Below are 57,671 nucleotides of genomic sequence, written 5' to 3'. Positions count from 1 at the left end.
GACTGCCCCTTGTCCATCACCCCAACTTCGGCTGTCCGGTTTGGCCCATCACTCGGCCGATAGCTCGTGATTTGCCCATAGGGGTATACCTTACGCACCGCTTCCACCTGCATGGATGGCGTCAACTTGCCGTTTTGCTTCTGAGGTTCCTGAATATAGTAATCATCCCGATAAAGCCAATCCTCCAATTGCGGCTTAAACAAATACACCGCACCGGTAATAGATAGGATCACAATAAACGGGGCAAAGATAATCCCCGCATAAAAATGCCAACGCCAAATCAACTGCATCAACCGTTGAGGTTTGTGAGCTGTGGTAGACACTGATTCTCCTCCTGTCTTCTCAATCATGCAGGAATGCCTACTCGATTATAAAGCGCCATCCAAAACACCCACATGACTCCAAGGAGCTATCATTTGTGTCTATCCAGTGACCAAAAAAGTAGCAACGCGTTCAGTAAGGGAAGAAACTAGACGAAAAATATATAATTCATCGTGCTAATCACATTTAATTCATCTAATCACTTAAAGGCCTTCTTTGGTTGTCGTTTGTTCATCTCTGCGAGGTGCTAATCACATTTAATTCATCTAATCACTTAAAGGCCATGGACGTTCTTTCCCGTTACTATCGCGGTCTTGCAGTGCTAATCACATTTAATTCATCTAATCACTTAAAGCCGGCTGACTTTGTATATGGTTCCGTGCGTGCCGTCCTTGTGCTAATCACATTTAATTCATCTAATCACTTAAAGCCATATAACTCCTCAACTTGGGACAGGTCTTGGATAAGTGCTAATCACATTTAATTCATCTAATCACTTAAAGCTGGGCCGCCATATCGAACGCGATCTTGACCAGCTGTGCTAATCACATTTAATTCATCTAATCACTTAAAGAATATTACCGATGAAAGACATGCCATCGTGCTTGAAGTGCTAATCACATTTAATTCATCTAATCACTTAAAGGGGGCCATCCGGCAACCCAATGCAACTTCGGGTAGTGTGTGCTAATCACATTTAATTCATCTAATCACTTAAAGCAACCCTCTACTCTCAAAAATTATCGGCAGCTCCGGGTGCTAATCACATTTAATTCATCTAATCACTTAAAGAGTATTACTTGAAATCCTTTGTCTTACGTGCAGTTTCACTTGTAAATTCGAGCACTTCCTCTAGAACACACTTTTTATGAATCTATATGTTAATAAAATAAACCAGTGAGTTGGAATACATCTTGATACTAAAGGGTTACGAGGATCGTAAGTCTTTTTTGTCATCACTAGGCGCTCGCAAGTTTATTTTACTTCTAAGCACTTTCTTCTATTCAAATAAAAAGACCTTGCATAATGCAAGACCTTTTTATTTAAGTGATTAGATAAATAATGTAATCCTGTGGTTGAATGGATTTTTTCCATCCTTAGCACACGCACAGTATTCTTTGCCCTTTAGGCAAATTTAATGTTACCACATTTAGAAAATACAATCAAATACTAGGGCGCGTTTGATGAATAGGCCAGCTGCTCCCAAACCATTTTCTCATTCGCTTCACGCGTAGCGAGGCGCTCCTCGAGAAAAGGTTTTTCCGCCGCTTCTTCCCTACCAACTTGATTAGCCAGACACACCCTAGTGAAAACGCCCCATCCAAAGCTCATGACATTGGACAAGGCGTTGTGTTTAGTTGATCGGCAATAAACAACTTCCACTAAGGGCGTTTGAATACTGATCTGATAAGCAGCAGTGCCAATTTTTGACCTTGAGTCAAAGGGACTGTACTGATATTACGCTTGGGGCGGCTCGCCTTGGAAGCGCTTCACCATATGATTCACCCCCTTTCACTAATTATCTATGTCATCCTTGATGATCCACGGAGGAACATCTGGTTGGATGCCGCTATCTAACAGGCGTTGGCGTGTTTTTTTGTAAGAGTCGTACACAAGTTTATTTACGTTGCAATGTCCAATTTTTAGTATCCAGTAAACATCATTCACTGTTACAACACGAAACTCAGTGTTCAATTCGTTGATGGGGATTCGGTAGTTCCGCAAGCACTCACGGAACAAAGTATAAGACCATTGCAAACCACGTTCTGTATAAAAACTGAATGTTTTCCCCTGGGGGTACTCTCCATCTTTCCTCCAAAATGTATATCTGTACAAGGTCATACCAATCACTTTAACTGTGCGCCACTATCTTAGTTGTTGTGGCGGCTTTTTTTTGAGTTGTTCATACAACCAGCCAAACCTGCCGTCGCTGATAATGAGAGTTTCATTGATAAGCATCTCTGAGACATAGTTTAGGATTTCCTTTGATTTCTTAGGGTCGATATTCACTAGCACACAGGCATACGCTACTGCTCCTAGTGTCTTTTGAACATCAACTTTCACGTTGTCAACCCCTTTTCAATTAGCTCGTTCATGAGTATAGTATATATTGGTTTTGTTGCAACATTCAATAAATTGCACCAATTAAAACAATAAAAGTTGCTTTTTTGCAAAAATAAACGATACGGATATATCAAACAGGAAAATGACGAGATATTATAGCAAGTTGCAATAATATGCATTATTGATATGAAACTATAGGGGGGATTTCATGGATTTCGAAAAAATAGGAAGGATGATACGGAAAGAACGGTTGGAAAGAGGTTTGCGGCTAGAAGACCTAGCCGACGAGCACGTGTCGGCATCAACTCTCTCCGCAATGGAGAGAGGTAAAAACACAAGTCAACCCAAATTCCGCTATGTACTTGATAAGTTAGGTTTAACAATAGAAAGTCTTAACAAAAAAGAAAGCGAATCTACTGAGCGAGAGAACCTACAGCTATCTGTTATTGAAAGTCTAGTGTACATGAATCCGAAAAGAGCCATCACTGAATTGAAGAAAAGGGACTGGTCTCCGTCCAAAGCACCCCTAATTAAGTATCTTAACGCAAGGGCACGTATGAGACTGGGTGAGGATGCAGAAAGTGAATTCCATGCAACCTTAAAGGCCCTTGAGAAGTCAATAGGGTATAATAACTCAAATCTGCGCTCGTGCTGCTTCGGTTATTTGTCGGTACTCGAGTATCGAAGAAAACATTACTACCGAGCATTGGAACTTGTTGAAAAAGGCATTGAATGTTTCAACATGGATGGAGAGCGAAAAAACTTTTATCTAGTACTCTCTTTAAACAGAAGCATTTACTATAAACAACTGGGTCAGATAGAGAAGTCCTTGAACGCACTTGAAAAAATAGACAGTCACACCTCTTTTGACTTGAACATAGATTCTGTACTTGGAATATATGACCTTAAAGCGCGTCTAAAGCTAGAGATCAAATTATATCAGGAAGCAATCCAGATTGCGAAATCGGGAATAGAGATCGCAAGGATCAACTACAACTATGATCGCCAGCTTGAGCTTTGGATTACTTTGGGCAGTATCTACAAGGCTAAATGGAGATCAGAGAAGCGGAAACACTACTTGGAGATGGCAGGTCGATGTTTTAGCGCGGGAATTCTCTTGGAAGGGAAGGTGAAAAGGAGAAAAAAGTTGATCTTTGACGCTTATAAAGAGCTGGCAATAATTTATAGAAAAACCAAAGAATTTGAAAAGACACATCAAATACTTGGCGAACTTATCAGAATTACAAAAAATGATGAAAACATGGTACAATACTCTAGAGTCATGGTTGAGGTAGGCAAAGTCTGCCTCGATGAAAACGATCTGGAGTCAGCTATCCAATCATTCCAAGACGCCTTGAACACGTGCGATTCCGAAGATTTAGAATATCAAGCTGTGTTTGGTCTTGTTCGCGCCTATTCCCATTTAGGCGAATCGCACGAATCACAAGTGCTTACACACACAAAACGTCTGGTGCGACTCCTTGAAAGGAGGGTTGATGATGACGGAACCGACTGATGACTAAATATTTATAAAAGCCGCCATTTGGCGGCTTTTATCTTTGCAAAATTGAAGGTATTTCAACATCCAAATAGTCTCCAGTAACAAGATCAACGATTTCTTCTGAAAGCCCCTGGGACGAGCAAACGGGAGTGAACCTAGTGCTAATCACATTTAATTCATCTAATCACTTAAAGGATCGTTAAGCTGGAAAATGGAAATTGGGCAGTTAAGTGCTAATCACATTTAATTCATCTAATCACTTAAAGGATTCCTATGCGGCTTTTTATCCCCCGATGTACTCAGTGCTAATCACATTTAATTCATCTAATCACTTAAAGAGCACTATTTGGAGTCTATGTTTTACCTTATCTCCCGTGCTAATCACATTTAATTCATCTAATCACTTAAAGCAACAAATCAGACATGGAGATTGCCTGTATCAATGGGTGCTAATCACATTTAATTCATCTAATCACTTAAAGGGAAAAACCATTGTTGGTGGAATCGTGTTGATTGTGTTAGCGTGCTAATCACATTTAATTCATCTAATCACTTAAAGCCGCTTCGAGATCGTTTGTATATGTTCTTAAAAAGTGGGTGCTAATCACATTTAATTCATCTAATCACTTAAAGAAACGTGGAATATTCCACGAAATCAAGGGATATTCCGTGCTAATCACATTTAATTCATCTAATCACTTAAAGCTCCAAATAGAGTTAAAAATAACATCAAATAGAGTTAAGTGCTAATCACATTTAATTCATCTAATCACTTAAAGCATTTGGAATGCTGAAAACTTCTCACCAGGTATCTTCGGCGTGCTAATCACATTTAATTCATCTAATCACTTAAAGGCGGTTGTCCCCTTCAAGCGCCAAATAGGATTCCACGTGCTAATCACATTTAATTCATCTAATCACTTAAAGGACCGAATGCGTGTTGCGGGAGCAACAGGCGGTTTGGTGCTAATCACATTTAATTCATCTAATCACTTAAAGAGTATTCCTTAAAAACCTTTGTCTTACGTGCAGTTTCACTTGCAAATTCGAGCACTTCCTCTAGAACACACTTTTTATGAATCTATATGTTAATAAAATAAACCAGTGAGTTGGAATACATCTTGATACTAAAGGGTTACGAGGATCGTAAGTCTTTTTTGTCATCACTAGGCGCTCGCAAGTTTATTTTACTTCTAAGCACTTTCTTCTATTCAAATAAAAAGACCTTGCATAATGCAAGACCTTCTTATTTAAGTGATTAGATAAATAATGTAATCCTGTGGTTGAATGGATTTTTTCCATCCTTAGCACACGCACAGTATTCTTTGCCCTTTAGGCAAATTTAATGTTACCACATTTAGAAAATACAATCAAATACTAGTACACAAGGTTTTTCAAATCCATTGCAATATATTTTCGTCCAATTGTTGAAATTCGTTTTTCCAATTGTTCTGAAGTAACAGGCCCAATGTGTACCAACATAATTTGATCCTGAAATTGATGAATGACTGGATCAAGTTTAGCAATTAATTCCGCTTTTTGCGTATTGGAAAGCTGACAAAGAAAGACTGAATACTGTACGTGTTCCCCATATCCTTTCATGATTTTGAAGATTTTTCTCCATCTTTTCTGATCTGATATATCATAGGAGACAAGATAATAATGACGCATGTATTCACCTACCGTGTCATAAGAGGGCGGTATACTTGCAATTCACCCTCTAAAAACCGTGAAAATAATCGAGTTTCTACATCAAGGATTCTACGATAAGAAACCTTATACCCAAAAGTCGGATGAGTGATTAGCTCGTTCATTCTTTGTTCGTATGCTCTAAAAAACGCCTGTCGCCCACTTTTCTTCAATAAGCAACTATCATCACCTATGTAGAAATCCTCTAATTGAATTTGCTTGGTGTTCCATGCTTTGATGACAACACTATCCACAATAATGGGACGAAATGTTTCCATTAAATCCAATGCTAAAGATGGACGTCCAGGGACCTCTTGATGAAAAAAGCCAAAGTGAGAATCCAACCCAACTCCAGCGCAAACTGCAATCATATCCCTCAGCAAGAGAGTATAGCCTAAAGATAGCATGGCATTAATGGGGTCTTTGGGTGGGCGGCGATTTCGTCCATTCATAATCTCTTCCGCTTGAATTAAACCGCTTTTTAACATCGACGGAAAAGCGGAGAAATAATACTTGCTTGCCAACCCCTCGATGCCAAGAAGTTCGGCTAGGTTTTTCGTAACCAAAGCTCTTTTTTTCAAATCCATCAATTGACTCATTACTTCTTTTGAAGCTTTGCCGTTTCGACGAAGAATCGTTCGCTGATTGTGAATCTTCGCTTGAACAATCCATTGCGCTAATTTCAATGCTGTTTCTGGGTGTTGCAATCGTAAAAACTGCTTACTCCTTAACTGTATATTTTTTGTTGACAATGGACTGGACACACCGATTAGTCTACCGTGTGAGGTCAAATAACTAACAGCAATACCATTGTACATCAAGGTATGAAGAAGCTGGGTTGAACACTGAACATTCCCCATGATGGTGACATGAACCAAGTCCTTAATAGGAACTGCTTCAACCTCTTCTCCATTTTTATTCTTAATGATCAGAGACTCACCACTTTTGCTTAATCTGCTCCCATGTTCTGATACATACAATACACCACCGTCTACACGATCTGGCACTATCCGGCGTATGTTGGAGTTTGATCCCATCAAATAATGGGTTTCATCCGGCAAACACAAATAATTCAAGGAGCAACGGAAGCATTTGTTTGAGTCAACCAAAGGCTTAGGGATTTCCGATGATTGGAGACTTCGTGCTCGGTCAATGCAGTATTTCGTCGCAGAAATCAGACCTTCTGTAAAGTCGATGCGGACACGTTTTTTATTACCCCGATAGTAAAGGTAACCATGATTTGAGTCATAACCATTAGCTTGAAGCAATAATGCTTGTGCACATAATTGAATTTGATCATTTGGCCAAGCTACACCAGACAAAGCAAAACCACCCACATAGAAGACATGCGAAGAATCTGGAGCCGATGAGTGTTTCCACTCAATCGGCGCCCATGTACCATCTTCATGTGATATGGCATCTAATTTTCCAACCAAATTCAGTGAAGGATCCCCTAGATGCAAACTTTGAGGAGTCAAATCCCAGAAGTTTTCAGAAACTTGTTGTTTGACTCGAGATCGCTTTTCCGACCTGCGATGTTGCATTGATCCTTCAATGGTATCTGCATTTTCTTCAAAAAGACCTTGGACATGCATGAGATAAAATAAACGCTCACAATATTGGACTTCATTCAGCATCCGTACGGGTATGGGCTCCAATGCTCATTAAACCTCCAATTATTCCTCCATCCTTTGAACAATTGTTTTTTTCATATAAGCTTGAATCATAGATTGAACTTTTCCCCAGAAAGTCTTTTGTTCTACCCACTCTTGCTCTTTGAAAAATGTTCCACTTGGATCACGAAACAGTATCATCGATGAAGGGGGTTTTCTCTCAGTGATGGAAGAAAAAGTATTCTTATTCCTATTTTTTGACCATTTCGCCCATTCATATACATCTGAACCTTCCACTTTAACAAAGCGAAAAGTTTTGCCCTGTTTTTTGTGTACCGTTTTATTTTTCGGTACATAGGTGACAATCTCCCCTTCCATAACGGATTCGCAGTTCACGCGAAACCACATAGAAGGATGCCAAAAACGCTTTTGAATATTTTGCGCTGCGTTAATATCCGCGTGTAGTGTTAAGATTCTCGGGTTATCATAAGGTTTTTGTAAGGTGGCAAACAGTTCCCCTCCACTCCAAGGAACCAAATCCCCTTGTTGAAGATATGGACGATGCTCTTCTTTGATAAATCCGGCTTCTATTAATTCATGGATGATATTCGTTTCATTGCGAAGGTCTGCCTCTGTTAAAGCATGACAACGAATGCCTGGTGCCCCCGTGCGCCCATGGTATCGAGAGGAATAGGCGGCATAGACGTCGGCAACTTGCAGACCGAACAATTCCCCTTGCATTTGAACGAGTTTTGGAATAGAACGATGAGACCATTCCATCAATTTCTTATTCTCCCGTCGTGAACGCTCATAGGAGAAGCGGTAACTGCGAAGATTTTCAAATAGAACCACTTGGCATGCTGGATAGACTTCTATCCATTTTTTCTGCTCTTGATCATATTTGTAACCAAGCGCGGTCATGACGATCAAATTAGCCAATTGTTTGAGGCGGTTTTCTTTCACTTGGTTGATGTGGTGTTGTATCTGTTTGGCAAAGGTCTCAAACCGTTCAATCCGTTTGACGACGCCGGGTTCTCGACTTCGTTTACTCCAGCGCGTGAGAAGTTTTTTAGTTGCTTCCAACTCCTCAATACTCCATAAAGATAGGCCGGCAATGCCTTGACGCCCAGTTGAAAGGTCTTTTCTCCACAAGCTGATTTGCTTTCCAACAACTGGTTCTAATTGGTGATGGGCATTTTTAATTGCTTGGTTCCATTGCAAATCATTCTCTTTTGCTTTTGAGTAAAGTTGAGATAGGGCTTGATTCCAAGCAGTTGCAATCTCTTCGTTTAACTGCCAAGACGCTACCTTCTGTAAGAGCTTGTCTATCGCCTGTATTCGCTCGTCCTCATTCACTTTTTTATGCAGTCTCAAAATCGCAGATAATTGATCGACTTGTTGCTTGATTCGGTTTCGCTCTTTCCAACGTATCTCACGCATCTGCTTAATTTTTTGAGGTGGGTTTTCACCTGGAAGTGCAAGGAGAAAACTGCGTTGATGTACTGCAAACAGTTCCGTTCCCTCTAGTTGATAGAAGAATTTGTAGGGGTTATCAGGTGCTTCTTTGGTAATTTCAAAAACAGAGACCGTTGCACTGGTGCGCTGGCCAAGATCGATACTCATCACACGTAGCCCTTCTGAAAGCGAGTCCAGTCCTAAACTTGAAACACGACCGGATTCCCCCACCCATTTCTCCAATTGCTCTGCTTTCCATCCTGTTACGATCTTGGTTCCATCAGGATGCGTTAGAACGGTTAAGGCCTTGCCCAGTCCGTTTTGCAGCCGACCATTTTTTACTTCCACTGCTGGCCGAACATCAACTGATATATTAAAGAATACCTTCCCGATTTCACCCGTTTCTTCAATTTGCTGTTGTGTGCGTTTATTAAGGAAATTTCGGTCCCATTGCAGTTTGGCTCCTGCGAGCGTTCCCAAATGAGGAAGATTCGTACTGTAGTCATAAAACACAACTTCCCGCTTTTTTTGCTTTTGTTCCTCTTGTAACCAGACCTGACGATGAAATTGTTTTGATTTAGCAAGTGAGAAAGGCACTTTTTTCACTTCATGCCATGAACCATTTTCATCTGGCAGAATGAACTTATCTAGTATGAGTGTCAGGTTTCGTTTGGTATCCTGAACGAGGTCATATCCATGTATATTTGTTCCTCCTGGTGCCTCATAGCGTACCCACAAAGGATGATCCACGGAGTCTGGTAGGGTAAAGGTTGCATCTTCTTTTGCTCTTCTCAATTCCCGCTGCAAGTGATTAAGCTCTGCAAAATCAATGACTCGCTCGGGATAACCCCGCCAAATATCATGATTTTCTTTTTGGGCGAGAAATTGATAAATGGCTGGGTCTCCAAATTCCCCTCTCATCGCGGTTTGACAAGTTGCGACCTCTTGCCAATATGCTTCTTCACTTGCTGCCGAATCTAATCTCATCCAACTATGGTAAACACGCTCCCAACCACGAAGCGCTTTTTTGGTTAGCGCGTACGGTTCATTTGGGGCAAATGCATTTTCTTCAAGACTTTTCTCTTGTTGGGCTTCATATTCTCTCAACTTATTCATCCATTGAACATCCGATTCGGAAAAGCGGCTTGCAAAGTCGTGGGTTTTCTTCTCAAATTGTGCACGCCGTTCTCTTACTCTCCGATTCCATGATTCCCAAGAAAGTAATCGTTCAATGGCTTGTTGAAACATATCCCGATCCCAGGTACGAGTATATCCGCTAGCCTGAGGTAGCCAATGAATGTCACCCACTTCATCCGTGTACATAGGAAATAGAGGAATAAGCCCCATTTCCTCAAGACGTACTAATGTTTGGCGTTCAGCCATGTATTTTTCGTACTCTTGTACCCAGTTTGGATCACCAGCATCCTTCATTTTTTTCCATTTGGGAGTAGGCCCGGACTTGGATACATCTTTCGTTGTCTTGTTGTTTGGGTCAACGAGTGGCCCCAAAAAGAAACGAGCCTTTAAACTCGCATTTCCGCTTTTTCCAATGACAGATGGGACGATCTCTTCATATAAATGGCGTAGCGTTTGTAATAACGTTTGATCATCCACTTCCCCTGACCATTGGTTGCGCTGTTGCTGTTTATGTACTCTTTCCAAGAGTTCGCCTTGGATTTCCTCCTTTGACCGTTTCTCAATCTCGTTGGTTTCCTCATTTCGAATGAATAGATCTTCTTGTCGAAGTAAAACCAACCAGTTCATATAATAAGCGATACCATCATTGATTAACTGATGGGTACGCCATAACCCTCTACGAAGTTCCTCTGCGTTGACACCCGATTTCGTCTTTATTTTCAGCTTAAATGAACGAATGGACATAAAAAACCTCCCAAGTAGTTAGGATATTTCATCTCATTTTAATCCTTTCTACTGCTCATTTGAACATGTATTCATAATAATCCAACCAAAAGATTATCAACTAATTTCTATTTATGCAGTTTGTATTAAACAATCAGAATAGGGAAAAAATGAAATACGAGAGGATAAATGTAAACGAGTTATTTCAACGTGTAAAAAAGTGGTGTATTGAGTGTTTTAACAAGTTAGTTTGAATGAAATGAGGAATGAAAATGAATGAATGTCTGTATGATCAATACTTTTTACTCTCACAAGAACAAATTTATTTTAAGACACACGAAAAAGAATGGGAAGAGATTACCAACAATCTGACTTTACTTATTGAAGCTCATCTTCGTTACCGATCTTCCCCATTTTTCAACGAAACGATATGGCAAAAAGAATTTAACGAGCATGCCCAATTACTCATTTTATTAGGTACGGTCCTTCAAAAACAGACACAATTCCTATCACCGTTTGGCCAAATTACAATTATCCCTCTTATCGATGAGAAAGGCAGGCATTATGACGGATTTGATTATCAAATAGATAGATGTTGAAAACATTGGAATATCAGGCAACATATTTCCTCCATGGTCAGGTCAAAGCATTGATTGGGTAAGAATAAAAGGTTCCCCTTGGTCATCAAGGCTGGAACCTTTACTTATGTTTCATTCCTTCTTTGCCAACTGTTCTGCTATGAAAGCCAGTCCATTGCATTGTTTTATCCGACTCTAAACATAAAAGAGCCCCCTATGTTATACCCTTATATTCTGAATCAACAAACTGTTAGGGAGCCAAACACAAAAGGCACAACTTACTGATAAATTGAAAAAGCTGTTCCAATCATGCTTAAATGAACATGAAAGCAATATCCTATCTTGTCCACACTCATCCTAGAAAGTGGGTGTACGCGTCAAATGACATACGCGTTGGACGAGTGAAGTGACACAACTCCCATGAAGATGGAGGACCATACAATGATGTATCTGCTCTATTTGTTTAGGCCTGGCGTGTATTATAACCGTTCTCTCCTTACTCATTTACCGGATATGGACTAATAAAAAGCATATTTACTCGTGGTTTATCATCATCATAGCAGCTTTATTCTTGTGTCTATCCATCTATCAATGTCTGCATGCATTCAACTTCATTTAGCGTTGGACGCAGATCCTTCGCAACACCAACAAACTCTTAAATTTCCTCAAAGTCAATTACTTATGCTCTTCCCTTTCTTTCTGGTCAAGCATAATAAAACTTTGCACCAATGTATCTCGAATATTGGGTAGGCTTATTTTTTGTTTTATTCTCAATGTATTTTTATCGTAAGTAATTATATATCCAGCATATTGATCTGATTGGATTTGTGAAAGAACATAAAGGTTTTCCTTGTCTACAAGCATATTTAAAATAAGAGGGTTGCTTTTCGTTACCTTTTCTACTTCATAATTTTGATTCAATTTCATGATGTATCCTTCTTTAGTAGATACATACAAATAGTTATGATCTGCAACCATTCGGTCGGGGTTATCATGTGGCAACAGCCGATACTGCACTTTCCAGTTTTTTGGATCCAGGGTGATCAAAAAGTTTGCATCAGATGGAGGACTTACAATTTGACCATGAAAAATGTCCATATCGTCTGCTCCGCTTTTTTTTACAGGTATCTTTCTTATGATCTTCCCAGTTCTCAATCCAATCACATATATATAACTCTTAGCCTCTGTATCACAAAAAACATATACATGATTGGAATCAAATGTAGCCATGCGAGCAAAGATCGGGAGATTAAGTCTTTTTATCTTATTTTTATACTTAATTTCTAATGTATTAATATCAACATTGGTATTAAATAATGTTACTTGATATCCATATTGATTATTGATGTAATTATGTACATTGAAATTTTTAGATCTAGTTATCTTCCCTTTTTGATCAATATGAACTAGCGATGAAGTAAGTTCAGATGGTAAGAAATAACCACCTCTCCCATCTGAGGCTATTTGGTAAATCCCTGTTACATCTATCTGCTACGATGATTTAGTCGTCCCGTTGGCATCAATCACGGAAAATTCGCTATCATCCTTCAGCGAATCGGTATATACGATCCCAAACTTCCCTAAATCCAAATCTATTTGATTGTTACTGCAAGCAGCCAATATCGCAGAAATTACAGTTATAGTAAAAATGAGGATTAACTTTCCTTTTTGCATCTTAGAAAAACACCCTCTTTATGGGAATAAGGGAGATTAGAGGGGGGAATCCCCGAACGTTCAGTATGAATTGTATACTATAAAATAAAATGTAGTCAATTTTATTATTTAATTTATCGGAAACATAATAGGTAACTTGTTTCAAAAAGTAGAAAAACGAGTATAGATCTGATCATATTGTCTTCCCTTCAAAATGCACCTTTTCATTTTTTACCTGTATTTCTGGAACTGGTGCTTCCTTTCCAGGAAGTTGATCTCCACATCCAACCAAAAGAAGCATGACACACAACACAAGCCAATTAACTATTTTACGCTTCAAGTTTATTCCCCCTCGGGATAAAAACCCTAAATCATCTTTCTATATCAGTTGTATTTCTTTTTCTTTTTTCCAATTCCTCGTAGAGAGTGAATGGCCATTTCTTTATGCAAAAAGACTAGGATGTAAATCACAGCTTCAGCACTTATAAAATTATTATCCAAAAAACAAATCAACAATATTCTTTGTTGTCGATCCGTTCGCGCGATAAAATTCGGAGTAACCGCAATTCTTGCACGATACGACTTTAAACTCATTATGTTGCACATCGAAAAAACGACTTAATCCCGTGCCTGTTGTGGCAATTTCCCCTACGGTTACTTCTTTTCCATTGCATTTAGGACAACCATTTCTCATCGCTCGATCCTCCACATCATTCAGTTGATAGTTATATACCCGTTTTTGAACAAACTTAGCTACCTGAGGTAGTGTGCATGTAGTAGCCCAAATAGAAAAGAGGGAGTATATTTCATCTTCCGAAATATTCGTATTATGATCTAAATGGATATGTACAAAAAACATTCAAATAAATGGATTATCAGGCCGTTTATCCTGCTAATTCCATATGATAAAATTACCATTTGTTATAGAAAGAGTAGAAGATTTATATTTCTTGCACACTCCATTTAAAATCGGAGGTCTATGATTGATTATGGAACTTGCAAAAAAGGAAGACACAGAAAAAAGCACTTCTCCCTTGCAGAAATTGCAAAATTCTTTGCCTCCTTGGGTGTCAAAATATAAACTCCCCCTGCTCATTATCGGATTGGGAGGACAACACCAACTCTCCCCTCCCTAAGCATGGGGAGTTGTCAATATGGAATTCATTGTATAGTATAAATAATATTATTGTTTTCTAAAAATATAAATGAGATGAATTATTGAAGTGATTTAAAGTGGCTTGGAGAGACGTTATCCTTAACAAAAGGGTTGATAAGCTTACACTAAAACAAGTACTGCTTGAGGTTTTTCAATCCAGTATTGAACAGTCGAAGATTGAAATAGATGAAATTAAAATTATTGGCGATATTACGGAAATGGCAAACATAGAAGAACATACACGATTAGTCTGTGAAGTCTCACTTTGTCAAAATGATGAGTTCATGTTCATGCTATCGATTAGTATTTTAGATGAACAATTATGGACTGAAAATGATATCGAGGTTGTCTCGAAAATTTGTTCAAAACTAGGTTGCAAGGCTTTAATTGAGGATGTTAATGAACTCGCTCCTAGGGTGTGTCTGGCAAATCAAGTTGATGGGGAAGAAGCGGCGGAAAACCTTTTCTCGAGGTGCGCCGATGCACAAGTGAAGCGAATGAGAAAATGGTTTTGGAGCCGCTGGCCTATTCATCAGACACGCCCTAGTATTATGTTTCTTGTTCATCCCGATGGACGATATGAACATATTACGGTAGATCCTGATGCACTTGATGGTTTTCCTGTAGAGGATTCGTATTTTAAAGGTTGATAATACCGGGAGCTATAAACGCAAATATGTTTGTTCTTGCGATCTTTATAACATATAAATAACCTCTCCTTTTCTTCACATCGTTGACCTAAGACCAAATCTAAAAAAAGCCGCCCCACCATGATGGTGGGACGGCTTTTCTTCATTTGGCGGAGAGGGTGGGATTCGAACCCACGGATGCCTCACGACATCGGCGGTTTTCAAGACCGCTGCCTTAAACCACTCGACCACCTCTCCATGATGGCAAAAGTAAGTTACAGATATTAATTATACAGATTTTTTTGCGATTGTCAAATGAAAAAACAAAGTGGTTCGGGAGCGGAGCCATCAGGGTATCCGCCCCCTAAATACTTATTTCCCCAAAATTTCCAACCCGCCCATGTACGGTTGCAACGCTTTGGGAATGCGGATGGTGCCGTCGGCCTGTTGGTGATTTTCAAGAATCGCGGCCACGGTGCGTCCCACCGCCAAGCCAGAGCCGTTGAGGGTGTGCGCAAACTCCGGCTTCGCTTTGGCATCGCGGCGGAAGCGAATATTGGCGCGCCGTGCTTGGAAGTCGCCGCAGTTGCTGCAAGAGGAGATTTCACGATATTGGCCGTTGCTTGGCATCCACACTTCCAAGTCATACGTCTTGGTTGCGCTAAAGCCCATGTCGCCCGTGCACAAGGTGATGACACGATACGGAAGCTCCAGCCGTTGCAACACCGTTTCGGCATTGGCTACCATCTTCTCCAATTCATCATACGATGTCTCCGGTTGGACGATCTTGATCATCTCTACCTTGTTAAATTGGTGCAAACGAATCAAACCACGGGTGTCTCGGCCCGCCGAACCCGCCTCAGAACGGAAACAGCTCGTATACGCGGTGTAATACTTGGGCAGGTCATCGCCGTTCATGATCTCGCCTGCATGATAGTTGGTCACCGGCACTTCCGACGTCGGAATCAGGAAATAATCCTGATTGTCGGCCAATTTGAAAGCATCCTCCTCAAACTTGGGCAGTTGCCCCGTTCCCGTCATTGCCTGCCGGTTGACGATATAAGGGGGAATCATCTCTGTGTACCCATGCTCAGTGGTGTGCAAGTCGAGCATAAAGTTGATCAAAGCCCGTTCTAATCGTGCCCCCAACCCTTTGTAGAAAACAAACCGTGAACCAGCGACTTTGGCCGCCCGTTCAAAATCGAGGATGTCCAGATCCTCCGCGATTTCCCAATGAGGCTTCACTTGATGATCCGTTTGCGGCACCTCACCCCAAGTGCGAACCACAACATTTTCTTCTTCCGAAGCACCCACTGGCACGCTCTCGTGTGGCAAGTTGGGCAGAGTCAAGAGCAAGCCTTCCAATCGCTCATCCAACTGACGCAGTTCTTCGTCCAACTGCTTAATCTCGTCCCCCACGCGACGCATCTCCAAAATTTGCTCTTGGGCGTCTTCTTTGTTCTTCTTTTTCTCCGCGATTAATTTGGAAACGACATTGCGCTGGTTTTTCAACTGTTCAGTTTGCTGAATCAGTTCACGGCGGCGTTGGTCGAGATCGACAAACGCATCTAATCCGGACAAGTCGCCCCCCCGCGTTTGCAACCGTTGTTTGACCTCTTCCAATTGGCCACGCAACAATTTGATGTCTAACATCAAGGCACCTCCTATCATGAATCAAAAAAAGGGCCTCCATCCACAAAAGGGACGGAAGGCCCGCGTTGCCACCCTTATTGACCCATAAGCGCACACGCTTACAAGTCCGCTCTAACGAGATATCGGCTCGCTCCGTCAGCACTTAGGCGGGACGATCCCGCGGTCGCACCTCGCTCTGAGGGTGGATTCGCTGGCGACCCGGGACGACTCCCACCAACCGTCGCCTCTCTAAGCCGGTATCCTCCAGCTACTATTCCTCTTCATTGCGGTTCGCATCATATAAAAATGTGTTGTTCTATTATATCCTATTTTGCCACATTTGTAACCATCGATTCGCGCACCATCTCAACAAAATAGGCGTGAAAACGGACATCATCCGTCAACTCTGGATGGAATGCCGCACAGAGCAACCGATCCTGTCTCGCCGCCACGATTTTGTCTTCGATGACCGACAGCACTTCCACACCCTCGCCCACTTTTTCTATATAGGGGGCACGGATAAAGACGGCTGGAAACACATCAGCCACGCCCTGGATCGCCAAGTCCGCTTCAAAGCTTTCACGCTGGCGTCCGAAGGCATTGCGCTTCACATCGATGTCCATCAAATCGAGATGGGGTTCATCTAGGTTCTCCACCCGTTTGGCAATCATGATCAATCCTGCACATGTGCCGAAAATGGGTTTCCCCTGCTCATGCAGTCGCATGATCGGCTCCCGCAATCCATATTGCCGCATCAGCTTGCCGATCGTGGTCGACTCGCCACCTGGGATCACCAATCCGTCCAAGTCGGCCAGTTCATCGGCACGTTTGACCGCCACCGCTTCCGCCCCGGCCATTTCAAGCAAGCGGATATGTTCCCGCACTGCTCCTTGCAAAGCGAGTACACCAATCTTCATCGTTCGAAACCTCCTACCAACCGCGTTCTTGCATCCGTTCAGCCGCGCTCAGTTTGGAGATTTCCAGACCGGTCATCGGTTCTCCCAAACCTTTGGACACTTCTGCGATTAACTCGAAGTCTTCATAATGGGTCGTCGCCTGCACAATGGCTTTCGCGTATTTCTCCGGATTCTCCGATTTGAAGATACCCGAACCGACAAAGACACCATCTGCGCCCAGTTGCATCATCAGCGCTGCGTCGGCCGGAGTTGCCACCCCACCGGCTGCAAAGTTGACCACAGGCAGACGACCGGTCTCGTGAATTTGCAACAGCAATTCAAACGGTGCACCCAATTGCTTAGCTTCTGCCATCAACTCATCACGAGACATGCTTTTCACTTTGCGGATCTGGCTTTGCATCATGCGCATATGGCGAACCGCTTCCACGATATTCCCCGTGCCTGGTTCCCCTTTGGTGCGGATCATGGAAGCACCTTCACCAATACGGCGCAAAGCTTCACCCAAGTCGCGCGCCCCGCAGACAAAAGGCACAGTGAATTGCGATTTGTCGATGTGGTACAAGTCATCTGCCGGTGTAAGCACTTCACTTTCATCAATGTAGTCCACACCCATCGCTTCCAACAGGCGCGCTTCCACGAAATGTCCAATCCGCGCCTTCGCCATTACGGGAATGGTTACCGCATTCATCACTTCTTCGATGATCGTTGGATCCGCCATGCGGGCCACCCCGCCGGCCGCACGGATATCTGAAGGAACGCGCTCTAGCGCCATAACTGCCACAGCACCAGCTTGTTCCGCTATTTTCGCTTGCTCCGCGTTGACGACGTCCATAATTACGCCGCCTTTTTGCATTTCGGCCATGCCGCGTTTTACCCGATCAGTTCCTGTCTGGCGAGTTGTCATCTTTGTTGCCCCCTATAGCCTTATCAAAATGGTCGAGAGGCGATCTGCCTTTCCTCTCTCATTTATTATAAAGAATTATGGCCATTTGAAAACAACCTAGTTAAACCAGCCCTTGATCGTATCTCCTGCTTTGCGGAAAAACAGGCGGAACTCACTAGCTTGTTCCACTGGTGCAGCGGCGACCATTTGGATCGGCGCTACCCCTTTGACAGGCTGATTTTTGTACAGCAATTTCGCCTCGCCAACCACATCCCCTTTGTTGAGCGGGGCTTGGACACCCTTGTTAAACGTCACTTGGATGGTGTAATTTTCCTCTTCACCGATACGAGCAGGGACCACCAGCTTTTCATTGGCTACCACGGGAACGGTCCGTTCCACCCCATTAGGAAGGGCGAGCGTTTCTTTTCCCCGAATCTTGCCATTCTGGGCGATCCATTCCTTTGGTTGGAAGGAGCCGAAGCCATAATCCAACAACTTCTTGGTCTCCGCAAACCGTGCATGGTCGGAGCCGGTGCCCATCACAACTGAAATCAATCGATAACCTCTTTGTTCGGCCGTCCCTGTGAAACAATATCCGGCACGGTTGGTATGTCCCGTCTTCACTCCGTCGACGCCTTCATAAAATTGGTTAAACCCTGGCAGCATTTTGTTCCAGTTTGGTTTTTTCTGAGCGTGATCCGTGCCTTCAAAGAACGTGGCCTCCGTCATGGCGGTGGTTTGCAACACTTCCGGATAAGTGCGGATCAATTCTCTCGCCAAAATGGCCGAATCCCGGGCTGACATCACATGGTCACCAGAAACTTGAGGTGGATCAGGATACAAATGCAAGTCCAAACCAGAAGCGCAGCGATAATGAGTATGTACCATGCCTAAAGCCTGCGCTTTTTGGTTCATGAGCTCCACGAACCCTTCTTCCGTTCCCCCCACATGTTCCGCAAGAGCCACAGTCGCATCATTGGCAGAGTAGACCAACATCGCCGTGAACAACTCTTTTACCGTCACCTTTTCGCCTGCTTTAAGAAACAGCTGGGCTTCTTCAATGTTGGCAGCTCGTTGACTGACGGTGACTACATCTTCCCACTTCAGTTTGCCTTCGTTGATTTTATCCAACACAACAAAAGCCGACATCATCTTGGTCATGCTGGCTGGCGCCCTCTCTTCATCCGCCTTAAACTCCCCCAGAACGGCGCCCGAGTCAAAATCCAGCAAAATATATGACTTCGCTTTGATATCCGGGGTCAATTCCTCTGCCGACACTGCGATCGGCAAGAAGAAAAGGGCGGATATGGACAGCAAAACAAAAAGCGCGATCATTCGCGCAATGCGCATAGATTTCATTTTTTGTCCTCCCACCCAAAATCATTTTAAAACAAGCGTGCCGATCCGCCATATTTAAGCTGAAAATGGAGAGCTGAATGATGAGCCGAGGGCTTTGCTGTTTGTATCAGAGAGGCCCTCGATCCGTCGTTCAGCATCCCTTTCCATTTCATGGCTGATCGACTCACGTAATTTATAAATGAACATTTATATTCAAAAAGGACGATAATCTGATATTAAATATATCAGAAAAGGAGAGCAAAAAGAAATGAACAAGCAGAAAAGTTCTGCTTGTTCACAAAAACGCCGTTTATACGTGGTAGTTTGGCGCTTCTTTGGTGATTTGTACATCATGCGGATGACTCTCGCGCAAGGAAGCTGAAGTGATGCGGATAAACTGGCTTTTCTCCTTCAGATCAACCAGCGTGGCAGCACCGCAATATCCCATACCAGCCCGGATTCCCCCGACCAATTGGTAGACTGTATCAGCCAATGGCCCTTTGTATGGTACACGTCCCTCAATGCCCTCAGGCACCAGCTTTTGCTCGTTTTCTTGGAAATAACGATCCTTGCTTCCCGCTTGCATTGCACCGATTGAACCCATGCCGCGATACACTTTGAAGCGGCGTCCTTGGAAGATTTCCGTTTCTCCTGGAGATTCCTCCGTGCCGGCAAACAAGCTACCCAACATCACCGCATCAGCGCCTGCTGCCAACGCTTTGACGATGTCCCCAGAATAACGGATTCCGCCATCGGCAATAATCGGCACGCCATACTGACGGGCTACGTTGGCACAATCATAGATCGCGGTCACTTGGGGCACGCCGATTCCCGCAACCACGCGAGTGGTGCAGATCGATCCTGGGCCGATACCCACTTTCACCACACTGGCGCCCGCTTCAATCAAGTCGCGCGTACCTTCGCCGGTGGCCACGTTTCCAGCGACGATAACGAGATCGGGGTATTGCGCTCTCAACGCGCGAACCGTTTCCAACACACCTGCCGAATGACCATGAGCCGTATCTACCACGATCAAGTCCACTTCCGCTTCTACCAATGCGGCAACACGACGCATGGTATCTTTGGACACGCCAACCGCTGCCCCAACCAACAGGCGCCCTTGGCTGTCTTTGGCTGAATTGGGGAAGAGGGTTGCCTTTTCAATATCCTTAATCGTAATAAGCCCTTTAAGGATGCCCTGATTGTCAACCAGCGGCAATTTTTCAATCTTATGTTGTTGCAAAATCACTTCCGCTTCAGCAAGTGTCGTCCCCACAGGTGCCGTGACGAGATTTTCTTTCGTCATCACTTCAGAAATGGGGGTGGAAAAATTACGCACAAACCGCAGGTCACGGTTAGTGAGGATTCCAACCAATTTGCGTTGTTCATCGACGATCGGCACGCCCGAAATGCGGTATTTAGCCATCAATTCTTCCGCTTCGTGCACTTTATGTTCAGGCGTCAAATAAAAGGGATTGGTAATCACTCCGCTTTCGGAACGTTTAACCCGATCCACTTCTTCCGCCTGCTCTTCAACTTTCATGTTTTTATGAATGATTCCGATGCCACCTTGTCGCGCCATGGCAATGGCCATCGCTGACTCGGTGACGGTATCCATCCCCGCACTGATCAAAGGTATGTTCAACTGTACCTTGTCCGCCAGCTTGGTGGCCACACTGACATCGCGCGGCAAAACTTCAGACTTGGCCGGAACTAACAACACATCGTCAAATGTGAATCCTTCTTTGGCAAATTTCTCTTCCCACATACCTCACTATCCCCTTTGGCCCTGAGTTTTTTTTGCAAGTTTAACAAGCCTTACACAATACTGTCAAGAATTCGCCCGACAAACATTGGTTTTCCACGAGCTTCCCGAAGTTATCCACAGGAACTGTGCATAACTATGGCGATATTGTGGATAACTTGTGGGATACTTGTTTTTTTATTTCCAAGGAAATAATTGCGGTTCGGTGCTCTTCTTGTGGTGTAGTATGTCCATATTGCCATAAGTCATTGGTATCCTGTGTCCACCGTTTCGCTGTCCAGAGGGCGAACCCTCATCGCTTTCGCAACTTTTCCGGCCACACTTTAACTCAGTTATAGCATGCAACTTTTTTTCTTACAATAAGCGTAGCTAAAGCCCCATGGATAGGGAGGTGACACGCACATGGACATTCAGTCAATCAAACTCATCCGCACCGAAAATCCCGAGCGTTGGTTGTGGGCAGCATTCATGCCCTTCCAAAACGAAGAGACGGCTCGCCGCTATTTGGTGAGCGCTTATTCCCGTGCGCAGGCAGAGCATCCCGACCGTTTGGCCTACCGCAATGTGCCTGCCTTCACCTCATACATGAAACAGGCTGTTGCCCTGATCCAAGACAGTGGCCGTAGTAACCAGCCTTGGGCTCGCCCCATCCTGCTTTATTATGGCATGATGAGCATGTTCAAAGCGTGGCTCTTGACCCGCCTGCCCGATTACCCCCAAAACGCCACGGTTTTACGTCATGGACTGTCCACCCGCAAAAGAAAGCGGAATGGTTTTCGCTTTGTTGAAGATGACATCCGGATTCAACGAGAAGGGTTGTTTCCCATCGTCGCGGAAGCACTTCATCTCCCTGCACAAACGGGTGAAAGTTATACGGCCAAAGACCTGTTTGGTTTTATTGCGGAATTGCAACCGACCTATCGGCTCCTTTTTGAACAGGAAAGCTTAATCCCTGTGTTTTTTTCGCGTTCTGACGATGACATCCTCCTACACATCCCCGAACGGGTGCAGGACTACTTTCATTGCTCTGCGGAGCGCCTTGCGGACAAATTGAACCGCGTGGGCTCCATCGCCTTTTCCGCAGTGGAATCCGGCAAAGCTGCCGGTCATCTGACATTGCGGGTGACGATTGACCCAAGCTCCTCCGTCCTTTGTACCGCGGAATCCGTCTGGTTAAATTTCCAGCACCCTTGGTTTTATGAAGACAAAAAGGGCGACCATTACCTGTGGTTAGGAAATGGCCGCCCTATCGCTCCGATCCCAGAGCTTTTAGCTCACCTGATGTTGCTCTTTTCTCTTAGCATGTTGTGTCGGTATGATCCGCCGTTATGGGGAGAAATCATGTTGGACAACCAACATGCTGAGCAAATCCTCATTAATGAATTGCTTGATTTAGTACCACGGAAATTCCCGCAGCTGATGCTAGCTATCTTCACCGGGGAGAAATCCGTCTTACGTGTCGAGTGAGGGAGTACACCCCGCTCACTCTTCGGTCGGCGCAGAGGCGGCTTCCAACTCACCTTCATCATCATCGGTGTTCACTTTAGCCACCGCCGCCACTTCATCATCGTCCAGCTTAATCAGTCTCACGCCTTGTGCATAGCGACCCATGATAGAGATCTCGTTCACATTGAGGCGAATCACAATGCCGGACTGGGTGACAATCATGAGATCCTCATCGTCGGAAACCACTTTGTGTCCGATGACATCCCCTTTTTTCTCTGTCAAGCTGAGTGTTTTTATGCCTTTACCACCGCGGGATTGCACACGGTATTCTTCCATCGGTGTTCGCTTACCATAGCCGTTGCGAGTAACGATCATCACGTTTTTGTCCGGGATGACGATATCCATATCAATGACCCGGTCGTCCTCACCCAAGGTGATCCCTTTCACCCCGGTGGCGGAACGTCCCATTTCCCGCACTTCCATCTCAGGGAAACGGATAGACATACCGCCTTTGGTTCCCATGATGACTTCCTGATTCCCGTCAGTCAAACGGACACCAATCAATTCGTCGCCGTCGCGCAGATTGATCGCGAACAAGCCGTTGCGGCGAATGTTTTCGAATTCGCTGAGAGCGGTCTTCTTGACCACCCCTTCTGCGGTGCCGAAGAAGAGATACTGGTTGGCGGCGAATTCTTTTACCGGAATGATCGCTTGAATCCGTTCATCCTGATCGATTTGGATCAGGTTGATGATCGCCGTTCCTTTGGCTGTCCGTCCTAATTCAGGCACTTCGTAAGCTTTCAAGCGATACACTTTCCCTTTGTTGGAAAAGAAAAGCAGATGATTATGGGAATGGGTGACAAAGATGTGTTGGACAAAGTCGTCGTCACGTGTCCCCATGCCGGTGATCCCTTTGCCACCGCGGCGCTGAGCTCGGTAGGTGGAAAGCGGCATCCGCTTGATGTATCCCCGATGGGTCATCATGATCGCCACTTCATCTTCCGGAATGAGATCCTCTTCCTCGATGTTGTCCACGTCCACCTTGATCATGGTGCGACGCTCATCTCCATAAGTTTCCTTGATTTCGATGATTTCTTTGCGCAGAACCCCACGGATTTTGCCTTCATCGGCCAAGATGGCCTTCAACTCAGCGATCAGCTTCTGCAACTCTTGGTATTCGCTTTCGATTTTTTCACGTTCCAAACCGGTCAACCGGTGCAAACGCATATCCAAGATCGCTTGCGCTTGCTTCTCGCTCAAGCCAAACGATTCCATCAGGCCGGTGCGAGCCTCAGCCGTATTGGCGGACGACCGGATCAGGGCGATGACCTCATCGATCTGGTCAAGCGCAATCCGCAACCCTTCCAAGATGTGGGCCCGCTCTTCCGCCTTGTTGAGTTCGAATTGCGTGCGTCTGCGAATAACTTCAACCTGATGCAAAATGTAGTAATGCAATACTTCCTTCAGATTGAGCACTCGCGGCTGGCCATCGACGAGAGCCAGGGTGTTTACGCCGAAGCTCGTTTGTAAGCTGGTATGCTTGAAGAGATTGTTGAGAACCACCCGCGGATTAACGTCACGGCGTAATTCCACCACCACGCGCATACCGTTGCGGTCGGACTCATCGCGCAAATCGGTGATGCCCTCAATTTTTTTGTCGCGCACCAAATCGGCGATTTTCTCAACCAGTTTAGCTTTGTTGACTTGATACGGCAGTTCTTCAATAATGATCCGCATCTTGCCATTGCCCGCTTCTTCAATGCGCGTTTTAGCCCGGATCTGAATGCTGCCGCGACCCGTGCGGTATGCCTTTCTTATGCCATCATAACCAAGGATGATGCCCCCGGTCGGGAAGTCAGGACCTTTGATGATCTTCATCAAGTCGTCCACGGTGGCTTCCGGATTTTCTAGGAGCAGCAAAATCCCGTCAATCACTTCCCGCAGGTTATGGGGAGGAATATTGGTTGCCATCCCCACGGCGATCCCCGATGCTCCGTTCACAATCAAGTTGGGGAAACGCGCCGGCAACACAAGCGGCTCTTCTTGCTGCCCGTCATAGTTGGGCCCGAAATCAATGGTGTCCTTCTGAATGTCCCGTAGCATTTCCATGGTGATCGGGGCCATTCTGGCCTCGGTGTAACGCATGGCCGCCGGGGGGTCGCCATCGATCGACCCGAAGTTCCCATGTCCGTCAACAAGCGGATAACGGTAGGAAAAGTCCTGAGCCATCCGCACCATCGCATCATACACCGCCACATCTCCGTGAGGGTGGTACTGCGCAGTCACGTTACCGGTGACACGGGACGATTTTTTGTACGGTTTGTCAGGGGTCATTCCCAACTCATACAGCGTGTAAAGAATTCGCCGATGCACAGGCTTTAACCCGTCACGCACATCGGGAAGAGCACGGCTGACAATGACGCTCATCGCATAATCCAGGAAAGAAGTTTTCATTTCCTGGCTGATATTTATTTTCTGTATCCTTTGCATATCTGCCATCTTTTCATCTCCCCGTTACTTACCCACTGCTCTATACATCGAGATTCGCCTGATTCGCGTATTCCTGGATGAACTCGCGCCGCGGTTCAACCCGGTCGCCCATCAGCATCTCAAATACCGAATCCGAATCGATCGCATCTTGGAGGGACACTTGCAACAATGTTCTTGATTCCGGGTCCATCGTCGTTTCCCACAGCTGGGTTGCGTTCATCTCGCCCAACCCTTTGTACCGCTGGATTTCGATTTTCCCGTTCTTTCCTTCAATTTCCTTGAGAATTTCTTCTTTCATCCGGTCATTATACGCGTAACGAATCGTTTTGCCTTGCGTGATTTTATATAAAGGCGGCTGTGCGATGTACACGTAGCCGTGTTCGATTAACGGGCGCATGTAGCGGTAGAAGAATGTCAACAAAAGGGTACGGATGTGCGCCCCGTCAACATCGGCGTCCGTCATGATGACGATTTTATGATAGCGCGCTTTTTCGATATTGAAGTCGTCGCCAATACCCGTTCCCAAAGCGGTGATAATGGTGCGGATCTCTTCGTTGGACAAGGCCTTGTCAAGCCGAGCCTTCTCTACGTTGAGCACCTTCCCCCTCAGGGGCAAAATCGCTTGGAACATCCGGTCGCGCCCTTGTTTGGCCGTTCCTCCCGCAGAGTCCCCCTCCACGATGAACAATTCGCTTTCAGCGGCGTTCCGCGAGGTACAGTCAGCCAATTTCCCGGGCAATGAGCTTACTTCAAGAGCATTTTTCCGGCGGGTCAACTCGCGCGCTTTCCGGGCCGCTTCCCGTGCCCGTGCAGCCATGACCGCTTTGCCGATCACTTTCTTCGCCACCGCTGGATTCTCCTCCAGGTAGGTTTGGAAGTGTTCGGTAAACAGTTGCTCCGTCGCCGATCTGGCCTCACTGTTGCCCAATTTGGTTTTGGTCTGTCCTTCGAACTGCGGGTCAGAAATCTTGACACTGATGATCGCGGTCAAGCCTTCGCGCACGTCATCACCAGTCAAGTTGCTGTCGTTATCTTTCAGCAAGTTGTTACGTCGGGCATAATCGTTGATGACCCGTGTCAACGCCGATTTGAAGCCGGCCTCGTGCGTTCCACCTTCATGGGTGTGAATATTGTTGGCGTAAGAGTAGATGTTGGAGGAGAAAGAATCATTGTATTGCATAGCGATCTCCGCTTGAATCGACTCTTTCTCGCCTGAAATATAAATCGGCGGTTCGTGCAACACTTCCCGATTGCGGTTCAAGTGTTCAACATAGGATTGAATGCCGCCTTCATATTGGAAGACGACGTGTTTCCCTTCACCGCGTTTATCCTCCAACATAATTTTGATGCCCCGGTTTAAAAACGCTAATTCTCTAAGCCGGGACTGTAGCGTCTCAAAATCATAAACCGTCGTCTCGGTAAATATGGTGGGGTCCGGTTTAAATGTCACCGTTGTCCCTGTTTCTTCCGTTTCGCCGACGACTTGCAAGTCATGTTCCGGCACCCCACGCCGATATGACTGGCGATGGATTTTGCCTTCCCGCTTTACTTCAACTTGCAACCATTCGGACAGGGCGTTAACGACAGATACGCCTACCCCGTGCAACCCGCCGGAGAACTTGTACCCTTCCCCGTCGAATTTCCCACCGGCGTGCAATACGGTCAACACCACTTCTACAGCCGGGCGGCCCATTTTGGGATGAATCCCGACCGGAATACCGCTTCCGTTGTCAATGACGGTCACGCTGTTATCTTCGTTAACGATCACTTGGATCGTGTCGCAACGACCGGCCAGCGCCTCGTCAATGCTGTTGTCCACTACTTCCCACACCAAGTGGTGCAATCCGCGGCTTGATGTCGAACCAATGTACATCCCGGGACGTCTCCGAACAGCTTCTAAACCTTCAAGTACCTGAATCTGTGTTTCATCATAATTGGTTTTATTTACGGACACGTTTGGTCACCTGCTTCCTTATCCAGAACTACTTGAAATCCAACCACAGGTCATTTCCACGGCTTCTGGCTCTGATCCGCCCTTTTTTTCAAGGTGGTTGATGAGATGGGCGAAGCGAACACGCGATCTTTGGTAATCACGTAGGACTTGACCTCATCTGGGGAAATGTGTTCCAGCCTCCCCGCTTTTTTGGCTAATTGTACAAAATGCGCCTCATTGGGCGCTTGTTCCGTCGCGCCTGCATCCAAGATGGCCACCACCTCCCGAATGCATATCATGCGACTGCCTCCCAGGTGAATAAACACCTTATCCCCCCAGTTCTGTGATGCTCCCTTGCCGCACCTGATAAATGCGGGCCCGCGCAATCGTTTCGGGGTCAATCCCCTCCAAGCCGGTCGTGGTGACAAATGTTTGCACTTTCCCGCGAATCGCCTCAAGCAAATGCGTTTTGCGTGAATCATCAAGCTCTGACAACACATCATCTAATAATAAAATTGGATAATAGCCCGTTTCTTGGCGGATGAGTTCAATTTCAGCCAATTTCAGGGACAAGGCGGCGGTGCGCTGCTGTCCTTGAGAGCCGTACAAATGCAAATTTAATCCGTTTACAGACAAATAAAGGTCATCCCGATGCGGTCCGACCAGCGTGCTGCCGCGCATCAGTTCTTTATCCCTCTTCTGTTCCAATTCCTGTTTCAGTAGGTTACCCCATTCTTGTTCATCTTGCAAAGCGGATATCGGCAAGGAAGAGCGGTACTCCACCAGGAGTTCTTCTTGCTGGCGGGTGATCGCGCGGTGGATCTCTTTGGCCCATTCTTGCAAAGAGGCGAGGAACTGAAAGCGTTTTTTCCACAATTGAACGGAGATGTGGATAAACTGTTCATCCAACACCTCCAGCAACGAAAACTGAGCGTTTCTTTTTTGCGCCAACTGCTTCAACAAGCTATTGCGCTGCGTCAACAGTTTGTTCAGTTGGGTCAGGTTGTGCACATAAGTGGGGCTGACTTGCCCGATCTCCATATCTAAAAAGCGCCGCCGGATTTGCGGGCTTCCTTTGACGATAGCGAGATCTTCTGGAGCAAAAAGGACAGCGGGCAACGTGCCGATGTATTGGCTCAGCTTTCGCTGTTCGATGCCGTTTCGAATCACTTTTTTCCCTTTTTCGGAAAGTTTTACTTCGAGGCGCACGCCCTGCTGTCCTCTTTTTACGCTCGCTTTGATGTTTGCATGATTTTGGCCAAACTGGATGAGATCCTTGTGTGAACGGGAACGGTGGGATTTCCCCAACGCCAAACAATACAACGATTCAAGCAGATTGGTCTTCCCTTGGGCGTTGGGGCCCACAAAGAGATGAAGCTCTTCCGGACAGGAAAGAGAGACATCACTTAAATTACGATAATGTTTGCATTCCAAGCTTTCTACACGCAAGCGGGGTTCCTCCCTTAGTCTTGGACCACTTGCACCGAACCAAAACCATCCACTGCCACAATATCTTGTGGATAAAGCTTTCTTCCCCTTCTCGTTTCCACTTCACCGTTCACTTTCACTTCAACATCCATGAGGAAGTGCTTGGCCTGTCCTCCACTGTCAATCATATCTAACATTTTAAGCAATTGGCCCAGTGTAATATAAGAGCCTTCTATGTGAATTTTTTTCAAAATGGCAAACCCTCCTATGCCCGTCATCGGGTGCGAATGGGGACGATCAAGTGCAAAGAATCCTCGCGGGCAGTGGGCAGGATGAGAAACGGCGTCATCGGTCCGGTGAATTGGATGCGAATCTCGTCGCTTTCAATCGAACGGAGGGCCTCCATCATATACCTCGCATTGAAAGAGATGCTCAGCTCTGGTCCATTCACTTTCGCGACCACTTCTTCCGTAACGCTTCCGATATCTTGAGCGGCGGAATTGACTTCTACTTTTCCGTCTCTTAACGTCCATTTTATCACATTATCCCGTCCATCCCGACTAATAAGCGACGCACGATCAACGGATTGTAACAATTCTTTGGTGGAAGAGATCAATTCCGTCTCCCCATTTTGCGGAATGACACGATTGGTGTCCGGATACATCCCTTCCAACAATCTGGAGTAAAATTCCAATCCATCTGTTTTGGCAAGCAGTTGGTTTTCGGCGACGATGATATCCACAACCCCAGTGTAATCGGCCAATGTTTTGGCAAGCTCTGACAAGCTTTTGCCGGGAACGATCACATTGCTGAGCGAGATATCCTCGGAGCCCTCCACGCTAGCCTGCTGCTTGGACAAGCGGTGGCTATCTGTTGCCACACAGGTGAGAACTCCCCGCTCCAATTGAAACAGCACACCTGTCAACACCCCACGCGCTTCATTGGTTGCCACCGCAAAACCGGTTTGGCGGATCAAGGACTTCAACGTGTCTGCAGAAATGCTAAACATCTGGTCTGTGGATAAGTGTGGCAACCGCGGATATTCTACTGGATCAAATCCGTTCAAATGAAATTCGGCTGTTTCGGAGCGAATCGTTGCTTGGAATTTCTCATTGACCACCCATTCTACTTGATCACCTGGGAGTTTGCGCACCAAATCGGCAAAAATACGGCCGGGCAGAACGACACTACCCATTTTTTCCACAAATACTTGTTCTAAATCATCTTTCTTCTTGGGTACACGTACTTGAATGGTGATATCGGAATTACTCCCCGTCAGAGCGAGTCCCTCTTCATCGGCTTGAATTTTCATCCCTGTCAAGATAGGAATGGTCGTCTTGGAAGATACCGCTTTGGATACTTGCGATACGGCATCAACCAGAGCTGTTTTGGCCACACGGAACTTCATCATTCATCCTCCTTGTATGTAAAAACAAAATAAAAAAGGTAAGGGGATTGAGTCATCAACAAGGTGCCTGTTTCATATATATCTTTTTTTAAAAACAGCAGTAATAGTAATAGGGCCTGTGGATAATGTGTATAAGTGGGTTAAACCTAGATGAACAGCCTATACACGGGTGTGGAAAAAGTGTGCATAGGCTGTCCCTAGTTGTCCACATCATTCACAGGGCTGTGCAAAAAGTGAAGACTTCCACTTAAAAATAGAAAGAGAAAAACGCCGTTCACAAGTTAGACAAAAAATTCGACATCGGGATTTCTATATAAGAAGAATAATTCCCTCAAGCGGGTTGCTAGGGTTATGATCTGCGTTTGATGCGGCTTGTCAACTCGTTGATCGCCTGTTCCAGCTGTGGGTCTTGAGTTAGGACGCGGCTGATCTTCTCATGGGCGTGAATCACTGTGGTGTGGTCGCGTCCGCCGAAATCTTCCCCGATCTTGGGCAGAGAGTGGTCTGTCAATTCACGGCAGAGGTACATGGCGATTTGGCGCGGGAAAGCGACCGACTTGGTTCGCTTCTTGCTTTTTAACTCCTCCACACGCAACCGGTAGTAATTGCACACTTCCTGCTGGATGTCCTGGATGCTGATTACCTTGGGGCGCGAATGCGGCATGATGTCTTTCAACGCTTCGGCTGCCAACTCCGGCGAAACCGGCTGGTTCATCAGCGCAGAGTAAGCGACGACCCGGATGAGCGCCCCTTCCAGCTCGCGAATGTTGGTGTCGACGCGGTCGGCGATAAAGGCGAGGACTTCGCTCGGAACATCTAAATTATCAGCTATCGCCTTCTTGCGCAATATCGCAATCCGGGTTTCAAGATCAGGCGGCTGCACGTCGGTGATCAAGCCCCATTCGAATCGGGAACGCAACCTATCTTCCAGCGTGGGGATCTCTTTGGGCGGACGGTCGCTGGAAATGATGATTTGTTTGTTGGCTTCATGCAGGGCGTTGAACGTGTGAAAGAATTCTTCCTGCGTCTGTTCTTTTCCCGCTAGAAATTGAATATCGTCTATTAACAAGATATCCACGGAGCGGTATTTGTTTCGAAATTGAATCGTCTTATTGTCCCGGATCGAATTGATAAATTCATTGGTGAATTTTTCGGACGAGATGTAGACGACACGGCTCGATGTTGAGTGTCCCAGCACATAATGGCCGATGGCGTGCATCAAGTGGGTTTTCCCCAGGCCGACGCCCCCATAGATGAAGAGCGGATTGTAAGCTTTGGCTGGCGCTTCCGCCACCGCCAAGGAAGCGGCATGGGCGAAGCGGTTGCCAGACCCGATCACGAAGGTGTCAAACGTATAGCGCGGATTCAGTTGTGACTTGGCCGGAGCCTCTTCTTCCGGCGTTTCTGGAACGTGTTGCGATGGAGCCTCGTCTTGATCGTCGTTTTTTTCGGCGGTGTGGCTGACAAATTTCACTCCGAGTGACGAGCCGGTTACTTCGCGTAAGGTGTCCCGCACGAGGTCGGCATACCGGGACTCCAGCCAATCGCGCGCAAAATCGTTCGGAGCAGACACAATGAGGATATCCGCCTCCAAATCGACGGCTTCCGTCGCCTTCAGCCAGGTTTCGAAACTGGGCTTGCTGATCTTGTCTTGTATAGCTTCAAGTGTTCTTGCCCATAATTCCTGTATGTGAGCCACTTGAACCCCTCCTTTGCGACAGTTTATTGACAAAATATGGACAGAGACGTGTCCAAACTGAAACAGATTTATGAAACCATTTATGCACAGGTTTTCCCCTGTATTCATAAGCGTTTGAGGCAGTTATCAACACAACTCACAGGCTGTGGATATTTTTTTTCACAGGCTGTGGAAAGAGACAAATCGACTTATCCACATTGTGTGGATAAAGAACCATCAAACGACAATTATCCACAAGAAAACAAAATAAGAATATCAAAAGATACCAGTATTTACAATGAAAAATAATAAGTTATCCACAATCCACAAGGGATTGCGTCAACAGTTATTAACAGGTGTGGATGTTGTGGACAGATGGAGGATAATGTCGGGATAACGCGTGGATAGAAAACCCTATATCCACATGTGGATAACTGCTTGTGCACAAATCCCGTTCCTTGACAGGGCACAGTTCACCTAGCTATAATGAGAGAGATTGCCCATCGGTATGTAATCCAAGTAAGTTACAGAAGGGAGGGTTCCTGGTTGATGGATTCCCTATCTGGTTACCAACATGGTTGCTTCACCAGATAGTGGGCTGATAAGACCAGGTCGTCTATATGAAACGCACTTATCAACCAAGCAAGCGCAAGCGCAAGAATGTCCATGGTTTCCGTGCTCGCATGGCAACCAAAAATGGTCGCAAGGTATTGGCGCGCCGCAGAAGAAAAGGAAGAAAAGTATTATCCGCTTAATTGGCCACTCACTGATGTGGCCTTTTTTCCTATCTTCTTATATCCCCTCTGTTTAATTCGCCCGCTTTTGCTCTATAATGGTGATTGATTGGTACTTTTGTTTGGGAAGGAGCCGTCTCTTTGCAACAGGAATATCGTCTAAAGAGGCGAAACGATTTTACAAGGGTTTTTCGAGCGGGACATTCGGTGGCGAACCGCCAATTTGTCGTTGTGATGTACGCACGCAAGGATGAAGGGCTTCCGCGCATCGGTGTTTCCGTCAGCAAAAAAGTGGGAAACGCAGTAGTGCGCAATCGAGTGAAGCGGTTGATCAAAGAAGCGATGCGGGCTTGGACTTCCCATTTGCAACCGCACACCGACTTCGTGGTTATTGCCCGCAACCCTGCCAAGGACATGGATTACCATCAAGTGAGGTCAAGCCTTTACCATGTGCTGAACAAAGGAAAAGCCTTTGCGAAAAAGCCGCCGCATCCACTTTCAAAATAAAGAGGAGATCGGGATGAAAGCGTTCGCCCTAGGCCTAATAACATTTTATCGTCGGTTTATCTCACCTTTGAAGCCGCAGCCTACCTGCCGTTTTGTGCCTACCTGCTCCGAGTATGCACTGATCGCGATTCAGCGCCACGGTGTTGTCGTGGGGGGGTGGCTCACATTGAAAAGGTTGCTCAAATGTCATCCCTTTCATCCTGGCGGATTTGATTATGTACCAGAGAAATCCGTGAAGCGGACGGAGAAACGGACGGACCAATAATAAATATGGAAGAGATGAGGGGGGCACTCCCGTGTTGAAACATAAGCGTAGCATCGCCATCCTGATGCTGTTTGTGATGGCTGTTGTCATGCTGACTGGCTGCACGCCAAACCAACAACAATATAAGATTGATTATGAAAATCCAAGTTTGTGGCAGAAGTTCTTAGTCATTCCCATGTCTGATTTGTTGGACTGGTTTAAGGTGTTGCTCGGCAACTATGGCTGGTCGATCTTGGTGGTTACCTTCCTTGTGCGCTTGATCGTGTTCCCGCTCACATGGAAACAGCAACAAAGCTCTAAAGCGATGCAAGAATTGCAACCGCACATCGTAAAAATCAGAGAGAAATATAAAAACAACCAGCAGAAGTTGCAGGAAGAGACAATGAAGCTGTTCCAAAAGCACAATATCAATCCTATGGCGGGTTGTTTTCCCATGCTGATCCAAATCCCTATTTTGTTTGCGTTTTACCAAGCGATCATGGGAAATGAGCATATCTTCACATCTGATTTCCTCTATCTTGAATTGGGACAACCAGACCCTTATTATATTTTGCCTCTGTTGGCGGCGTTTACTACGTATTTGCAATTTATCGCTACCGGTGCAGCGGATAACCCACAAACCAAGGTGATGCTCTGGATCATGCCGATCATGATCTTTTTATTGGCGTATCAGTTTCCGTCGGCACTCTCCCTGTACTGGGTGTATGGGAACATTTTCACGATTCTCCAGTATTTGATCTTCTTCAATAAGAAAAAAGTGAAGGGCAATGTATCGGAGGGGACTGCTCGTTGACGAAAGTGACCGTCGAAGCAGAAACAATCGAAGAGGCGCTCGACCAGGCCTGCGCCCAATTACGGACTTCCCGCGACCAGATTTCCTATCGGGTGCTGTCTGAACCGAATAAAGGATTGCTTGGTATCATCGGTCGGCGCCAAGCCGTGGTGGAAGTCACGCTTATGGAGGATCCCGTCCAAAAAGGGGTGCGCTTCCTGACGGAGTTGGTCGCTAAGCTCGGAGTAGAGGCGAAAGTGCATGTCCACACACCACTCGATGAGCAGGATGCCGTGGTGTTGGAGTTGGTCGGGAAAGAGCTGGGGCCGCTCATTGGACGCAGGGGCCAAACGATCGAGGCTTTGCAATTGTTGACGCATACGGTGGCCAACCGGGGGGCGGAAACCCCGGTTTGGTTCCAATTGGATGCTGGCGGGTATCGGAAACGCCGTTTGGACCTCTTGGTGGGCGTCACCGAAAAGGCGGTGGCGGAAGCACAAGCGAAAAAAGGTTCTGTGGAGCTTTCACCGATGCCTGCGCATGAGCGGAAACTGGTGCATCTGATCGCCCAGAATCATGCGGGCATCGACACGCGGAGCGTCGGCGTCGAACCTGAGCGCCGCGTGGTCATTGAGTGGAACAGTCAAAGCTGAATCACGGAGAGCTTTGTCGATAAAATAGCTGCTTTCCACTCATGACGCCGTGTAAAACGAAAAGCGCAATAATCGGGCTCACGCCACTGTTTACGAAAGTTCGTCTCTCCCCAAATCGGGGAGTTTTTTTGTTTACTAATCTGTTTTGCTTGCCGTTTCAGGCTATGCTAAGATTAACTATTAGGAAAATCTTAGAGGTGACACAATGGAGACGGATACAATCGCAGCGGTCGCGACACCGGCGGGCGAGGGAGGGATCGCCGTCATACGGGTGAGTGGTCCCGAGGCGGTGTCGATTGTCGACCAACTCTATAAAGGGAAAAAGAAATTGGCTGAAGTGGAGACGCATACGGTGCATTATGGGCATGTCGTGCATCCGCGGACAGAGGAACGGATAGATGAAGTGCTGGTGACGGTGATGCGTGCACCGCGCACCTTCACCCGCGAAGATGTGGTGGAAGTGAGTTGCCACGGCGGGATGGTTCCTGTGCAAAAAACGTTGGAAGCGTTATTTGCGGCTGGCGCCCGGTTGGCTGAACCGGGTGAATTTACAAAACGCGCCTTTTTGAATGGCCGGATCGACCTTTCGCAAGCGGAGGCGGTGATCGACCTGATCCGGTCCAAGACGGATCGGGCGGCCAAAATTGCCCTGTCTCAGGCGGAAGGGCGGCTTTCCCGGTTGATCAACAAACTGCGTAGCGAAATTCTGGAGACGTTGGCTCATTTAGCAGTGAATGTTGATTATCCCGAGTATGATGCGGAAGAGATGACCTCTCAATTTTTGGAGGGGCGATGCCGCTACATATCTAGCCAAATCGATAAATTGCTCTCCACCGCCAAACAGGGAAAAATCTATCGCGAAGGGATTCAAACGGCGATCATCGGGCGCCCCAATGTGGGGAAATCTTCGTTGATGAATGCACTGACTCAAGAGAATAAGGCCATTGTGACGGATATACCGGGCACCACCCGCGACGTCATCGAAGAGTATGTGAATGTGCGGGGGATTCCTTTGCGTTTATTGGACACTGCCGGCATTCGCGAGACGGAGGATGTGGTGGAGAAGATCGGGGTAGAACGTTCGCGTCAAGCATTGCAACAAGCCGATCTGGTGTTGCTGGTACTTAACTTTGCCGAACCGCTTGCCGAGGAGGATCGGCGGCTGTTGGAGCTGATTGGGCGCCATACGGCAGTGGTCATTGTCAATAAAATGGATTTGCCGGGTCAATTGGATTTGGAGGAGGTCAAGCAGCTGATCGGCGACAAGCCGCTGATCACCACCTCGTTGAAAGAAGAGCGGGGCATCGAAGATTTGGAAGAGGCGATTTCCCAACTCTTCCACTTGGGCAAGATGGACATGGGAGAGGGAACGTATGTGAGCAACGCGCGGCACATCCACTTGCTAAACCAAGCCAAGGAAAGCGTGGATGAAGTGATTCAGGGAATCGAAGCGGGGATGCCGCTGGATATGGTGGAGATTGACCTGAAGAACGCTTGGCAATACTTGGGCGAAGTGATTGGGGATGCCGTGGCGGAGGATTTGATCGATCAAATATTTTCGCAGTTCTGCTTAGGAAAATAGAGAATGGGGTGACAAAGATGACGACCTATGATGCTGGGCATTATGATGTGGTCGTGGTGGGAGCAGGCCATGCCGGATGTGAATCCGCTTTGGCTGCCGCCCGCATGGGGTGTTCCACCTTGTTGTTGACAATCAGCCTGGATACGATTGCGTACATGCCTTGCAATCCGTCCATCGGGGGGCCAGCGAAAGGGCATGTGGTGCGGGAAATCGATGCGCTAGGTGGGGAAATGGGAAAGGTGATTGATAAGACCCATATCCAAATGCGCATGCTGAACACGGGTAAAGGCCCTGCTGTGTACGCGTTGCGGGCGCAGGCGGACAAGGTGTTGTACCAGCGTGAAATGAAGAAAACCTTGGAAACGACGCCCAATTTGACAGTGCATCAAGGGCTGGTGGAGCGACTGATCGTGGACAAGGGTGTGTGCCATGGGGTGGTAACCCGCACCGGTGCGAAGTATTTTGCCAAAGCGGTCGTGTTGACTACTGGCACATATCTGCGGGGGAGAGTCATTATCGGGGATCTTTCTTATGAAAGTGGCCCCAACAATCAACAGCCTGCAGTTGAGTTGGCGCATCATCTGTTGGAACTAGGGTTTGACATGGTGCGCTTTAAAACGGGAACGCCTCCGCGCGTGAACAAAAACACCATTGATACGAGCAAGATGGAGGAGCAACCGGGGGATAAGGAGCCGCGGGCTTTCTCATATGAGACGACCGAGTTCATCACCGACCAGCTTCCTTGTTGGTTGACTCACACCAATGAGCGCACGCACCAATTTATCCGTGACAATTTGCATCGGGCGCCCATGTATTCAGGTGTGATTGAAGGAACGGGACCGCGCTATTGCCCGTCGATTGAAGATAAGATCGTGCGCTTCGCTGACAAGGGGCGGCATCAGATCTTTATCGAGCCGGAGGGCAGGGAGACGATGGAGATGTACGTGCAAGGGCTCTCCACCAGTTTGCCGGAAGATGTTCAATTGTCGATCCTGCGCACGATTGAAGGGATGGAAAAAGTAGAGATGATGCGTACGGGGTATGCGATTGAGTATGATTCCATCGTCCCTACGCAATTGTGGCCTTCGCTGGAAACCAAACGGGTGGAAAATCTGTTCACCGCTGGCCAATTGAATGGCACGTCGGGATATGAAGAAGCGGCGGCGCAAGGGATTATGGCCGGAATCAACGCCGCACGTAAAGTGCAAGGCAAAGAGCCGGTGATCCTTGATCGTTCCCAGGCGTATATCGGTGTGCTGATTGATGATTTGGTGACCAAAGGAACCAATGAGCCGTACCGCTTGCTCACGTCCCGTGCCGAATATCGCTTGCTGCTTCGCCATGACAACGCTGATTTGCGATTGACCGACATTGGCTATGAAATCGGGCTGATCAGCGAGGAGCGCTATGCCCGCTTCAACAGCAAACGACAAGCAATTGCCCGGGAAATCGAGCGATTGCGTGAAACGAAAGTGCGTCCGACGCCTGAAGTGCAATCCATTTTGGTTTCCATGGGAACGACGGAAATCAATAATGCCGTTGAGCTGGCGACGTTGATCAAGCGTCCGGAGCTGGGGTATAAGGAGATTGCGCAGATGTCGCCGCCACCGGAGCCGCTGCCGGCCGATGTGGAAGAACAAGTGGAGATCCAATTGAAGTATGAAGGATATATCAAAAAAGCGTTGCAACAAGTGGAGAAGATGAAACGAATGGATGAGAAGCGGATTCCGGCTTGGGTCGATTATAGCAAGATTGCTGGTATTTCCTCGGAAGCGCGCGAGAAGCTGGAGAAAGTGCGCCCGCTTTCCTTGGGCCAGGCGTCCCGCATCTCCGGCGTCAATCCTGCTGACATCTCCATTTTGATGGTTCATATTGAACAAGGCGGCAAAGCATATTTGAAACAAGATTCATGACCGGGACCTGAATGAGTAGCACACATAGCACGGAATTCAAAACGGGTCGCGAGCGGGCGGTCGGTTTTTAAGGAGGGCGTTTATGCATGAGCTAGGCGAATGGCTCCGGGAACAGGTTGCGCCGTGGGGCCTTTTGTTGTCGGAGCGCCAGCTGCAACAGTTTGCGCTGTATTATGAGCATTTGATCAAAATCAATGAAGTGATGAATCTCACCTCCATCACGGATGTGCGGGAGGTGTATGTGAAGCACTTTTATGATTCGCTCACCTTGGCGCAAGTGGTGGATGTAAGCCGAGTGACTTCGTTGATCGATGTAGGTACCGGAGCCGGATTCCCAGGGATTCCGCTAAAAATCGCTTTTCCGGAACTAAAACTGACGTTGTTGGATTCATTGAAGAAAAGGGTGGGGTTCTTGCAGGAAGTGGCGGATCTGTTGGAGCTGGATCATGTCACTTGCGTGCATGGCCGGGCGGAAGAGATGGCCAAACAAAAAGGGTTCCGAGAGGCTTATGACATGGCCACTGCCAGGGCAGTCGCCCGCCTCAATGTGTTGGCGGAGTACTGTTTACCGTTTGTGAAAGTGGGCGGAACGTTTGTGTCAATGAAAGGGCCGTCGGCAGAAGAGGAGATGAAAGAGGCGAAGCGGGCATTGCATGTGCTGGGTAAAACCACATGCCAACGCAAAGAACTGGTTCTTCCTGAAGCGATGGGGACGCGCAATCTCATCATTATGCAGAAAAGGGATCACACGCCCAAGGCGTATCCGCGCAAAGCGGGGACACCGACAAAACAGCCGTTGGTATGACGAACCTGCGAGAAAAAATAAAGCCGAATGACTCAATGATGGTGGAGTGCGCATTCGGCTTTTCGCATTACCCTAAATTGTTAATTAAACTGTGGAGGCCGCGCAAAGCGAGCTTCCTTTTTTCTATTTTGTCCATTTCTTGCCGTTTGCGGCTGTTTTCGGAATGGGGGGTTAAGAATTCTTCCCAAGAGTTGTAGCCGCCATAGGCATCTTCAAATTCAATGTCATCCCGTTTCAGGCTGGCATCCATTTCCGGCTCTTCGTCTTGAGAAGAGTCACGGCTGAATGGTTGCATGGTTGGTTGTGTGTTTTCAAATAATGGACCGTCCTCAAAGGCGAAAAAAGGAGACTGATGATTGGTTTGTTGTTGTGGTTGCTCTTCCCAAAAAGGCGCCGTGTTTTGTTGTATGGGGGCTTTGTTGGCCCGATGGTCCACGAGCGACTCGATTTTCTGCTGGAAGCGGGCTTTTTTCTGGCGGTTCCGCCTGCGAGAGGAAAATGGCTCCAATGGTTGCGATTGCGTATCTTCCGCTTCATATTGAATCCCTTGAGCGGCCTCTTGGAAAGAGGAAGACTCTTGGTAAGAGACTGATTCCCGATAAGAGGATGATTCACGGAAAGGTGAGTGATGCATGGGAGCCTGCGATTCAAATGAAAATGGGCCCATGGGTTGGTGGTTGGCTTGCTGCCCATTGTCTTGCTGTTCTGGCCCGTCATGATCCATGTATTGGATGCGTTTGTTAGCTGCAAGGCGTTTCCGTAGTTTCAAGTCCCGTTCGCGATAAATAGGTTGGATCGGTTCCTCTTCTTTTGATTCGTCATTGTCAGGTTGTTGGGCGGAATCCGGTTCAAAAGCCAAGGGTGTAAACAAGTTGGGCATAGAAGAAGGTTCCCCCCAAGGCGAATAAGAGAAGGCTTCCTGTTCTTGCTCCGGTTCGTCATCTTCCAAGGCGATCCGTTCCACCGGATAAACCGCGTGTTCTTCTTTCTCTTCTTGTTCCGCTTGGAAGGGAATCCGATTTTTTCGTCGCAATCCTTTTTTGCGAGTTGAAGCGGGCGGGGTTTCTTGAAAAAAGCTATATGGACTAGCGTATTCAACTTCTTGCGCTTCCAGCACTTCCCATTCCTCATCGGCCTGTTCCGCATCTTCCTCTAAGGGGTGGGTCTGGTAATGCGCCGATTCCTGGTAAGCCGTTTCCTCAGAATAAGAGATGGATATCTCCTCTTCTTCTTGTTTCACCTCGCCCCTAGCGACATGGATGGTGTGCGTGGTTGTTTCCCCAGTGGGTGTATGTAAGGTGGTTTGGTGCAATGTCAATTTGAGATCCGCATCTGCATGTTCGCTAGCAGAGGAGGGTTCGTCACTTGACTCCCTATTTGTTAACGATTGGCTTACCAGGGTGGTAATCATGTTGGGAGTCAATTGAATGTAGTAAGCCGTTTTTCCGCTCTCTTGCAATTTTCGGACGCTTTCGTGATCGGAAGGTTCCGTGCCGATGATGATCAAGTCGTACTGGGATTCATGTTGTGTCATTTCTCCCCCTCCTTTTTCGTAGCCAGGTGGTGAATCCCTACGCTCTGACAAGTTCTCCTGTTTTTATTATCGCTTTTTTTTCAAGCAATCGCTAGGGTTATTTTATAAAAATGGGTTTTAAAAGCATTCCCCCAAGGGTTTCCTTGGGGGTTGTGTATTGTTTCATTTTTTTACCGATTTGCCGACTTTTTTCTCGGTGACTGCAGCCGCTTCCGCGAAGGAGTCAGGTACATGGAATTCTTGGTGAATCGTGGCTGCTGCTTCCAGCATGTCTTTGGTTGGTACTGCACGAGCTTTGGATTGGGCAAACTTGCACAGCCCGAAGCCATTGGCGAATTGAGCTTCAATGCCGTAATCTTCAGCGAAGATCAGCTTGTCCCCGAAGCGTTCACGGTAAAACGGTTTAAACGGAATGGAAGCCCCACCGGTTAGGATGATGTAGGTGATGTCATCCCCGTAGTCGAGACGGTTCCAAACTTCGTTGACCAACGCTTCACCCACTTCTTTGATGCATTCTTGGACGATCGCGCTAACGTCATGCACTTTCCCTTTGAAGCTGATCTCGCCGGAACGCACTACGCGAGGCAAACTCCAGATGGGGTATTCTTTTCCGTTGGAATCTGGATCAGCTTGGCGAGTGAAGTCCAGCAAGCGTTTCGCCAACAATTCATACACATTGAGCATTGCATGGCGGGAGGTGAAGCTTTGACGTTTGATGATGGTTTCTCCGTGCAACGTTTCAATGTCTGAAGTACCAAATCCTAAATCGTTGATGCTCACTTTTTGAATGAACAGGTCCTCATTCAACAGTTTGCCATCCCGATCCAAGGCGATGTGGAAGAGGGTGGCCATCGGCTGGCTGATCACGAAGAGATTTTCACGCTTGATTTCAAACTCAATCCGGCGCCATGGCAGGTTGCCTTGTTTCACTTCAAAGGAATGTTTACCGATGAGACGGCGTTTCAGCTCATCTTTATAATCAATATAGCTATCAGTCGGCAGAGCGACGGACACTACCGGCTCCGTGCTTCCTTGCAACATCAATCCCGTGCTCACGCGGAACATGATCAGATATTCTTGCTCACGGAACCAAGTAGGGCTGAATAACCGACGCTTATGGGAGTCGAACAGTTCATCATCGCCGGCTTGTTCAATGGCCAGCTTACCGCAGAACCATTCACGGTCACCTTCACGTTCACGATACATAATGTTATGTGGATCATTGTTATAAGTGATCTCCCCGACGCGGTTCGGAACGACCATGTTCCGAATAAACATCTTATAGAACTTGCCGTTGGCACGTGTGACGACTTTGGTGCCATAGTACCCTTGGTCATTCCCTATGTATACAGGTACACTCATTTTCAGATATCCTCCTCAAGTGAATGAAATGCCCTTCTTCCCACGATTCTATCAATTGTGAAGGCGAAGGGTCAACAGAATCAGACCAATATCTACAAAGATGTGCAATTTACGCAACAGCCAAAAAACTGACAAGAATATCACACAGATTTGCGCGCTATCCATGCAATGAAACCATTTGTCACCAGAAGGGTTGGCCATGTTTCACGTGGAACATTTCCTGAACATTTTTTGAGAAATGGCCAGCGGGCAGGGTGTGATGTGACTGCCAGCGAATGGTATTAATAGATCGGGCTACTTCGAGATAACCGTAAGGTGGTGTCTGTGTCAATGAAACAACCGTTCACACGACTATTCGGTTTGGTGGATAAAGAGGACAAAAGCCTGGACCAAGTGAAGCACATTTCAGTGGAAATCATTGAGCCAAGCCCGTATCAACCTCGAACGGTCTTCCAAGAAGATCGGATTGATGAATTGTGCCAGTCCATTCGTTCGCATGGCGTTATTCAGCCGATAGTTGTGCGACGGAACGGGCACGGGGGTTATGAACTGATTGCGGGTGAACGGCGCCTGCGGGCAGTTAGAAAGCTAGGCATGGAAACCGTCCCGGCGATCATTCGCAATATGACTGACAACCAAGCGGCGTCGGCCGCCTTGATTGAGAATTTGCAACGGGAAAATCTAACGGCAATCGAAGAAGCACATGCGTATCAACGATTGTTGGAATTGAATCAGTTGACACAAGAAAGTTTAGCACAGCGCTTGGGTAAAGGACAATCAACGATTGCGAACAAATTGCGGCTGTTGCATTTACCTGAAGAGGTGCAAACGGCCTTGCTCAAGCGATCCATCACCGAGCGGCATGCCCGGGCGCTCTTGTCCCTCAAAGATGAGGCGCTGCAATTGCAGGTGTTGGCGGATATCATTGAACACGATTTGAATGTGAAACAGACGGAAGAGCGAATCAGCAAACTGCTGGCTTCCACGGAGAAAACGAAGAAAAGCCGGCGCAAGTCAGTGTCTCGCGATTTACGCATCGCCATCAATACGATTCGGCAATCAGTGGATATGGTGAAGCAGAGCGGCTTGCTGGTGCAGGCGGATGAACAGGAGCATGATGAGTTTTATGAGGTGATCATCCGCATTCCGAAACAGGGGGATTAAAACGATTTCATGATTTTTTCCTTTCGTTCTCACTTGACTATTATTAAAATAAAGGGAGAAAAGAATGAAAAGCGAGGCAACAAAGCTTCAAAGACGGTTGGACAGGATGGTTTCGCCAAGACGTCTGTGGAGGCGGTCGCCTCTTTTTCTTTACAAGAGCTTTGAAACGTCGTTGTAAGCGGGAAAAGGGAATTCGATCCCGGTTTTGCCCCGCATGAAGAGAAGAACGGCATGGAATGGAAGCGGCGTCGCTTGCCTGGAAATGGGTTGAAACGCCTTGAATGGGGAGAATTGGTTTGTTTCCGGGATAAGGCGTTTGGCCATCCCCTTCTGCTTAATAGGCTGAAGTTTCATGAGGAAACAGGATGGCCTGAGAATGGAGAGCTTGAACGGTTTAAGGGTGGGGAATAGCGGCATGCGGCACCTTTGCTTTACTCCAATCTCGCTACAACGATAGGCAGGAAAGCCCCGGTTCATGGAGCGGGGCGATGAATCCTCGAACATGCCAGCGGATGTTTGGGAGAAGAGGTGGAACAATGGGCAAAATCATTGCAATTGCCAATCAAAAAGGAGGCGTGGGCGTGCGTCCGTAAGGGGCGGTGAGTATCGCTTCAAAGGAAGCTCGGGATTAGAGAGAGATCCCGATGGTCGACTGACTTACCTGAGGGGGAAACGCCGATCAGGGAACATCGCCTGTCAGTAACGCGCAAGGCTTGCATGGCTGATGTCAAGTGGATGCGCAAGACCAAGGAGTGATATGGTCAAGGCTAGACTGCTTGAAACCCAGTTTCCTTGCCTTAACCATCCGGGGTGCGCCAGCCCAAAGGGGCAAGCGTACAGGAAAGTTTGTCGGGAGCATTGCCCGCGCTCTTCGGCACTCTCTAACTTTCCTCGGCGTATCGACGATACGTAAAGGAGACGAACGGGAACCTAAGTCACTCCCTTGTACTCATCGTTCTAAACGGAGATCACCTAAGGTGAGGCTGGGTCTAAAGAAGAGCCCACTGTTTTCACTATGGTGACGGAGCCCCCATAGTAGTCTGAGGTAGGGAAAGCCTGCTACGTGGCGAAGGGGGGCAGGTTGTCCAAATGATAGTGTGCCGGAGGTATGCGTAATGCAGAGAGCCGAGGTCATCCTATCATTGCTAAGCCAAAAAGCGAAGGAACAGCCGCACTTTCGCTTTCGTCGACTTTACCGCAATTTGTTTAATCCCGATTTCTATCGATATGCGCTCACGCAGGCGCAGGAAACATCCGGTACGGAGGCCGATTTGGCACTGCACGGACAGGCTTACATAGCGATGATAGAAAAAATGATTCATCAATTGAGAACGGAGACCTACCGATTTGCCCCCGATGACTTTGGCAAGGTGGACAAGCCAGGGCGACAGCCCAAATGGGAAGATCGCTTGTTGCGCGGGGCAGTTATTCAGCTTATTTCCGCAATCTTTGAACCGCATTTTTGGCATGGTTCGCATGGTGTCTACCCGATGCCTACCATAGAAGGCGCTTTGCGGGCCATACGTGAAGCGATCGGCGTGGATTGGTTGGTAGGAGGGGCACTTCCTGTTCATTGGAATCCAAACCAACAGGCTTTATTGCTGGAGTTGTTACGGGAGCGGCTGGAGGATGGGCGGTTGTTGGAGCTGGTTCGGCGTATGTTGAATGCCGATCGCCGGCAGATGACCGAGCGCACCGAACCGATTGCCGTCCATGCCGATGGGAAAAGGCTTTGGTTTCCTTGCCAGTTGCTGTTCCATGCGCTGGATCGATGCATGCGGCGATATGTTCAAGCAGCATCCTCTCCAATAGACATGCATTATATCCGGTGGAACCGATATTTGTTTGTAGGTGTCAAAGGATCGAAACGGATGGCCCAAGCACTTCGCGATCACCTGCATGATTGTCTGGAAAATGAACTTCGGTTTGAATCGTTTGCGCCGTTGACGCTGGTTCATGTGCAAGACAAGCAACGGGTGCGGTTTGGCCCATATGAACTTGCACCGGATTGCAGAGAACCGGGGCGACTTACTCCCTTGGTGCCACATGTGGCTATGCAAGAGCTTACGTGTCCTTTCCGCCGCGAAGGGAAGCCGGTGCGTCATCCAGGACGGCTCCACCTTAGTGTCCCGGAGTTGGTGAGCTTGTACGCCGGGGAGATGAAGGAATTATATCAGACGTATCGCTATGCGGCAGATGTAAGGGCCAAGTTGGGCAAGTTCCGTTATTATCACTATGGCAGTCTGCTTAAAACTATCGCCAGCAAAGAGAAGATATCGGTAAAACAAGTGTTGCGCAAATACGGTTCGCGCAATTCGGGGAGCAAACAAACTCTTGCGGTAAAGGGGGAGACGGGGTGGATCTCTTATTTTAACGAACCACTCAGTCAGTGTTCTCTTATATATGAAAAACGGCTTAGGGACAACTGGAGAGCCGGATACATCGAAAGGTGTACGTCCGGTTCGGAGGGGGGCTGATAGAAACCGGCCCTTATCAGGGATAAGGGAACTGGCGCTGTCTGTCTACCCTACAAAACAACCACGTCAGTGAACTTGGCTGCAGCGATTGCGGCACAAGGGAAGAAAGTGTTGATTGTAGATATTGACCCCCAAGGGAACACAACAAGTGGGCTGGGCATAAACAAAGGGGATGTCAAGCACTGCATCTATGATGTGTTAATTGATGAAGCACCAGCGGAGCAATCGATCCTGCCGACTTTGTTGGAAAATCTTTTTTTGATTCCGGCCACGATTCAATTGGCCGGGGTGGAAATCGAACTGTCGCAAGTTATTTCGCGGGAGAAGCGGTTGAAAAACGCGTTACAGACCGTGAAACACCGTTTTGATTACATCTTCATCGATTGTCCCCCTTCACTGGGGATTATCACCCTGAATGCGCTGAGTGCCGCCCAATCGGTGTTGATACCGATTCAATGTGAGTTTTATGCGTTGGAAGGGTTGGGACAACTCCTTAATACCATTCGCATTGTGCAAAAGCATTTGAACAAAGGGTTGGAGATTGAAGGTGTTTTGCTGACCATGTATGACGCCCGAACCAACCTGTCTTCGCAGGTGATGGAAGAAGTGAAAAAATACTTCCAGACGAAAGTGTACAACACAGTGATTCCGCGCAACATCCGATTGAGTGAGGCGCCCAGCCATGGGCAACCGATTATCGTCTATGATGCGCGTTCGCGAGGGGCAGAATGTTACAATGAATTGGCGAGAGAAGTGGTGATGCAGAATGAGTAAACGTCTGGGCCGAGGATTGGATGCCTTGTTTTCGCAAGTTGACGTGAAAGAGGAAGATGTGGTGACGGAGGCGGAGATCACTGAGCTGCGCCCCAATCCGTATCAACCTCGTAAGAACTTTGACGATGCAGCGTTGCAGGAATTGATGGAATCGATTAAGCAACATGGGATTGTACAACCCTTGGTTGTCCGCAAGAGCATTCGGGGTTATGAAATCGTGGCTGGGGAGCGTCGTTTTCGCGCGGCTAAGCTGGCTGCATTGCAGACCGTTCCCATTGTCGTAAGAGATTTTACTGATGAGCAGATGATGGAAATTGCGCTGGTGGAAAACATACAGCGGGAAGATTTGAATCCAATCGAAGTTGCCTTCGCCTATCAGAAACTGATGAATCATTTGGGGATTACGCAAGAGGAACTGGCAGAACGAGTTGGGAAAAGCCGTCCGCATGTGGCCAATTTCTTGCGATTGTTGCAATTGCCGGCGGAGGTGCAAGAGTATGTTTCACGTGGAACATTATCGATGGGACATGCTCGTACCCTGCTGGGGGTAAAAGATCGGGATATGCTGAAACGGCTAGCGGAAAAAGTGATCAAAGAGAAGCCAAGTGTACGGCAGTTGGAAGAATGGGTGCAAAAGTTAAACGAAGTGATGCCCAAAAAGGAAGAGCGCAAAAAGAAAACTGCCGATCCATTCATCAAGCGGTATGAAGATGTGTTGCAACAAGTGTTTAGCACCCCAGTACGCATTAAACATGGGCGGAAAAAGGGGAAAATCGAAATTGAATATTACTCCGAACGGGAGCTGGAACGCTTGATCGAAATGTTAAATGGCGAGCGGGTGATTGAATAAACAGGGGGAAGAGGAAAGTGATTTATTTGGACAATGCGGCTTCGACCTGGCCCAAACCCCCAGAGGTAGCGGAAGCGGCGAAGACTGCTATTTCGGACTATGGGGCTAATCCCGGACGCGGAGGCCACCAACTGGCGCGCAGGGCGGAGCAGACCATCGCGAAAACCAGAGCCAAACTGGCACGTCTGTTTGGCGTGAAGGACCCCAATCGTTTTCTCTTTTGTTTTCATGCGACCCATGCCATTAACCAAGCGATTCAAGGAACGCTCTCTTCGGAAGACCATGTGATTATCTCTGGATGGGAACATAATGCTGTCGCCCGCCCGGTTACCGCGCTCGCCCAGACGAAAGGAGTTCGGGTCAGCGTGGTGGAACCTTCTGCATCAGGAGATTGGCTGACGGCGATCCAACAGGCGGTATCACCGCAAACAAAAATGATCATCACTACCCATGGTTCCAATGTGACTGGAGAAGTGATGCCAGTTGTGGAGATCGGTCAGTATGCTCGAAGCAAGGGGATCCTGTACTTGGTGGATGCTTCGCAGACGGCGGGCTTGCTGCCGTACCGGCTTGATGAATGGCCCATTGATATGCTCGCTTTTCCAGGGCATAAAGGATTGTATGGGCCGCAAGGCACGGGTGGGCTGTATGTGGCAGAAGGTGTTTCCATATATCCGCTTTTGTTCGGAGGAACCGGGAGCCGCTCAGAGGAGCTGGAACAACCGCTAGACTGGCCAGGCGGCTTTGAGAGCGGCACACTCAACACGCCGGGTCTTGCCGGACTGGGGGCGGGCGTGGACTTTGTGTTGCGGACGGGTGTGGAGTGCATTCATCAGCATGAAATGGAGCTGACCCGTTTGTTGTGGGAAGGACTGAAACGGCTGAATGGGGTGCGGCTGTCCACCGAGGAGATGCCTTCGTTGCCGCTTTTCTCTTTCAATCTAGTCGGTTTGGATGGTCAAGAGGTAGCGATGATCTTAGATCAACATTATGACATCGCTGTCCGCGCTGGGTTCCATTGCGCCGCTTTGAAGCATCGTAGCTTAGGCACGGAGGCGGGGGCCATCCGGGTGAGCCCCGGCTATTTCAACACCCCAGCCGAGATAGAATCGTTTTTAAAGGCCATTGCTGAGATTCAGCGTTATCTGTCATGATTGGCAGACTTCCTACAGGATGCTATGATCTTTCGACATAGGGAGAGTCAGGGAAGCGAAGGCTGATCATGGGGTGTCAATACCATTTCAGTGAACGAGTCCAGGCCGTCTGCTAAAAGCAGGCGGCCTGCGTTTGTTGACCGAGCGTTTGGATCCTGTTTCGATTACGCCGAGAGTGTGGGCATCTTTAAACAGGCTTTTTTAATAGAAGTGGAGATGATTTCGGCCATGTTCATGACCAAGCTCAACCGGGTGTTTTGTAAGACGAAATATTCCATGAATCCGGATACGTTGACTATGCCGGTGATATGGATGTTTCCCACTTCCGGTAAGGATTTGTTCACTCCGGCTCCAGGCTTTAACGGCCCTAGCCCCAGCTGGATTGATCCTACGCTTTTAAAGTGGCCAAGACAAGCGTCCACTGCAATGACCAGCGAATGGGGATGGGCGGATGAGATGTTCTCCAAGGTTTCTTCAAGATTGAGCGCGTGCACCGGGTCATCCAGTGTACCGTATATGAGCAGGCCGGGTGGGGGATCTTTGCGCAAAGCACTTCCAACCAGAGGGCCCAGCGCGTCACCAGTTGAACGGTCGGTGCCGACGCATACGCAAACGATGTCATGATAAGGGGCGAAAGAGCGGCAAGCAAACGCTAGATGATTTGCAAACTCCTCATCTGCCATAGGATGGGTGTGTTCAACCCGAAAAGGATAGGTTGTTTTATGCGCTTGGCGGACAGAGGCATATTCGTTCATGGACAACCCTCCGAGAATCAATTCTGTAACAGTATACGGATTTGAGAGGGAAAATATACATAGGTTGCTAGATTATTAAAATAGGTCGGAGAGTTAACCAAAGTTTAGCCAACAGTCGCTAAAAAACAGCATATAATAGAAAATATCAGTCTGGCCGTGTAACAGGAATTGCGGAAGCTAATAGCGGGAAAGAATCAAATACAAGCTGGTTGAATTTTGACCAGAGGCTTTCTATAATTGTAGCATTCACAGAAGAGAGAGTGATCTGAATTGCAAATGAAGCAATTTGGTCTTGGCGATGTCGTGGAAATGAAAAAGGCACATCCTTGCGGAACGAACGCATGGAAAATCATTCGTATGGGAGCCGATATCCGCATGAAATGCACAGGATGCGACCACAGCGTCTTGTTGCCGCGGAGCCGGTTTGAAAAGAGATTGAAGCGCGTATTGGTGCCCGCGGGCGGACAGGATGAAACAGAATAAGGATGAGCGGCCTCATGCAAGAGAGGCCGCTTTTTTTGTCCGGAGTACACTAGGTGATGATCCGCATGGCCAAATCCTCTGTCCTCCCGCTGATGGCACTCGGCCCCACTTTTCGCTATAATGGACAAGGATTCGAATATCAGTACGGTGTTCGGTGAGAATCGGACGTTAGAGGAGGAGCCAAAAGATGGCGTTAGCTACTGGAATTGTCGGTTTACCTAACGTAGGAAAATCCACGCTGTTTAATGCGATCACCCAAGCAGGAGCGGAGTCTGCCAACTACCCGTTTTGCACGATTGATCCGAATGTGGGGGTTGTCGATGTGCCGGATCCGCGATTGGATCGGTTGGCGGAATTGATCAAACCGCAACGGACCGTTCCCACATCCTTCCAATTCGTGGACATCGCCGGCCTGGTGAAAGGAGCGAGCCGGGGGGAAGGGCTGGGAAACAAATTTCTCTCCCATATCCGCGAAGTGGACGCCATTATTCATGTGGTTCGTTGCTTTGAAGATGAAAACATCACCCATGTGGCGGGCAAAGTGGACCCAGCTGCGGATATAGAAACCATCAGCTTAGAGTTGGTGCTGGCGGACTTGGAAACCGTTGAAAAACGGTTGGAGCGTGTGAAAAAGCAGAAAAAGAGCGGGGACAAAGTGGCGGCGCAAGAGCATGCCATCCTGGAGCGGTTGCAACAGGTTCTAGCCGAAGGAAAACCGGCGCGTATGGTAGAGTTGGATGAAGAAGAACGCAAACTGATCAAGAGCCTGAACCTTTTGACGATGAAAAATGTCCTCTATGCGGCCAATGTGAGCGAACAGGACATTGCCAATCCCGACGAAAATCCCTATGTGCAGGTAGTGAAGGAAATCGCTGCCGCTGAAGGAGCGGAAGTGGTGCCGATCAGTGCCCAAGTGGAAGCGGAAATCGCCGAGTTAGAAGGAGAAGAGCGAGCCATGTTTTTAGAAGAGCTCGGCTTGGAGCAGTCGGGCTTGGATCGTTTGATCTCGGCCGCCTACAAGTTGCTCGGCTTGATCACGTATTTTACCGCTGGTGAGAAAGAAGTGCGGGCTTGGACCATCCGCGAGGGCACCAAAGCGCCGCAAGCGGCCGCGGTGATCCACACCGACTTTGAACGCGGCTTCATTCGCGCAGAGGTTACAGCGTATGAAGACCTGATCGCCTGTGGATCACAAGCGGTTGCCCGCGAGAAGGGATTATTGCGTTTGGAAGGGAAAGATTATGTCGTCAAAGACGGGGACATCATGACGTTCCGCTTTAACGTGTAGAAGCGAAAGCTGCCACAATCATTTTGGCACTTTCCCGAGTTCTTCGCCCTACCTGTTTTTTGCTCTTTTTGCAGTGAGGGTTCATTGATTTCTTTTTCGTTTTCTGTTACAATTACTAATCGTACTACGTATCAGACGTATTACTCCTTGCTCTGCGTCGCATAGCAGGGCCGTTTAAGTCCAAAAGGAGGTGTAGAGGATGCATAACTACGAAATCATGTTCATCGTACGTCCAGATGTGGATGAGGAAACCGTAAAAGCGACCCGTGAAAAGGTACAAGCGACCATTACGGAAAACGGCGGCGAAATCACCAACATCGACGAAATGGGCAAACGCCGTCTCGCTTACGAGATCGACAAACATCGTGAAGGTGTGTACACCGTGTACACATTCAAAGGTGAAGCGCGCGTTGTTGACGAACTTGATCACGTGATCCGCATTAACGACAACATTTTGCGTCACCTGATCATCAACATCGACGAAAAATAAGATCGATTGATATAGATGAAGGTTGATCATTAGCAAGGGAGAGGGGATCAATGTTAAATCGGGTCATCTTAGTCGGACGGCTCACCCGTGATCCGGAGTTGCGTTACACAGCCAGCGGAGTGGCGATCACACGCTTTTCCATCGCGGTGAACCGGAATTACACGAACCAGCAAGGGGAACGAGAAGCAGACTTTATCAACATCGTCACGTGGCGTGGACTGGCTGAGAACTGTGCCAACTACCTGCGAAAAGGCTCTTTGGTTGGAGTCGATGGCCGTTTGCAGACGGGCAAGTATGAAAACCAAGAAGGGCGCACGGTGTACACCACGGATGTGGTGGCGGAAGACGTCCGTTTCTTGGAGCCGAAAAACCGAAGCGAGTCGGTTTCCGATTTCGGCGGAGGTTCATTTGGCGGCAACTCCTACGGTGGTGGAAACAACAAAAACGTTGGCCGCAAACCGATGGATGATCCCTTTGCTGATGATGGCCAACCCATTGACATCTCTGATGATGATCTGCCTTTCTGACATTTAAACTACTTGCTAAATAAGGAAGGAGGCAATTGCTCATGGCTCGTCGTCGTGGAAACAAGCGCCGCAAGGTCTGCTACTTCACAGTCAACAAAATCGATTATATCGATTACAAAGACACCGACTTGTTGCGCAAGTTCATCAGTGAGCGCGGTAAAATTCTGCCGCGTCGCGTAACGGGTACCAGCTCCAAGTACCAACGCCAATTGACCCGCGCAATCAAAAGAGCACGTCAAATGGCTCTGGTACCATATAGCAACGATTGATCGGCAAACAGGGGTGTGCGTCGCCCCTGTTTTTCGTATGTAAAAGAAGGAAAAAGTTGGACGAATGTGGAAGCATCTCCTAAACTTGTTTACATTTGAAGGAGTGCAACCATATGAGTCGGCCTGAACGGGGAGTGCAATTCGCTAAGAGCGTGAAAGTGATCGAATGGTTAAAAACCGAAATCCTTGATCAGATTGCCAACCTATTTCGGGGAATTTTCCATGCCAATCAGCATATGATGATAGATAGTTTGTCCAGTTTGGTTATTTCGGTGTATGTCATGGCGAGACGGATGGGTTTTTCGTTTCGCGAGCTTGATCAGGCGGTAATTCAAAAATTACGCGAGCATATCCATGAAGGGCATCAATTGGAACAATGGTACAGTGATTTGTCTTCTTTGGAAGAATACGTGAACAAGAGGTGACAAGTGGTTTGTCTCAACAGTCAAAAGGGGGATGGAAGGATGGCCTTCTCGCTTGCGGAGGGTTTCTCTTCCTTCTCGTTTCTTTATTTATCCCTGTTCTTCAGTTTGTTGCGCTTTGGCTTCTTCCCCTTCCATTCCTCCTGCTCAAGGCTAAGCGGCCTTGGTCGACAACCCTGATTCCGTTCGGCATGTTGATTGTTTGGCTTCTCTTTTATCCGGTTCCCCTTTTTATTTGTTTGTTCCTGTTCGCTTGGTTGACTGGTAGCGTCATGGGGCATTTGGTTCGCAAGGAAGATGCGACAGGGACGGATACAGTGTTGGGCGGCTTGGTAGCTGGGTTGGTTAGTTCTTGGATCATCCTGTTGGTGGGCCAACTCGGTTTCCAGTTGTTTTCGCAGTTGACCACGGTTTGGGATCAGCAATGGGCGGAAACGGTGCGCCTTATGGGGAAAAATGGGATTGCTTTGCAGGATGCAGGGTTGTCTTTGTCGGTCGCTTTTCCGATCCTGCTGTTCATGCTCATCGTCCCGTCGGTGGTTGCAACGTTTCTAGTGGCTTCCCGCCTGTTGGAACGTGCGGGATTTCCCCGGAAATCTTTGCCGCCGTTTTATGAATGGCGCTTGCCCCGGATTTTTTTCACCGCGTACCTGTTGTTGATGATCGCATCGCTTGTGCAGTCCGGCAACGAGGTGGGCGGCGATTGGATACTGGGATTCTTGTATTTGATGCAAATCCTGATGGTGTTGCAGGGTTGCTCGTTTGCGCTGTTTCTTCTGCAACGCCGTCGCGGTCGGGTCGGCTGGGGGAGCCACGCGCTCGCGCTGGTGTTGGCCGTTCCGCTTTCTCCGCTGTTTATGTTGTTGGGGTTCATTGATACGGGGATTGACTTGCGGGGACGCCTAGCCAAGAAGTGAGATCCGGCAAGCTGGCGGAAATCCAAGTTTTGGCGGTGTGATCAAGAGGGGCGGGAGTTGCTCTATCCTATAACTGGGGTAAAATAAGAGTGAGATGAAATGCAGGGTTGACAGTTTGAGGGGATAGAATGATGCCAAAGTTTGTTATACAAAGATGGCATGGGTACCATATGATATTTGCCATGTGTTTTAGCCTGGTCTTAATCGCTTTGCTTTCCATATATGAATGGGTTTATGGCTTGGTGGGCCTCGTACTTTTTGTAGTGCTGGCCTGGGTTTTGTACAAGGCGGAACGGGCTTTTCGCCATGATTTCACTGAATATGTGCTGACTCTAAACCATCGAGTCAAGAATGCAGGGCAAACGGCGATGGATGAGATGCCAGTCGGCATCTTGCTGTATGACCGGTCTGGTCGAATTGAGTGGCACAATCCGTTCATTGCAGGCATGATGGGGAAATGTGAACGAATGATTGGGGAACCGGTGGTTGATGTGTTTCCGCAATTGAAAGAAGCACAGGAGGCGGTTCCGTGCACGGTCGAATTGGAAGGGCGCGTCTATGAAGTAACCCATCAGCGCGAAGAGAGAGTGTATTTTTTTAGAGACATCACGCGGCTGGAGAGCTTGCGGCAAAAGTTACACAACGAACGCGCGATTTTCGGGTTCATCCATCTGGATAACTTTGACGAGGCCGGACAAGGCTTGACTGATCAAGAGGCCACGTTGTTGCTGTCCAATGTGGCGGGGACGATTTCCAAGTGGGCATTGGAATATGACATTACCCTCAAACGGCTTGATACAGATAAAATGTTCTTTGTAGCGGCGCAACAATCACTGGAGCGGTTGATGAAATCCCGCTTTGAAATTTTGGACGTGGTCAGGGAGATGACCAGGAAGAATAAGATTCCAATCACCTTGAGTATTGGGATCGCAAGCGTCGGGGACACCTTGGTCGAAAGGACGCAAAACGCCCAAGCGGCATTAGATATCGCGTTGGCTCGCGGTGGGGATCAAGCTGCCGTGAAGCAAGGCGAAGAGACCGTTTTCTTTGGCGGCAAGACCAACGCGGTCGAGAAACGGACGCGAGTGCGTGCCCGGGTAATCTCCCACGCGATGAGCAATTTGATTCAAGACAGCAAGCGCGTGATTGTTATGGGCCACACGCAGCCGGACATGGATGCGTTGGGGGCGGCCATCGGCGTCGTCAAGTTCGCTTTGATTCATGATTGTGAAGCGCACATCGTGCTGGACGAAGAGAACGCTTCGATTGAACGGTTGCTAGCCGCTGTGCGTAGCCACTCGCAACTGGGGGAGATGTTGATCCAACCCGAGCGGGCGCTGTCCTTGGTGGATGATCCGGATACGCTTCTCATCTTGGTCGATACGCACAAGCCGTCGCTGGCGATGGATGCCCGCTTATTGGAGCGGGCCCGCAAAATCGTGGTGATTGACCACCATCGCCGCGGCGAGGATTTTGTGAAAGATCCGGTGCTGGTGTATCTAGAGCCTTATGCCTCTTCTACTAGTGAATTGGTGACGGAGCTGTTGCAATATCAAGATCAGCGGCTGTCCATGGATACGTTGGAAGCGACGGCCTTATTGGCCGGGATTGTGGTAGACACGAAGAATTTCGCCTTCCGGGCTGGTTCGCGCACTTTTGAGGCGGCGTCCTTCTTGCGCAGGCATGGCGCTGACCTCATGATGGTGCAATCGCTGTTGAAAGAGGATTTGAGCCAGTACGTCAAACGGGCGGAAATTATCAAGTCCACGGAAGTCGTGCGCGGAGACATCGCTGTCGCCGTGGGTGACGAGACGACGGAGTATGATCAGTTGCTGATTGCGCAAGCGGCCGACACCTTGTTGAATATGCAAGGCATCCGCGCCTCATTTGTGATAGGCCGCCGTGGTGACGGGTTGATCTCGATCAGTGCGAGATCGCAAGGGGAAATTAATGTCCAAGTCATCATGGAACAATTGGGGGGCGGAGGGCATTTGACCAACGCCGCTTGCCAATTGAAAAACGGTTCATTGGGCGAGGTCAAATCGCGCCTAATGCAAGTGTTGCAAGAGAATTTGGATGGAGGGCCGGAGAAATGAAAGTCATTTTACAACAAGATGTGAAAGGCACAGGCAAAAAAGGGGAAGTCAAAGAAGTTTCCGAAGGTTACGCGCGTAACTTTCTGATTCCACGGAAATTGGCGATTCCCGCCACTGATGGTAACATGAACACGTTGAAAGAGCAAAAGCGCTTAGAAGAGAAACGCAAAGAAGCGGAATTGAAAGAAGCGCAAGAATTGGGCCAGCGCATTGACTCGTTGACGGTGAAATTGTCCACCAAGACCGGGCAAGGTGGTCGGGTGTTCGGTTCCATCACCTCCAAACAAATCAGCCAAGCGCTGAAACAGCAACATCAATTGCAAATCGACAAGAAAAAGATTCTGCTTGATGAGCCGATTCGCGCATTGGGTGTGACCAAAGTTCCCGTGAAGTTGCACCCCAAAGTGTCGGCGATCCTGTCGGTGCAAGTGGTGGAAGAATAAAACGGTGCGCATCCTGCACCCATGCGCGAACCAGGAAGTGGGCTCGCCTTAGGATGATGGCGGGTCTGCCTTCCCTTGCATCAAAGAAGTGATTTAAAGCCCTCCACTTGCATGGAGAGCTTTTTTATGGGGCAAAGGGGGAGAAACGATGAGTGACTTGTTTGCTGATCGTCTACCTCCGCACAATCACGAAGCTGAACAAGCTGTGTTGGGTGCCATTTTGCTGGAGCCGGGCGTATTGGTTTCCGTTAATGAGCGCTTAAAGCCAGATGATTTTTATCGCCAGTCCCATCAACGCCTGTTTCAAGTGATGAATGAATTGGGCGAACAGGGAGAGCCCGTTGATTTGGTCACCCTGACAGCGGAGTTGCAAGACCGCAAGCTGTTGGAAGAAGTGGGGGGAGTGACCTATCTCAACGAACTGGCCAGTGCCGTGCCTACCGCAGCCAATGTCGAGTATTACGCCAAGATCGTTGAGGAGAAAGCGGTGCTGCGCCGACTCATCAGGACGGCATCCCAGATCGCAATGTCTGGTTATGGCGGCAACGAAGAATTGGATCACTTGCTCAATGAAGCGGAACGGCGGATTTTGGAAGTATCTCAGCGCCGCATCCGCGGCAGTGGGTTTATCCCGATTCAAGATGCGTTGATGGAGTCTTATGAGCAGATTGAAGCGTTGCACTTTAACAAAGGCGGCATCAGCGGGATTCCTACCGGATTTGTCGATCTGGATCGGATGACTTCCGGCCTTAAGGGATCGGAGCTGATCATTCTGGCCGCCCGACCAGCGATGGGAAAAACGGCTTTTGCGTTGAACTTGGCACAAAACGCGGCAGTGCGGAGTGGACAGACCGTGGCTATCTTCAGTTTGGAGATGGGGGCTTCCCAGTTGGTGTCACGGATGTTGGCATCGGAAGGGAACATTGACGCCCAAGCATTTCGAACGGGGAATTTAAATGAGGAAGATTGGGAAAAGCTAACAATGGCGATGAGTACATTGAGCGAAGCACCGATCTTTATTGACGATTCGCCGGGAGTGACTGTGTACGACATTCGCGCCAAACTGCGCCGCTTAAAAGTGGAACGTGGCTTGGGATTGGTCGTGATCGACTACTTGCAGTTGATTTCAGGTCGCGGCGGCGAGAGCAGGCAACAGGAAATTTCCGAAATCTCGCGGTCGTTGAAATTGATGGCGCGGGAATTCGATGTGCCGGTCATCGCATTGTCGCAGTTATCGCGGGCGGTGGAACAGCGGCAAGACAAACGGCCGATGTTATCGGACCTGCGGGAATCGGGCTCAATCGAACAAGATGCCGATGTGGTAGCCTTTTTATATCGGGATGATTATTACAATGAGGATTCCGAGAAGAAAAACATCGCTGAGCTCATCATTGGCAAACAGCGGAGCGGACCGGTTGGCAAAGTGGAATTGCTCTTCCTTAAGAACTACAACAAATTTTTAAGCTTGGATATAAAGCAATCAGCTATACACGAATAATCATTTATAATATTTAGATTAATGTTCGTATTTTATTGACAACGACGCGGTAATATTGGTAAAATGAAGCGGTGCTTGAATTTGATGTTCGGAAATTGTACCGCTGAGGGGGAACAAACGATGTCCACGGTGGTTGTTGTAGGTACCCAGTGGGGAGATGAAGGAAAAGGGAAGATCACGGATTTCTTGGCAGAGAAAGCGGAGGTTGTTGCGCGTTACCAAGGCGGGAACAACGCAGGCCACACCATTGTGTTTGGCGGAACTCGCTATAAGCTGCACATGATTCCGTCTGGGATCTTCTATCGTGACAAAGTGTGCGTGTTGGGTAATGGCATGGTAGTCAATCCGGAAGCATTGGTGAAGGAGTTGGACTACCTGCACGAACATGGGATTGTCACCGACAACTTGCGCATTTCTGATCGGGCCCATGTGATTATGCCTTATCATTTGCGTTTGGATTTAGCTGAAGAAGCGAGCAAGGGCTCCGGTAAAATCGGGAC

At 47.7% G+C, this 57,671-nt stretch carries 52 protein-coding genes, 1 tRNA gene, 2 CRISPR repeat arrays and 1 other annotated feature (2 of these 56 cut by a window edge); of the genes, 29 read left to right on the top strand and 24 right to left on the bottom strand.

Annotation, left to right across the window (positions count from 1 at the left end):
- Nucleotides 1–323: the 5' portion of a PepSY-associated TM helix domain-containing protein gene (locus tag CLV36_RS04445; RefSeq protein ID WP_245888277.1), read on the bottom strand. 1,033 nt of this gene lie to the left of the window's left edge; only the first 323 of its 1,356 coding nucleotides appear in the window; its start codon is at nt 321–323; its stop codon lies beyond the left edge, outside the window.
- 171 nt (nt 324–494) lie between these two features.
- A CRISPR array of direct repeats spans nt 495–1,113; the repeat unit is 36 nt; unit sequence GTGCTAATCACATTTAATTCATCTAATCACTTAAAG.
- 1,074 nt (nt 1,114–2,187) lie between these two features.
- Nucleotides 2,188–2,385 (bottom strand): hypothetical protein, encoded by a 198-nt coding sequence (locus CLV36_RS04435; protein WP_106341863.1) that lies wholly within the window; start codon nt 2,383–2,385, stop codon nt 2,188–2,190.
- Nucleotides 2,386–2,593: 208 nt separating this feature from the next.
- Between CLV36_RS04435 and CLV36_RS04430 the strand changes: the two genes are divergently transcribed.
- Complete coding sequence (locus tag CLV36_RS04430) at nt 2,594–3,901, top strand: helix-turn-helix domain-containing protein (protein ID WP_106341862.1); 1,308 nt, start codon at nt 2,594–2,596, stop codon at nt 3,899–3,901.
- 143 nt (nt 3,902–4,044) lie between these two features.
- Nucleotides 4,045–4,885: a CRISPR direct-repeat array (repeat unit 36 nt; unit sequence GTGCTAATCACATTTAATTCATCTAATCACTTAAAG).
- Nucleotides 4,886–5,263: 378 nt separating this feature from the next.
- Here the strand turns inward: CLV36_RS04430 and cas2 are convergent.
- From cas2 to cas12b, 3 genes are read right to left on the bottom strand one after another with little or no spacing between them, the layout of a single operon-like run.
- Complete coding sequence (gene cas2 / locus CLV36_RS04425) at nt 5,264–5,557, bottom strand: CRISPR-associated endonuclease Cas2 (RefSeq protein WP_106341861.1); 294 nt, start codon at nt 5,555–5,557, stop codon at nt 5,264–5,266.
- Between the two features lie 8 nt (nt 5,558–5,565).
- Nucleotides 5,566–7,212 carry a CRISPR-associated endonuclease Cas4/Cas1 gene (locus CLV36_RS04420; protein WP_106341860.1) on the bottom strand — a complete coding sequence of 549 codons (1,647 nt, stop codon included), beginning with the start codon at nt 7,210–7,212 and terminating at the stop codon, nt 5,566–5,568.
- Between the two features lie 39 nt (nt 7,213–7,251).
- Nucleotides 7,252–10,524 carry a type V CRISPR-associated protein Cas12b gene (cas12b, locus tag CLV36_RS04415; RefSeq protein ID WP_106341859.1) on the bottom strand — a complete coding sequence of 1,091 codons (3,273 nt, stop codon included), beginning with the start codon at nt 10,522–10,524 and terminating at the stop codon, nt 7,252–7,254.
- A gap of 251 nt (nt 10,525–10,775) precedes the next feature.
- Here cas12b and CLV36_RS04410 point away from each other — a divergent pair, with 251 nt between their 5' ends.
- Nucleotides 10,776–11,102 carry a hypothetical protein gene (locus CLV36_RS04410; protein ID WP_106341858.1) on the top strand — a complete coding sequence of 109 codons (327 nt, stop codon included), beginning with the start codon at nt 10,776–10,778 and terminating at the stop codon, nt 11,100–11,102.
- A gap of 654 nt (nt 11,103–11,756) precedes the next feature.
- On the opposite strand, the gene CLV36_RS04405 is transcribed toward CLV36_RS04410, so the two are convergent.
- The 3 genes from CLV36_RS04405 to CLV36_RS04395 form a co-directional block, all read right to left on the bottom strand.
- Nucleotides 11,757–12,245 carry a hypothetical protein gene (locus CLV36_RS04405; RefSeq protein ID WP_106341857.1) on the bottom strand — a complete coding sequence of 163 codons (489 nt, stop codon included), beginning with the start codon at nt 12,243–12,245 and terminating at the stop codon, nt 11,757–11,759.
- 682 nt (nt 12,246–12,927) lie between these two features.
- On the bottom strand, nt 12,928–13,074 hold the full coding sequence (locus CLV36_RS17155; RefSeq protein ID WP_181352821.1) for a hypothetical protein: 147 nt from the start codon (nt 13,072–13,074) through the stop codon (nt 12,928–12,930).
- Nucleotides 13,075–13,227: 153 nt separating this feature from the next.
- Nucleotides 13,228–13,428 (bottom strand): zinc ribbon domain-containing protein, encoded by a 201-nt coding sequence (locus CLV36_RS04395; protein ID WP_102991164.1) that lies wholly within the window; start codon nt 13,426–13,428, stop codon nt 13,228–13,230.
- Between the two features lie 539 nt (nt 13,429–13,967).
- Here CLV36_RS04395 and CLV36_RS04390 point away from each other — a divergent pair.
- Nucleotides 13,968–14,540, top strand: a complete 573-nt coding sequence (locus CLV36_RS04390; RefSeq protein WP_106341855.1) for a hypothetical protein — start codon at nt 13,968–13,970, stop codon at nt 14,538–14,540.
- Between the two features lie 147 nt (nt 14,541–14,687).
- On the opposite strand, the gene CLV36_RS04385 is transcribed toward CLV36_RS04390, so the two are convergent.
- The 6 genes from CLV36_RS04385 to guaB form a co-directional block, all read right to left on the bottom strand.
- Nucleotides 14,688–14,777: transfer RNA gene (locus tag CLV36_RS04385), tRNA-Ser, on the bottom strand.
- 114 nt (nt 14,778–14,891) lie between these two features.
- Entirely contained in the window at nt 14,892–16,172 is a 1,281-nt protein-coding gene (gene serS, locus CLV36_RS04380; protein WP_106341854.1) for a serine--tRNA ligase, read from the bottom strand.
- A gap of 44 nt (nt 16,173–16,216) precedes the next feature.
- Nucleotides 16,217–16,445: a binding site (T-box leader), on the bottom strand.
- Between the two features lie 32 nt (nt 16,446–16,477).
- On the bottom strand, nt 16,478–17,068 hold the full coding sequence (gene pdxT / locus CLV36_RS04375) for a pyridoxal 5'-phosphate synthase glutaminase subunit PdxT (RefSeq protein WP_106341853.1): 591 nt from the start codon (nt 17,066–17,068) through the stop codon (nt 16,478–16,480).
- A gap of 13 nt (nt 17,069–17,081) precedes the next feature.
- Entirely contained in the window at nt 17,082–17,972 is an 891-nt protein-coding gene (gene pdxS, locus CLV36_RS04370) for a pyridoxal 5'-phosphate synthase lyase subunit PdxS (protein WP_022737269.1), read from the bottom strand.
- 96 nt (nt 17,973–18,068) lie between these two features.
- Complete coding sequence (locus CLV36_RS04365) at nt 18,069–19,310, bottom strand: D-alanyl-D-alanine carboxypeptidase family protein (RefSeq protein ID WP_106341852.1); 1,242 nt, start codon at nt 19,308–19,310, stop codon at nt 18,069–18,071.
- A gap of 289 nt (nt 19,311–19,599) precedes the next feature.
- Nucleotides 19,600–21,057: an IMP dehydrogenase gene (guaB, locus tag CLV36_RS04360; RefSeq protein ID WP_102991130.1), complete on the bottom strand. Its 1,458-nt coding sequence runs from the start codon at nt 21,055–21,057 to the stop codon at nt 19,600–19,602.
- Nucleotides 21,058–21,456: 399 nt separating this feature from the next.
- Between guaB and CLV36_RS04355 the strand changes: the two genes are divergently transcribed.
- Entirely contained in the window at nt 21,457–22,521 is a 1,065-nt protein-coding gene (locus CLV36_RS04355) for a YaaC family protein (RefSeq protein ID WP_106341851.1), read from the top strand.
- A gap of 15 nt (nt 22,522–22,536) precedes the next feature.
- Here CLV36_RS04355 and gyrA read toward each other — a convergent pair whose 3' ends face one another.
- From gyrA to dnaA, 7 genes are all read right to left on the bottom strand, one after another.
- Nucleotides 22,537–24,999: a DNA gyrase subunit A gene (gyrA, locus tag CLV36_RS04350; protein WP_102991128.1), complete on the bottom strand. Its 2,463-nt coding sequence runs from the start codon at nt 24,997–24,999 to the stop codon at nt 22,537–22,539.
- Between the two features lie 31 nt (nt 25,000–25,030).
- Nucleotides 25,031–26,944 (bottom strand): DNA topoisomerase (ATP-hydrolyzing) subunit B, encoded by a 1,914-nt coding sequence (gene gyrB, locus CLV36_RS04345; protein WP_106341850.1) that lies wholly within the window; start codon nt 26,942–26,944, stop codon nt 25,031–25,033.
- A gap of 50 nt (nt 26,945–26,994) precedes the next feature.
- The gene (remB, locus tag CLV36_RS04340) at nt 26,995–27,249 is read right to left on the bottom strand and encodes an extracellular matrix regulator RemB (protein WP_102991126.1); all 255 of its coding nucleotides are present in this window, start codon (nt 27,247–27,249) and stop codon (nt 26,995–26,997) included.
- A gap of 1 nt (nt 27,250) precedes the next feature.
- Nucleotides 27,251–28,372 carry a DNA replication/repair protein RecF gene (recF, locus tag CLV36_RS04335; RefSeq protein ID WP_106341849.1) on the bottom strand — a complete coding sequence of 374 codons (1,122 nt, stop codon included), beginning with the start codon at nt 28,370–28,372 and terminating at the stop codon, nt 27,251–27,253.
- 14 nt (nt 28,373–28,386) lie between these two features.
- Nucleotides 28,387–28,602, bottom strand: a complete 216-nt coding sequence (gene yaaA / locus CLV36_RS04330; protein ID WP_022737277.1) for a S4 domain-containing protein YaaA — start codon at nt 28,600–28,602, stop codon at nt 28,387–28,389.
- Between the two features lie 23 nt (nt 28,603–28,625).
- Entirely contained in the window at nt 28,626–29,759 is a 1,134-nt protein-coding gene (dnaN, locus tag CLV36_RS04325; RefSeq protein WP_106341848.1) for a DNA polymerase III subunit beta, read from the bottom strand.
- A 349-nt stretch (nt 29,760–30,108) separates the two neighbouring features.
- Nucleotides 30,109–31,458, bottom strand: a complete 1,350-nt coding sequence (gene dnaA, locus CLV36_RS04320; RefSeq protein ID WP_181352820.1) for a chromosomal replication initiator protein DnaA — start codon at nt 31,456–31,458, stop codon at nt 30,109–30,111.
- 599 nt (nt 31,459–32,057) lie between these two features.
- Between dnaA and rpmH the strand changes: the two genes are divergently transcribed.
- From rpmH to rsmG, 8 genes are all read left to right on the top strand, one after another.
- Nucleotides 32,058–32,192 carry a 50S ribosomal protein L34 gene (gene rpmH, locus CLV36_RS04315; protein WP_083464932.1) on the top strand — a complete coding sequence of 45 codons (135 nt, stop codon included), beginning with the start codon at nt 32,058–32,060 and terminating at the stop codon, nt 32,190–32,192.
- Nucleotides 32,193–32,312: 120 nt separating this feature from the next.
- Complete coding sequence (rnpA, locus tag CLV36_RS04310; RefSeq protein ID WP_022737280.1) at nt 32,313–32,678, top strand: ribonuclease P protein component; 366 nt, start codon at nt 32,313–32,315, stop codon at nt 32,676–32,678.
- 13 nt (nt 32,679–32,691) lie between these two features.
- Nucleotides 32,692–32,943 carry a membrane protein insertion efficiency factor YidD gene (gene yidD, locus CLV36_RS04305; RefSeq protein ID WP_022737281.1) on the top strand — a complete coding sequence of 84 codons (252 nt, stop codon included), beginning with the start codon at nt 32,692–32,694 and terminating at the stop codon, nt 32,941–32,943.
- Nucleotides 32,944–33,019: 76 nt separating this feature from the next.
- Nucleotides 33,020–33,736, top strand: a complete 717-nt coding sequence (locus CLV36_RS04300) for a YidC/Oxa1 family membrane protein insertase (protein WP_083464936.1) — start codon at nt 33,020–33,022, stop codon at nt 33,734–33,736.
- Between the two features lie 5 nt (nt 33,737–33,741).
- The gene (jag, locus tag CLV36_RS04295; RefSeq protein ID WP_245888284.1) at nt 33,742–34,368 is read left to right on the top strand and encodes an RNA-binding cell elongation regulator Jag/EloR; all 627 of its coding nucleotides are present in this window, start codon (nt 33,742–33,744) and stop codon (nt 34,366–34,368) included.
- A 205-nt stretch (nt 34,369–34,573) separates the two neighbouring features.
- Nucleotides 34,574–35,950 carry a tRNA uridine-5-carboxymethylaminomethyl(34) synthesis GTPase MnmE gene (gene mnmE, locus CLV36_RS04290; RefSeq protein ID WP_106341845.1) on the top strand — a complete coding sequence of 459 codons (1,377 nt, stop codon included), beginning with the start codon at nt 34,574–34,576 and terminating at the stop codon, nt 35,948–35,950.
- A gap of 17 nt (nt 35,951–35,967) precedes the next feature.
- On the top strand, nt 35,968–37,863 hold the full coding sequence (gene mnmG, locus CLV36_RS04285; RefSeq protein WP_106341844.1) for a tRNA uridine-5-carboxymethylaminomethyl(34) synthesis enzyme MnmG: 1,896 nt from the start codon (nt 35,968–35,970) through the stop codon (nt 37,861–37,863).
- Between the two features lie 82 nt (nt 37,864–37,945).
- Nucleotides 37,946–38,668, top strand: coding sequence for a 16S rRNA (guanine(527)-N(7))-methyltransferase RsmG (gene rsmG, locus CLV36_RS04280; RefSeq protein ID WP_106341843.1), 723 nt, complete (start codon nt 37,946–37,948; stop codon nt 38,666–38,668).
- Between the two features lie 67 nt (nt 38,669–38,735).
- Here rsmG and CLV36_RS04275 read toward each other — a convergent pair whose 3' ends face one another.
- Nucleotides 38,736–40,202: a hypothetical protein gene (locus tag CLV36_RS04275; RefSeq protein ID WP_106341842.1), complete on the bottom strand. Its 1,467-nt coding sequence runs from the start codon at nt 40,200–40,202 to the stop codon at nt 38,736–38,738.
- A 162-nt stretch (nt 40,203–40,364) separates the two neighbouring features.
- Nucleotides 40,365–41,564: a ParM/StbA family protein gene (locus CLV36_RS04270; RefSeq protein WP_106341841.1), complete on the bottom strand. Its 1,200-nt coding sequence runs from the start codon at nt 41,562–41,564 to the stop codon at nt 40,365–40,367.
- Nucleotides 41,565–41,894: 330 nt separating this feature from the next.
- Here CLV36_RS04270 and noc point away from each other — a divergent pair, with 330 nt between their 5' ends.
- The 6 genes from noc to CLV36_RS04240 all read left to right on the top strand — a co-directional run bounded on the left by noc (nt 41,895) and on the right by CLV36_RS04240 (nt 47,983).
- Nucleotides 41,895–42,728, top strand: coding sequence for a nucleoid occlusion protein (noc, locus tag CLV36_RS04265; protein ID WP_181352819.1), 834 nt, complete (start codon nt 41,895–41,897; stop codon nt 42,726–42,728).
- Between the two features lie 231 nt (nt 42,729–42,959).
- Nucleotides 42,960–43,139 carry a hypothetical protein gene (locus CLV36_RS04260; protein ID WP_106341840.1) on the top strand — a complete coding sequence of 60 codons (180 nt, stop codon included), beginning with the start codon at nt 42,960–42,962 and terminating at the stop codon, nt 43,137–43,139.
- Between the two features lie 704 nt (nt 43,140–43,843).
- Entirely contained in the window at nt 43,844–45,205 is a 1,362-nt protein-coding gene (locus CLV36_RS04255) for a hypothetical protein (protein ID WP_106341839.1), read from the top strand.
- Between the two features lie 15 nt (nt 45,206–45,220).
- Nucleotides 45,221–45,979, top strand: a complete 759-nt coding sequence (locus CLV36_RS04250; protein ID WP_054095816.1) for a ParA family protein — start codon at nt 45,221–45,223, stop codon at nt 45,977–45,979.
- Nucleotides 45,972–46,829, top strand: coding sequence for a ParB/RepB/Spo0J family partition protein (locus tag CLV36_RS04245; protein WP_022737294.1), 858 nt, complete (start codon nt 45,972–45,974; stop codon nt 46,827–46,829). The genes CLV36_RS04250 and CLV36_RS04245 overlap by 8 nt, the downstream gene beginning before the upstream one ends.
- Before the next feature lie 17 nt (nt 46,830–46,846).
- Nucleotides 46,847–47,983: an aminotransferase class V-fold PLP-dependent enzyme gene (locus CLV36_RS04240; RefSeq protein ID WP_106341838.1), complete on the top strand. Its 1,137-nt coding sequence runs from the start codon at nt 46,847–46,849 to the stop codon at nt 47,981–47,983.
- A 164-nt stretch (nt 47,984–48,147) separates the two neighbouring features.
- Here the strand turns inward: CLV36_RS04240 and yyaC are convergent, their stop codons facing one another.
- Nucleotides 48,148–48,738, bottom strand: coding sequence for a spore protease YyaC (gene yyaC / locus CLV36_RS04235; RefSeq protein ID WP_106341837.1), 591 nt, complete (start codon nt 48,736–48,738; stop codon nt 48,148–48,150).
- 270 nt (nt 48,739–49,008) lie between these two features.
- Here yyaC and CLV36_RS04230 point away from each other — a divergent pair, with 270 nt between their 5' ends.
- The 11 genes from CLV36_RS04230 to CLV36_RS04180 form a co-directional block, all read left to right on the top strand.
- Nucleotides 49,009–49,221 (top strand): DUF951 domain-containing protein, encoded by a 213-nt coding sequence (locus CLV36_RS04230; protein WP_106341836.1) that lies wholly within the window; start codon nt 49,009–49,011, stop codon nt 49,219–49,221.
- A 187-nt stretch (nt 49,222–49,408) separates the two neighbouring features.
- Nucleotides 49,409–50,509: a redox-regulated ATPase YchF gene (gene ychF / locus CLV36_RS04225; RefSeq protein ID WP_106341835.1), complete on the top strand. Its 1,101-nt coding sequence runs from the start codon at nt 49,409–49,411 to the stop codon at nt 50,507–50,509.
- 199 nt (nt 50,510–50,708) lie between these two features.
- A complete protein-coding gene (rpsF, locus tag CLV36_RS04220) occupies nt 50,709–50,999 on the top strand; it encodes a 30S ribosomal protein S6 (RefSeq protein ID WP_102993707.1) in 291 nt (96 codons plus the stop codon).
- Between the two features lie 50 nt (nt 51,000–51,049).
- Complete coding sequence (ssb, locus tag CLV36_RS04215) at nt 51,050–51,526, top strand: single-stranded DNA-binding protein (protein ID WP_022737300.1); 477 nt, start codon at nt 51,050–51,052, stop codon at nt 51,524–51,526.
- A gap of 41 nt (nt 51,527–51,567) precedes the next feature.
- Nucleotides 51,568–51,795 (top strand): 30S ribosomal protein S18, encoded by a 228-nt coding sequence (rpsR, locus tag CLV36_RS04210; protein WP_022737301.1) that lies wholly within the window; start codon nt 51,568–51,570, stop codon nt 51,793–51,795.
- A 113-nt stretch (nt 51,796–51,908) separates the two neighbouring features.
- Nucleotides 51,909–52,220 carry a MazG-like family protein gene (locus tag CLV36_RS04205; RefSeq protein ID WP_102993706.1) on the top strand — a complete coding sequence of 104 codons (312 nt, stop codon included), beginning with the start codon at nt 51,909–51,911 and terminating at the stop codon, nt 52,218–52,220.
- 8 nt (nt 52,221–52,228) lie between these two features.
- Nucleotides 52,229–53,134, top strand: a complete 906-nt coding sequence (locus CLV36_RS04200; protein ID WP_154986056.1) for a DUF2232 domain-containing protein — start codon at nt 52,229–52,231, stop codon at nt 53,132–53,134.
- A 131-nt stretch (nt 53,135–53,265) separates the two neighbouring features.
- Nucleotides 53,266–55,230, top strand: coding sequence for a DHH family phosphoesterase (locus CLV36_RS04195; protein ID WP_102993704.1), 1,965 nt, complete (start codon nt 53,266–53,268; stop codon nt 55,228–55,230).
- Complete coding sequence (gene rplI, locus CLV36_RS04190) at nt 55,227–55,673, top strand: 50S ribosomal protein L9 (RefSeq protein WP_106341834.1); 447 nt, start codon at nt 55,227–55,229, stop codon at nt 55,671–55,673. The genes CLV36_RS04195 and rplI overlap by 4 nt, the downstream gene beginning before the upstream one ends.
- A gap of 148 nt (nt 55,674–55,821) precedes the next feature.
- A complete protein-coding gene (dnaB, locus tag CLV36_RS04185) occupies nt 55,822–57,171 on the top strand; it encodes a replicative DNA helicase (protein WP_106341833.1) in 1,350 nt (449 codons plus the stop codon).
- 120 nt (nt 57,172–57,291) lie between these two features.
- Nucleotides 57,292–57,671, top strand: partial view of an adenylosuccinate synthase gene (locus CLV36_RS04180; RefSeq protein ID WP_102993701.1) — the 5' portion only. The gene runs 907 nt beyond the window's last position; only the first 380 of its 1,287 coding nucleotides appear in the window; its start codon is at nt 57,292–57,294; its stop codon lies beyond the right edge, outside the window.

The organism is Laceyella sediminis (assembly GCF_003003125.1).
Classification (GTDB): domain Bacteria; phylum Bacillota; class Bacilli; order Thermoactinomycetales; family Thermoactinomycetaceae; genus Laceyella; species Laceyella tengchongensis.
The sequence above is the reverse complement of the archived record's forward strand: the minus strand, read 5'-3'. Positions and strand labels throughout refer to the sequence as shown.

Excerpts from the sequence above, each read along its gene's own strand:
- serS (WP_106341854.1), bottom strand. The coding sequence starts at position 16,172 with ATGTTAGACATCAAATTGTTGCGTGGCCAATTGGAAGAGGTCAAACAA.
- CLV36_RS04300 (WP_083464936.1), top strand. The coding sequence starts at position 33,020 with ATGGCTGTTGTCATGCTGACTGGCTGCACGCCAAACCAACAACAATAT.
- CLV36_RS04270 (WP_106341841.1), bottom strand. The coding sequence starts at position 41,564 with ATGAGTGTACCTGTATACATAGGGAATGACCAAGGGTACTATGGCACC.
- rpmH (WP_083464932.1), top strand. The coding sequence starts at position 32,058 with ATGAAACGCACTTATCAACCAAGCAAGCGCAAGCGCAAGAATGTCCAT.
- CLV36_RS04275 (WP_106341842.1), bottom strand. The coding sequence starts at position 40,202 with ATGACACAACATGAATCCCAGTACGACTTGATCATCATCGGCACGGAA.
- cas12b (WP_106341859.1), bottom strand. The coding sequence starts at position 10,524 with ATGTCCATTCGTTCATTTAAGCTGAAAATAAAGACGAAATCGGGTGTC.
- rpsR (WP_022737301.1), top strand. The coding sequence starts at position 51,568 with ATGGCTCGTCGTCGTGGAAACAAGCGCCGCAAGGTCTGCTACTTCACA.
- cas2 (WP_106341861.1), bottom strand. The coding sequence starts at position 5,557 with ATGCGTCATTATTATCTTGTCTCCTATGATATATCAGATCAGAAAAGA.
- CLV36_RS04410 (WP_106341858.1), top strand. The coding sequence starts at position 10,776 with ATGAATGAATGTCTGTATGATCAATACTTTTTACTCTCACAAGAACAA.
- guaB (WP_102991130.1), bottom strand. The coding sequence starts at position 21,057 with ATGTGGGAAGAGAAATTTGCCAAAGAAGGATTCACATTTGACGATGTG.
- mnmE (WP_106341845.1), top strand. The coding sequence starts at position 34,574 with ATGGAGACGGATACAATCGCAGCGGTCGCGACACCGGCGGGCGAGGGA.
- dnaB (WP_106341833.1), top strand. The coding sequence starts at position 55,822 with ATGAGTGACTTGTTTGCTGATCGTCTACCTCCGCACAATCACGAAGCT.
- CLV36_RS04255 (WP_106341839.1), top strand. The coding sequence starts at position 43,844 with ATGCAGAGAGCCGAGGTCATCCTATCATTGCTAAGCCAAAAAGCGAAG.
- ychF (WP_106341835.1), top strand. The coding sequence starts at position 49,409 with ATGGCGTTAGCTACTGGAATTGTCGGTTTACCTAACGTAGGAAAATCC.
- CLV36_RS04205 (WP_102993706.1), top strand. The coding sequence starts at position 51,909 with ATGAGTCGGCCTGAACGGGGAGTGCAATTCGCTAAGAGCGTGAAAGTG.
- CLV36_RS04195 (WP_102993704.1), top strand. The coding sequence starts at position 53,266 with ATGCCAAAGTTTGTTATACAAAGATGGCATGGGTACCATATGATATTT.
- CLV36_RS04260 (WP_106341840.1), top strand. The coding sequence starts at position 42,960 with ATGGAATGGAAGCGGCGTCGCTTGCCTGGAAATGGGTTGAAACGCCTT.
- ssb (WP_022737300.1), top strand. The coding sequence starts at position 51,050 with ATGTTAAATCGGGTCATCTTAGTCGGACGGCTCACCCGTGATCCGGAG.
- gyrA (WP_102991128.1), bottom strand. The coding sequence starts at position 24,999 with ATGGCAGATATGCAAAGGATACAGAAAATAAATATCAGCCAGGAAATG.
- CLV36_RS04365 (WP_106341852.1), bottom strand. The coding sequence starts at position 19,310 with ATGAAATCTATGCGCATTGCGCGAATGATCGCGCTTTTTGTTTTGCTG.
- rplI (WP_106341834.1), top strand. The coding sequence starts at position 55,227 with ATGAAAGTCATTTTACAACAAGATGTGAAAGGCACAGGCAAAAAAGGG.
- CLV36_RS04245 (WP_022737294.1), top strand. The coding sequence starts at position 45,972 with ATGAGTAAACGTCTGGGCCGAGGATTGGATGCCTTGTTTTCGCAAGTT.
- noc (WP_181352819.1), top strand. The coding sequence starts at position 41,895 with ATGAAACAACCGTTCACACGACTATTCGGTTTGGTGGATAAAGAGGAC.
- CLV36_RS04420 (WP_106341860.1), bottom strand. The coding sequence starts at position 7,212 with ATGCTGAATGAAGTCCAATATTGTGAGCGTTTATTTTATCTCATGCAT.
- CLV36_RS04355 (WP_106341851.1), top strand. The coding sequence starts at position 21,457 with ATGGACATTCAGTCAATCAAACTCATCCGCACCGAAAATCCCGAGCGT.
- pdxS (WP_022737269.1), bottom strand. The coding sequence starts at position 17,972 with ATGACAACTCGCCAGACAGGAACTGATCGGGTAAAACGCGGCATGGCC.
- rpsF (WP_102993707.1), top strand. The coding sequence starts at position 50,709 with ATGCATAACTACGAAATCATGTTCATCGTACGTCCAGATGTGGATGAG.
- pdxT (WP_106341853.1), bottom strand. The coding sequence starts at position 17,068 with ATGAAGATTGGTGTACTCGCTTTGCAAGGAGCAGTGCGGGAACATATC.
- dnaN (WP_106341848.1), bottom strand. The coding sequence starts at position 29,759 with ATGAAGTTCCGTGTGGCCAAAACAGCTCTGGTTGATGCCGTATCGCAA.
- CLV36_RS04395 (WP_102991164.1), bottom strand. The coding sequence starts at position 13,428 with ATGAGAAATGGTTGTCCTAAATGCAATGGAAAAGAAGTAACCGTAGGG.
- mnmG (WP_106341844.1), top strand. The coding sequence starts at position 35,968 with ATGACGACCTATGATGCTGGGCATTATGATGTGGTCGTGGTGGGAGCA.
- yidD (WP_022737281.1), top strand. The coding sequence starts at position 32,692 with ATGAAAGCGTTCGCCCTAGGCCTAATAACATTTTATCGTCGGTTTATC.
- rsmG (WP_106341843.1), top strand. The coding sequence starts at position 37,946 with ATGCATGAGCTAGGCGAATGGCTCCGGGAACAGGTTGCGCCGTGGGGC.
- CLV36_RS04430 (WP_106341862.1), top strand. The coding sequence starts at position 2,594 with ATGGATTTCGAAAAAATAGGAAGGATGATACGGAAAGAACGGTTGGAA.
- yyaC (WP_106341837.1), bottom strand. The coding sequence starts at position 48,738 with ATGAACGAATATGCCTCTGTCCGCCAAGCGCATAAAACAACCTATCCT.